Here is a 57,671-nt window from a genome sequence, read left to right on the forward strand (position 1 = left end):
CCCAACCGCAGAAGAGACCATTTCAATCGCACGTTGTGATGCTTCTGCAAGCACGACTTGTGCTTCTGCATCGCGACGAGAAGCTTCAAGGCGACCATCTGCTTCTAGAATAGCAGCTTGTTTTTCACCATCGGCTTTAGTGACTGTGGCACGACGTTGACGTTCAGCCGCAGCTTGCGCTTCCATAGCCGCTTGCATGGTTGGCGAAGGCTGAATATCTTGAATTTCAACAGTTTTTAAGGTAATCCCCCAGTCCGCAATATCATCTGAAATGGCAGCTTTGAGTTTGGCTTTAATATGATCACGTGAAGAAAGCGCATCATCTAAGTCCATTTCACCCACAATTGAACGTAAAGAGGTTTGGACAAGGTTTTGAATAGCCCATGTGTAGTTTTCAATGCCATACACCGCTTTTTCTGGAGTGGTTAAATTGATGTATGCCACAGCATTCATCAGTAACACTGCGTTATCACGGGTAATCACTTCTTGAGAGGGAATATCTAACACGATATCTTTGGTGGTGACTTTATAAGCCACTTCATCAATATAGGGAATCACAAAGTTTAGACCAGGACTGAGTGTCACATGGTATTTACCTAAACGTTGTACAATCCATTTGTAACCTTGAGGCACAATACGTACCCCTTTAAAAATGGTCACGCCGACGAAGGCTAACAACGCAATAACAATAATAGATCCCGCTGACATAGTTTCACTCGCTTTTATTGATTTTCATTATTTGAACGATGTGGTTGTACCACAAGGTCGTTGCCCAAAATGTCGACTACACGGACCCGATCACCTACATTGACGGTGGATTGAGTGCGGCAGTTCCATTCATCTGAGCCTAAAACTGGGATAGGAAATCGAACGCGGATTTGTTCATGTTCCATATTGACCTGAATGACCATACCGACTTGACCAATGGTGGCTTCGCGTGAAAGTCCTGCTTTGGTTTTATCAATGGAGAGTGGCTTAATATATTTAAACCAGGCAACGGTACAGAGAATGGAGAGGATAATCCACAACACCAGTTGTGCTGTTGAGCTTAGGGCTGGAAAAAGCCAAAATAAAATACCCACTAAAATTGCGCTAATACCAAACCATAACGCAGCAAAAGCGGGAATGATTAATTCGGACAGCATTAGTAAAACACCAAGCACAAACCAGTGCCACGGTTCAAAAACAAATTCCATACATCTACTCGTGTATTGTATTAGTGAATAGTGATGAGAAAAGCATCACTATGCACTGTAACAGATGTCTAAGATGATGAAAATTAAAAAAGTGTTTATTTAAAATTTTGCTTTAGGCGCGGGTTTGAACGCGGCAGGAGACTTCTTAAAATTGGTGATCGCCGCTTGAATGGCAGTTATTTTCAGTTGCGCTGCTTTTTCCCCTTCAAGGATGGATTCATTGCTGGCTTTCAAGTCGAGTGTCCCCACATGACCGACCTTCGGTTGAATCACCACGTTGGCTTGGTTCAATTCGGTATTGATACTTTGCTGTCCCATAATATTGATGGTTTGATCCAGTACGCCCCACATATTCAGTGGTTTATTGCCTACAGGGCGAGCTGAAATATCAACTGCAATGACAATATCAGCGCCCATGGCTTTGGCGGTGGTCACAGGAATAGGACTGACCAAGCCACCATCTACATATTTGGTGCCACGAATGGTGGTGGGTACAAATACATTCGGAATACTGCACGAAGCACGTACGGCCTGACCTGCATTGCCTAAAATAAAGTCAGCTTTCTTACCATTGTCCAAACGTGTCGCAACAGCAGCAAAGCGAATCGGGAATTTTTCAATCGGTTTGTTGCCTACATTTTTATTGACGTAATCCTGTAGTTTTTGTCCTAGTACAATGCCTTGAGTATTTAGGGTCAAGTCACGCAAGTCGGATTCTTGCAGTTGCAAGGCAAGTTGCTGAAGTTGATACGGACTTTTACCACTGGCATAAATACTACCGACGAAACTGCCTGCACTGGTACCCGTCACAATTTTGGGCTTAATGCCATGTGATTCAAGCACTTTCAGTACCCCAATATGTGCAAAACCTTTGGCACCACCACCTCCTAAAGCAATCGCAATGACAGGCTCACGGGCCTGTACAGGGGTTGTCACAGGTGGTTTGGTTGCGGTTTTATCACAGCCCGCAAGGGTAAAGCCAAGTAAGCCAATTAAACCATATTGGAAAAAACGTAATTGCGTCATTGCACTCTAAACAGGATGAACGTTGCGCACATCAGATCAAATTTTGGCTCATATTTCCAGTCACTTTTTGACGAGTGTTTGTAACGGTTTTGCCAACCATGCTGGATTTTTGGCAGAAAACTGTCCTGCATAGTGCGCCAGAATTTGGGGTAAATCTTGATCAAAATCCCCACTGGGATGGAGGGATGGAAGATGCCTAAACAGCGAATGGTTTTGTGATCATAATCAAAGGCAAACATGACAATTGGAATCTGCGCGCCAACCGCAATTCGGTAAAATCCACTTTTAATCGTGCTGGCACTTTTTCGAGTGCCTTCAGGTGCCATACCCACCCAAATTTGATCTTTATCCTGAATAATCTGAATGATTTGCTGTGTGAGTCCATGCGGGCTAGCGCGATTTACAGGAATCACTCCGATCCAATCTAAGAGGGGCTTAAGTGGCGTTTTAAACAGCGTATGCTTACCAAAAATGGTTATTTGTATGCCTAATCCTAACAATGCGCTGAAGCCATGCCAGGCATCGATATTGGAGGTGTGGGGCGAAATAATCGCAACAGCTTTTGCCAAGTCGGGAAATTCTCCTTCAAATGACCAGCCTTGTGCCAGAAATAGTCGACGGAAAAACTGTTTCGAAAAGGCGCTACCTCGCGCGGGCACGTGCGGCGGCAAAATGGGAAAATGCTGCGTAGACATAGCCTTGTCATCCTGACAAATATTCTTGGTTTTTCTTGATATTACGCTTTCAGAAATCGTGCTTCATTGGCAAAATGTGCGCTTGGATGTGCAGAAATGCTCACCAATGAGCGCCATGTCCAACATCACAGGATTGCCAGATATGCCAATCGCACAGAACGTTTATTTATTGCTGTTTTCATTGTACTGGGCGCAAGGCTTACCTGTGGGGTTTATGACGCATGCACTGCCTGTCATTCTCCGAGCAGAAGGGGTATCACTGGCGCATATTGGTGGTTTTGGACTGTTGATGCTGCCTTGGTCGATCAAAATTTTATGGGCACCTTGGGTAGATCGAGTCGGTCATTCACAGCACGGGCATTATCGGAGCTGGATTATTCCTATGCAGTTGCTTTCAGTCGCTGTATTAATTGTCCTGTCCTTTTTACCCATTCATGCACTTGATCAACCTCAATATCTATTGCTGTTTTTTATCACCTTGCTCAGCTTGAATTTTATTGGCGCGACTCAGGATATTGCGACTGATGGACTTGCCGTACGCATTTTAAAATCTGAACAGCAACATTGGGGTAACACCATTCAAGTCATCGGTTCTCGTTTAGGGTTTATTGTCGGGGGCGGTGCCATACTCTGGCTGCTGGATGGGTTTGAATGGCAGATGACGTTTTTACTATTGGCGGGATTGGTTTTGCTGAATACATTACCCGTGTGGCGATATCGGGAGTCCACACAAGTTCAGATGCTACATCCGCCTTCAACTTCATGGCGACAAAAAAGCAGAGCCATTGCTGCGTATTTAACGTATTACCGTAGCAGTCCCACGTTATGGCGATGGCTGTGGGTGCTACTCACCTTTAAGGTTGCAGATGGACTGGCAGGACCTTTGCTGAAACCTTTAATGGTTGATCTGGGCTTGAGTTTTAGTCAAATTGGCGTATATGTGACCATGCTAGGCGCATTAGCAGCTTTATTTGGTGCGGGTTTGGCAGGTGGATTGCTCAAAATGATGCGTCGTTCGCAAGCATTGTGGTTATTCTCAGGCTTAAAAATTATCTCACTGGCTACTTATGCTTGGCTGGCTTATCAATACGACCAGCAACATGCGGTTTCCACTGTTGTCATTTATGCGATTAATGCTGCGGAAGATGCAGTTTCAGCCATGCTGTTGGTGGTGATGTTGACCTTAGTGATGCAATACAGCCGAGCAGAATTTGCTGCGACGGATTTCACGTTTCAGGTTGCTGTCATGGCGACAGTGAGTGGTGTGCTTTATAGCTTGAGTGGTTTGATTGGTGATGTTTTAGGCTATACAAATTATCTATTTTTGATCGTTTTTATCGCAATTCTCTGCCTTGTTACAATTTTCCGATGGGTGGAATCTGAAAAATAAGCTTACAATTCAGGAGTTTGATTGTTGTTAGCCTAAAGTATTAAAACATATATATAAATAAAAATTTAATCCTTTTGTAATATGTGACTGCAATGTAATATTTGTAACAAAATTAACACCAGGGAAAATGATTCAATGAAAACCAAAATTGCAGCAGCGATTGCTTTAAGTTTGTTAGCGGGTTCAACTTTTGCGGCACCAACGTTTTATGGTGAGATTGATGCGAGTGTGGACTATTTACCAGAAGATAACGCATCAGGTACTTCGGACAAAGATGTAGTAGAAGTGAGCTCTAACAGTTCTTATTTGGGTGTTAAGGGTGATGAAAAATTAAATGACCGTCTAAGCGCAGTTTATTTAGCTGAATGGGCTTTTAATGCCGATGGTGAAGGGACTGATTGGTCTGCGCGTAACCGTTATGTCGGTTTAAAAGATGCAAAATTGGGTACGGTGAAAGTTGGTGCGCATGATACCCCGTTAAAGCAACTTTCTGGTGTAGTAGATACGTTCAACAACTATGTTGCCAATAAAGCAGATATTACAGGCATTATGACGGGTGAAGTTCGTCTAGCGAATGTTGTGGTGTATGAAGCACCAGCACTGACATTACCTACAGGTGCAATCAAATTTAATGCTTTACTTGCAACTGGTGAAGACAGTGGTATTGCTAAAGGTAATGGTGCTTCTAAAGCTGCAGGTCGTGGTTTAGGCGATACTTGGTCTGCATCTTTAGTGTATGACAGCCCAATGTTTGTTGCAGGTGTTGCTTATGATAAAGCGGTACCAACGACATTTGCTGGTCGTGGTATGGCAAATGCGGCTGATCCAGAAGTAACTAGTACTGTATTGGCTCAACCAGGAAGAGTATTTGCTGGTACCGCATTTGCTGAGGCAAATACTTTACGTGCAATTGGTCGTTTAAATGTACTCGACAACAGCTTGGCATTAAAAGCGCTTTATCAAACTTCTGAAGTGGAAGATGAAGTAACTAATGATGCAGCTGCGGCAAACATTGATAAGTCAGATGGTTGGTTAGTGGGTGCGGAATATAACTTCCCATCTGCGAAAGCATGGACTATTAAAGCACAGTACAGTGCGAACTCGACCAGCTTCAAAGATAACTCTGATGACTACGATGCTGACCAAATCATGGCTGGCGTAGACTATGCATTCAGCAAGCAAGTGAAGTTGTATGGTTACGGTGGTTACTTAACGCTTGAGCGTGGTGATTTTGAAACTAAACAACCCGTTGTAGGTACTGGCTTAGAATTCAAATTCTAATTTTTGATAAAAAATCCATTCAAAAGGACGGTGCAAAAGCAGCGTCCTTTTTTTATTTTAAGTCAGGTTTAAGTTTCAATTTATAAATTAATAACGATATTGATCATCGAACCGCTCAAAATGAATTTGACCCGCCTCGAACGACTAAAACAGTTTCTACCACCACTGGCTTTACATCAATTTAACTTGCTGCTTGCACTTTGGTTGGGTATTGCGCTGAATTTTGCATTTTATAAACAAATTCAAATGCTCACTCCATATCAAGGGCTGAAAGCCTATGCATTTTTATCTGCGACGGTATTGGTTGTGGTGGCACTGTATAACGTGGTGTTGCAACTGCTGCAATGGAAATGGAATGCTAAAATTCTGGCATTGTTCTTGGTTTTTGTTGGCGGTTTAACCGCTTATTTTGTAAATAGTTTGGGGGTGGTGATTTCACCCGGACAAGTCCAAAACATGATGCAAACTGACACCAAAGAAGCATTGGATTTATTTTCCATGCAATTTGTGGTGTGGAGTGTGTTCATGGTGGTCATCCCCATGGTTGTGATTGCACTGATTCGCATTGAACAAAGACCGATATCGAAACAACTGTTGAGCAAGGGTTTACATATCGTCAGTTCTTTCGCCGTCATTGGTGGCTTGCTGTTTGTCTTCTATGTCGATTTTGCAGCAATTTTCCGCGAGCATCGCGATTTAAAAGGCATGATCTCACCGCAAAATACTATTGCTTCGACCTTATCGTATTATCGTAAACAGAAACCAAAAGAAAATTTGCCATTGGTGACGTATGGTACAGATGCACATCGTGTGATCAACACCAGCGCAGCGTCTATGCCGAAATTGATGGTTTTGGTGGTTGGTGAAACAGCTCGTGCAGAAAGTTTTTCATTAAATGGTTATGCGAAAAATACCAATCCAGAATTGTCTAAGCAAAACGTGATTAACTTTAGCCAAGTCAGTTCTTGTGGAACGGCAACAGCAGTCTCAGTCCCGTGTATGTTCTCTGGCATGCCGCGTAAAGATTATGATGAGCAGTTGGCAGGTCATCGCGAAGGTTTACTCGATATTGCGCAACGTGCAGGTTATAAGGTGACATGGATTGATAACAACTCAGGTTGTAAAGGGGCTTGTGACCGTGTACACAAGTTTGAAATTCCAGCGGCATTAAAACAAAAATGGTGTGATGCTGAAGGTGAGTGTATGGATGAAGTCTTGGTGGATAGCTTAAAAGCCTATGTGGCGAGCATTCCAACGCAAGATAAGACACCACAGCTAATTGTGTTGCATCAGATGGGTAGTCATGGTCCAGCCTATTACAAACGTTCTACGGAGAAGTTCCAGCTATTTAAGCCGATGTGTGCAACCAATGCCATTCAAGGTTGTAGCCGCGATGAGTTGCTGAACAGTTATGACAACTCCATTGTTTATACAGACCATATTTTAAATCAGGTAATTCAGACCATTAAAGACGTGCCGAATTATCAAACAGGCTTCTGGTATTTGTCGGATCATGGCGAGTCTACGGGGGAAAGCGGGATGTATTTGCATGGTGCACCTTATGCCATTGCGCCGGTTCAGCAAACCCATGTACCGATGATCATGTGGTTCTCACCAGCATGGCAGCAGCATAATGCCAGTCAGGTCAATTGTTTGGCACAGCAAAAACAAGCCGTACGGAGTCAGGACAATTTATTCCCAACGTTATTGTCGATGCTTGAAATTAAAACCCAAGTGATTGATGATAAAAATGATATGTTAAAACAATGTACAAATAATCCAACGGGAAAGGCCTAAGTCGGGATAAGTAGAATGACCACAATCTTAATGATCGAAGATGATTTCATGATTGCTGAATCCAGCAAGACCTTATTGCAGTTGCATGATTATCAAGTGGAATGGGTCAACAACGGACTCGATGCATTGAAGCTGCTACAACAGCAAAGTTTTGATGTGGTGTTGTTGGATTTGGGGCTGCCGATGATGGATGGCATGCAAGTCTTGGCAAAAATCCGACAAAGCTTCCCAAGTTTACCTGTATTGATTATTTCGGCACGCGATCAGGTTCAAAATCGGGTGGATGGTTTGAATCAGGGTGCAGATGATTATCTGGTCAAACCCTATGAATTTGTAGAACTGTTGGCGCGGATGCAAGCCTTATTGCGCCGCAGCTCGCATGAGGTTGCACCATCCAATGAAACTTCAGTGCTTCGTTATGGTGATTTGGTGTTGGATGTTGGACAGCATATCGCCTTATTGAATGGGCAAGAGTTGGAACTGTCGAATCGAGAATGGGCGATTCTGGTACCGCTGGTCAGTTATCCCAATAAAATTTTTTCCAAAGCCAATCTGGAAGATAAGCTGTATGACTTCGACAGTGAAGTGAATAGCAACACCATTGAAGTCTATGTCCATCATTTACGTGCCAAGTTGGGTAAGGATTTTATCCGTACCATTCGCGGGATGGGTTATCGTTTAGGTAAATTGGATTAAGCTTTTATGCAGACACTGCACGCCATGCCAACACAAACATCGTTAAAGAAACGCTTACTGATTTTTGTTTCAGGTTTTAGTTTGCTGTTGGGGGGCGTGCTGATTGCAACTGCCTACTGGATTTCATTGGGTGAACTGGATGAAATTCTGGATGCGCAAATGCAGAACCTTGCGGAACGCGTTGCCGCACATGACCCAGCACCCATCAAAAGTCACTTTGATGTTCACAAGCGCTATCATGAGGAAGACTTGTTTGTGGATGTCTGGGAAAAGCAAGAACATCCGCAACATCAGTTTAACTTGTTATTACATGGCGTAAATCAGGCGGGGTTTTATGACCGTTCCACCACGCAAGGGGTGTGGCGCATGTATGTCCTGCCGACTGAAAAGTATCAAATACAGGTCAGTCAGCCGCATTCAGCCAGAAGTCATTTAGCTTTGGAACTGGCCACCAGTATGTTTGTGCCTTATCTGGTGATGATTCCGTTTATTTTATGGGGTTTGGGCTGGGTGATTTTACGCAGTCTAAGACCGATGGATGAGTTTAGACAAGAAATTGCCCGCCGTGATCTCGATGAATTAACCCCGATTAAGCTAAATCGTTATCCTGTGGAACTCATTCCCACAATTCAGGAAATGAATTATCTGTTTGAACGGATTGAGTCGGCACAACAAGAGCAGCGCCAGTTTATTGCAGATGCCGCCCATGAACTCAGAACACCGATTACTGCACTGAATTTACAGATGCAGATTTTATTGCGTGAGTTCCCAGAAAACACGGCACTGGAAAATTTGAGCCAAGGTTTAATTCGTATTCAGCATTTAATCAGCCAGTTACTCGATTTAGCCAAGCAAGATGCCAGTAACCTGCACAGCATGCAGCAACAGCCATTTTACTTAAACCAAGTGGCGGTGAATTGTGTAGAGCAATTGATTCATGTGGCTTTGCACAAAGATATCGATTTGGGCATGGAGCGCCAAGAAGAGGTTTTGGTTAATGGCTTGGAGTCTGCGGCTCGTTCCATTATTTATAATTTGATTGATAATGCGATTAAATACACCCCAAAAAATGGCGTGATTAATGTCTCGATTTTCTCTCAGGGCAATGATGCCATTATTCAAGTGGAAGACAGCGGTCCTGGCATTGACCCCGCCTTATATGAGCAGATCATGAAGCGTTTTTATCGTATTCATCATCATTTAGAGATGGGCAGTGGGCTAGGGCTTTCGATTGTGCAAAAGGCAGCAGAACATTTGGGGGGTAAAATCCAGTTTGGCAAAAGTCAGACTTTAGGCGGCCTATTTGTGCAAGTTCAGTTTCCCAAACAAGTCCAATCAGATGAATAATCTTCACTCAGCTGGCAGCGCTTCTTCTAAAGCAAAAAGCAGCTTAAACCATGCTGCTTTAGTAGGCTCAATTCATAAGAATTACAGCAGATTTAGAGTTTTGAGCCTCCACTTCCATGTTTGTATCATCTAATCTAAAGTGAACAGAAATAGGCGGATAGAAGGATGCTTTGCGGACTTTGATCGCTACTAAGTCTCAGCAAGATCACAGTTGGCAGCATGCTGACAACAGTTGCAAGACAAAGTTTTAAGCCGCTTCTTGCACCTGATCGGAGACTGGCTGAGGCATAACCTCAGCAGGCTGAGCAGTTTCTACAGATTGAGCAGGTAGCAAGCGTTTATAAAACAATGGATAAAGCGCCACGTTACAGCACCAGATGACCCAAGCTGTCCATAAATTATGACTGAGGAAGTGCGCGCCACGCATCATTTGTGCCCATCCCATCGCAAAGCCCAAAATTAAACCCGCAACAAGATAGAAGTAAGCACGTTTTGGTGCAGTTTTTCGAAAGGCAAAGAAACCCGTTATTAAGGCAAAGCCTGTAGCTGCATGACCACCTGGGAAGCAGTGCCCATGGCTGATGCTAAAGTTCCAGAGAAAACTTGTTGCTGTGGTTTGGGTCATATTCCATGGGCAGGCATGCCCCGATTGTGATTTAAGAATACCGACTACACTGGTGCTTAAAATTAAAATCCAGAACAGATAAGCATATTGCCAACGTTTTGCTGCTAACGCTTTGACCTTAAAGCTGCCTAGCCAAAGGGTGACAAAACTGACATCACACAGAATTAAAAGGTTTTTAACATATTTATGATTCAGGGTTTCCAAGAACCAGTCATGACGCCATGGAAATTGACCATCTAGCCCTGTCCACGGCTGAATCAACATCAGGTCGAGTTGACCCGCAACAGGGAAAAGCAGTTGCAGTAGGATAAAACTGAACAGCAAAATCAGTCCTTGCTTGAGGCTAAAACGTTGTAATTCAGACATGGTCATGCAAACGGTATTTGGATGACTTTTATTAGAGCAAAGCAAACTTAAAGTGGACTTAACTGAACCTTAAAAGCACATCGCTGGGCTGATTTTCTTCACAGATTTTATGCAGAACTTCGTAGAAAATCTGTCATGCAAAGCGACTGGAAAATGCTAGATTAAAGGCAAAAGCCAGCAGGGCGTGTTATGTCTATTCGTGCAGTATTATTTGATTTGGACAATACCTTAACCCACCGTGATCAAAGTATTCAGCGTTATTGCGAGTTTTTACTGCAACAGTATCAGTCGCAGTTATTCGCCCATGATCTGGACAAAATCCAGCAGATTATCCGCCGTATTGATAATGGCGGTTATCCTCAAAAAGAACAGCTAACCCATCCGAGTATTGGGGCTTCGGTTGCACACGCTTTACTGCAAGAGTTGGACTGGCAAACTGAAGCCGATTTTCAGGAGTTAACCCAGTTCTGGTTTGAGTACTTTGGACAGTGTGCCGTCGCCATGGCAGGAGCTATGGATCTATTAAAAATGTTAAAGCTGCAAGATTATGCTTTGGCAGTGGTGTCGAATGGTGGACATGCCACCCGCTTGAATATTTTAACGGGTCTCGGATTTAAGGATTATTTTGATGTGATTGTCAGTTCCGAACAGGCAGGCATCAGTAAGCCCCATCAGTAGATATTTTTGCATACGGCTGAAAGTTTAGGCGTGCAGCCTTCAGAATGTGTGTTTATTGGTGATCATCCTGTGAATGATATTCTCGGCGCGCAACAGGCAGGCATGCAAGCCATTTGGTTGCAAGGCTTTCACCCTGAAGATGAACGTCTAGAGGTGCCTCGTATTCAGCAGTTACATGAATTAAAGGCGTATTTAGAACCACGATAAAATTGCAGACATAAAAAAAGCGATTCCTAAGAATCGCTGCGCAACATACGTAACTTGAAAAAACTTAAAACATACTGTCATCGGAGTTGGCTGAAATTTTGTGGATGGATAAATCCGCGCCACGGAATTCATCTTCTTGCGATAAACGAATGCCAATACAAGCTTTTAAGCCGCCATACACGGCAAATCCACCTGCAAGTGCAACGATGATGGCGAATAGGGTACCTATGATTTGTGACATCATGGAGACACCACCAATCCCGCCTAGCCATTGTTGACCGAAAATACCCGCTGCGATGCCACCAAAGGCGCCACAAATACCGTGTAATGGCCATACGCCCAACACATCATCCACTTTGAGTTTGTTTTGGGTATAGGTAAAGAACTTTACAAAAATGATGCCCGCAATTGCACCAATCACCAATGCACCAAAAGGATGCACAATATCCGAGCCTGCGCAGATGGCAACCAAGCCAGCGAGTGGACCATTGTGTAAGAAACCTGGGTCATTTTTACCAATCATATTGGCAGTCACAGTACCACCGACCATCGCCATCAACGAGTTAATCGCCACCATGCCTGAAATGGCATCTAAACGCTGTGCACTCATCACGTTAAAGCCAAACCAGCCCACAATCAGAATCCATGAACCCAACGCAAGGAAGGGAATAGACGATGGAGGATGAGCACTGACACGGCCATCTTTTTTATAACGACCATGACGTGCCCCCAATAGGATCACGGCTGCCAAGGCAATCCAGCCGCCCATAGCATGAACGACGACAGAGCCTGCAAAGTCATGGAAGGGCGCACCAAAAGTGTGCTCCAACCATGCTTGTATGCCCAAATTGCCATTCCAGACAATACCTTCAAAGAAGGGATAGACCAAGGCCACCAGCAATAAAGTCGCGATGGCTTGGGAACGCATTTTGGCACGTTCTGCAATGCCGCCTGAAATAATGGCAGGAATTGCTGCAGCAAAGGTCAGTAAAAAGAAACAGCGCATCAAGTTATAGCCATGATCTGCTGCCAAGGTTGCTCCCATATGGAAGAAATGGTGTCCATAGGCAATGTAGTAACCTACAAAAAAGTAAGCCATCGCTGAAAGTGCAAAGTCAGTCAGGATTTTACTTAAGGCATTGACCTGATTTTTATGTCGAACTGTTCCTAGTTCTAAAAATGCGAAACCGGCATGCATTGCCAGTACCAGCACTGCTCCTAGCAGTAGAAATAATAAATCGATATCTTGCATAGTTTGCTCGAAAAAAGTGCTTAATACGATTTTAGGCACAAACTTGGGAAGATAATTTGCACCAAAATAGTTTAGTAAATCTAAAAATTGGAGTTCAGCAACAAAATACTCCGTTCAGAAAAATACCTAAGCAAAAAATGCACCAATTCTGTTGAAAATACGATTTATTTGGTGGAAAACAGTGCGTATTGACTTAAAAAGGTGCTGTAATTTGCATTTTTAGAGTATGAAAAAACAAGATTTCAAATGAATTAAATGTAAAATCAAAATGATAAATTGACTTATTGTTCAGGAAACACATGCGACTGATGGTCTATAGCGTGACACATCGTTCAGGCTGAATGGTTTGAAGGTATTGAAAGCGTTTAGGCTTCCAGCTTGGTTGATTTCAGCGATAGGCAATCGAAATGTGTGTCGCATAAAGGGCAAAAAAGGGTGGATCAAGTGGAGCAGATGCGTTCCACTTGATACTGTTTGGGCTTAGTGCAAGATCTTGTCTAGGAACTGCTGCGCGCGTTCACCGCGTGGCGTATTAAAGAATTCATCTTTAGAACAGTCTTCTACTATTTTACCTTGATCCATAAAAATAATGCGATTCGCCACTTGGCGGGCAAAGCCCATTTCATGGGTCACGCACATCATGGTCATGCCTTCTTTAGCCAGACCGACCATCACTTCGAGCACTTCATTAATCATTTCTGGGTCAAGGGCAGAAGTCGGCTCGTCAAACAGCATGGCAATCGGGTCCATACTCAAGGCACGGGCAATGGCGACACGCTGTTGTTGTCCACCCGAAAGCTGCGCTGGATATTTATTGGCTTGCGAACTCAGTCCAACCCGATCTAAATAGGCGAGACCTTTTTTCTTGGCTTCATCTGCACTGCGCCCCAATACTTTAATCTGCGCGATGGTCAGGTTTTCAGTAATGCTCAAATGTGGAAATAACTCAAAATGCTGGAACACCATGCCGACACGGCTACGCAATTTGTTCAAATCGGTTTTCGGGTCGGCAATTGGAATACCATCCACATAAATTTGTCCCTGTTGAAAGGGTTCCAAACCGTTCACGGTTTTAATTAGGGTCGATTTGCCTGAACCTGAAGGACCGCAGACCACCACCACTTCACCTTGACAGATTTGAGTGGTGCAGTCGGTAAGTACCTGAAATTGTTGATACCATTTACTGACATTTTGGAGATCAATCATTACTTTTTTATCACTCATACTTTTAATCTCCGTTGTAATCTTTTCACCGCAAAGGTCGCCAAGGCACTGATGCTAAAGTAGACCAGACCTGCAAACAGAATGTACTGGGTAAGTAAGGACATCAGGTCGCCGCGGACGTAATTGGTGCGGAAAAAATCCAGCAAACCTATGGCGTAAACCATGGTGGAATCTTGGAACAAAATAATGGTTTGTTGCAGTAATAGCGGGGTCATTTTGCGAAAGGCTTGCGGCAAAATAATCAGGCGCATGGACTGGCTATAACTCATGCCCAAGGCATAAGCCGCGGCACTTTGACCTTTGGGAATCGATTGAATCCCTGCACGCACAATTTCCGAAAAATAAGCGGCTTCAAACAACATGAACGCGACAATACTCGAGACCAGGGCAGTGTCGATAGTCAGATAATTGCCTGTAAATGCGGTATAGAAAAACGGCACCGCAAAGTAGAACCACATCAGTACCAACAGCAGTGGAATAGAGCGGAACAAATTGACATAGGCTTGGGCAATTAAATTCAGTGCCCGAATGGATGACAGACGCATTAACGCCAGTAAGGTGCCAATAAAAATCCCACCCACTGTCGCAATACACACTACTTTTAAGGTAATGCTGAGACCATGCCATAAGGCAGGTGCAGAGAGATGTAAATCTTGAAGAAATGCAGTGAGCCAGTCCATTATTTATCTCCTGCAATTAAACCTGGAATGCGTAAGCGTTTTTCCAGAAAATTCATAAATTGAATGAGGCAGATATTAATCACAATAAAAATAATGGTGACGTAGGTATAAATCTCGATGGTGTTTTGGGTGTACTCGCTGATGGTTTTCATTTGCGAAATAATTTCTGCCACCCCCACCAAAGAAGCGACCGAGGTATTTTTCACGCAGTTGGTCAGTTCAGAGCTCAATGGTGGCAGAATGGTACGGAACGACTGTGGCAAAATAATGTAACGGTACAGTTGTGCCGTACTAAAGCCCAAAGCATACCCTGCATTGACTTGCCCCGTTGGCAGGGCCTCAATGCCTGTACGTACTTGTTCGCAGACTCGTGCTGCGGTAAACAGTCCCAAGCCAATACTGGCCGAGATCAGGGCGCTGGTGCTGGCACTCAAGTCATTCACCCACCAATCTTTCAGCCCCGCAGGGAGAAAATTCGGCGCCACATAAAACCAGACAAACAGTTGAATCAACAGCGGTACATTACGAAAAATGGTCACATAGGCGGTACCAATAGCACGTGCCGTTTTATTTGGAAGCGTACGCATAATGCCGAGCAGACTGCCCAGCACAAATGCGATAGACCATGCCACAATGGCGATGACCAGTAACCAGCCCAAGCCTGTTAAAATCCAGTTGAAATAGCTACTGTCCCCGACACCTGTAGATTGAAATAATACGCCCCAGTTCCAGCTATAGTTCATAGGAGCTCCAGTGTCTAAATCAGGTAGGCAAGTGCACTACCTGATGCATATGAAATGGATGATCAGCGCAATTACTGATCACGGTCATGTGGTGCACTAATCAACGCTTTTAGCTGTTCAGACATCGGGAAGTTCAGGTTAATGTTTTTTGGTGGAATTGGCTGCTCAAACCATTTGTTATACATGCTGTTAATTTCACCTGAGCTGTAGACCGATTTAATCGCATTGTCGACCACTTGCTTAAATTCAGGGTCGCCTTTTCTAAGCATACACCCATAAATTTCATGTACAGGTGAAGTACCGACAATCACCCAATGCTCTGGATCTTTGGCTTTGGATTTTTCCCCTGCCAGTAAAATGTCATCCATCATAAAGGCTGCAGCACGTCCGTTTTGCAGCATCAAGAAAGATTCGGCATGGTCTTTGGCAGAAATAATCTCACCAATGCCCAGTTCTTTTTCATGCTGGCGAATATAACGCTCTGATGTGGTGCCTGCGGTAGTCACCAGTTTTTTGCCTTTTAAGTCGGCGAAGTCTTTCACCCCGGAATCTTTTGCGGTGAGTAAGCGCGAACCGACTTCAAAAAAGCCTACAGAGAAATCGACTTGTTGCTGGCGTTCTTTGTTGTTGGTGGTGGAACCACATTCTAAATCGACCGTGCCATTCGACACCAAAGGAATACGGTTTTGACTGGTGACCAAGTTATAGCGAATTTTTAAATCGGGCATATTCAGCTTTTGCTTAACGGCATCGACCACTTTAAGTTGTAAGTCATGCGCATAGCCCACAGGTTGATTTGGATTGTCGGCAATATAGGAAAATGGAATGGAAGAGTCGCGATACCCCAGCACAATGGTGCCTGATTTTTTAATTTTCTCCAGTGTTCCTGACGCTGCCGTCTCTTTGCTGCCTGCATCACCGCTGCTAGGTGGTTTGTCGCCACTACAGGCACTTAAACCGAATGCGAGGGTACTGGCACAAAGTAGGGAAGTCAGGGGCCGTTTGAATAACATAAGTAAAACTCCTTGTGTTTTATTGTCATCATTTGCTTTATTTATTGACTGAATATCCATCAGCTTATTCGTTATTGCATGCACAGCTGTTTGTCTGACAAGCAGCTTAAACTTCATCTTAGCGCGAGTTTTCATCACTTGCGAAGCTCAGATTGTTGATGCTTTGTTAACGTTAACTGCTTAAGTTTTAAACAGATTTAAGTCTGATGCATATCACTTAAGTAGAACAAAGCAGATTCTGTGCCTGCAAGGTATTGTGTGTTTAAATAACATACTGTTTTTAATAAAAATAAACAATTACTTGTTTAGTATTTCCATTTTTTTAAATACGAAATTATGACTTTAATGATTTTAAATCTATGTTTTAAAATAATTTTATTTAATGTGGGGAGTTTGGGGGGAGCAGTTAGTACAACATCTGCCAGATTGTAGAAAATGGGACATATAAATAGTCACAAGTAGATTTAGAAAATAAGATAGTGCAATTATCTAAACTTTAGGCGTGACAAGGCACAGTCATTGCGCAGGGGATATGTGGTGGATGCCATTATGGCTTGCAGTGGATGATGCAGGGCAGTTGAGTACTGTCCTATGGCTAAACTTGTTATAGTGGCTGCATTGTTTTAGCGTGTGAATCGGCAATGTTCTTCGATCTTAAAGTTAGCATTCAGCAAAGGGCTGAACAGTCTCCACATCAGAAAAAGCTGAATCGCCTGATAGATAAAATTGAACAGCAAAAAATCAGCCTTGCTACATGGCAAAATGCCCAAGCGGAAATTCAGCAGCACACGCGGCAAAAACTCCTGCCTGTGTATAGCGAACTGCATGCGGTGCTGTTTCAGCAGTTAGATCAACTTTGGAATCTGTTACACAGTCATGAATTTTCCAAAGCCGATATGCAGCAATTGGATGAAAGCATTGCCCAACGTGCACAGATGCTGAAACATTCCAAAATGCTTATCAACGAACAGCAGCAACAAGTCGAGCAGATCCATACTTTTTATCAACAGCATGCGCAGCAGTCCGCCAAGAAAACTAAAAAAGTACAGCAGCACAGAGTCGATCAGCCTGAAAGTGATGAGCAAACAGCTTTGTTTGAAGATGACTTTGAACAATTTGCTGCCGGGCAGCAACAGGCACGTGAACAAGCCAAACAGCAAAGACAGCAACAAAAACGTGAACAAGCGGAGCAGATGGCGGCTCAGTCGCTGAAAACTGTGTATTTAAAAATTGCCGCGATGATTCACCCCGACCGTGAGCAAGACGAGAGCAAGAAAGCAGAAAAAACCGAGTTGTTCCAGCAGGCAAGTCTGGCTTATGAGCAGCAGGATTTGTTTTATTTACTCAAACTTCAGTTACAGCTTGAACAGAATAAAGGTGTAGGCGCGAAAGAGTTATCTGCGGAGCAGTTGAAGTTTTATAAGTTAGCTTTGGATGCGCAAAGTCAGCAGCTTGAAAGCCAAATTGATGAGATTTTGGATTCTTTTCATTTGGCGAAAAAAGTAAAAGCCGAGCATGTACATATTAGCGATGTGTATAAAGCTATAGATGCCGACTGTGCTGAGTTAAAGCAGCAGTTGAAGTGGGAAAAAGAGCGTTTAAAGCATATGAAAAAGGTGAGTGGGGTGGAGATGTTGTTAGGGCATGGGGAGCTTTGATTTTCCCTCACCCCAACCCTCTCCCTGAGGGAGAGGGAGTAGTAGTTGATTTTATGGTGGTGTGTAATTAGATGAGATTCCCTCTCCTTGTAGGAGAGGGCTAGGGAGAGGTAATAATAAAAAATGAAATTAGACCCACAATTATTAGAATTCGCCAAAACTATGCGAAGCAATGCTACAGATGCAGAATACCTCATGTGGCAACTACTTCGTGCCAAACGATTTATGAACCTTAAATTTCGTAGACAGCATGTAATTGCACCCTATATTGTAGATTTTTACTGTCATGAGTTGGGTTTGGTTATTGAGCTAGATGGCAGTCAGCATGGTACAGACGATGCAATTGAATATGATGCTGAACGAACTAAGTTTTTAGAGGCTTTAGGCTTAAAAGTGGTTCGGTATTGGAATAATGATGTGTTGGGAAATATAGAAGTGGTTTTAGTGGATTTGTGGCGAGTGTTATGAATTAAAAGACACCAATCCTTAACTCTTTTCAAAAACCTAAAAATTAGATTCAATTTTTATAAAATATAGTAAAAAAGTACCTCTATAATAAAAGAGGTACTTTAAAAACTATCGACGATTGCTTGAGTCAAAATCTATACGAGGATCAGCACTTTCCATGGTTACTCTGTAACTTGACGGTAGATTAACAGAATCATTAACCCATGTAGGTCTAGGACGGCTAGAAGCTGTTAGACTTGTTGAAGTACTTTGATTATTTCTTGATGTAGAGTTTTGAGAGTTCTGTGTATGTCTGGACATTGCATTCTCCCGTTAACCATAAAATTAATAGATATAGACATAATATGCCAAAAATAGCTGCTGCACAATTAATCTCTGAATAAGCTTTTTCTAAAGCAATAACTTTATCCTTTAGCATTTGGGCATTTCGAGAAATTAAATCCTGATAAATTTCTCCCATATACCATAGACATGTTCTTTCATCATTATCAATAAAAGTGTTAATTAAATTAGTATCATCCAAAGGAACTTTTTCTAGTGCAGAAAGGCTTAGTACTTTTGCTATCTTATACCAACAACTTAGAATTGCTATAAATAAAACTATACATAAAATATATAAAACGCATTTGGTTAATGAAGTACAAGCATAAGCAGTAAAAGTTTCTAACTTGGTCAGTGCTGCTGAGTAGGCAACTATCACAATACCGACCATTGTTGAATATTTAATGGCTTTATCATCTAGTGATTTACTTCGATCGATTTCTAGTTGATATTCATGTTTGGAAACTTCAAATAGAATTTTATATTTATTGATGTCATCTTGGCTCATATTATAAAAACAAAGGGCTGAATAATCAGCCCTTTATACTACGAATTAGGTCAAATTACCAACATCTTACAGCGCTGCAATCTGCTCCATATTTGCTTTAATCTTCGCTAACTGGTCAGCAAACTCAGCCAATTTCGCTTTTTCACCTTCAACCACCGCCGCAGGTGCTTTCGCCACAAAACCTTCATTGCCCAGTTTAGTTGCAATTTGGTCATGCTGCTTTTGCACTTTGTCTAAGTCTTTTTGTAGGCGACCCAATTCCGCTTTCGGGTCAATTAAACCTTTCATCGGAACAAATACAGACACATGACCCACAACAGATGAAGAAGACAATGGTGGTTGCTCAGCATCTGCCAAGAACGTAATGCTTTCAACTTTCGCCAACGCTTTAAACAACGCTTCAATACGTGTGATCTGCGCTTTTTCAGCATCAGTGGTGTTTTGAAGCAACACAGGTAATAAACGCGCATTACCTAAGCCCATTTCACCACGAATGTTACGTACCGCACCAATCAAACCTTGAAGCCATTGCATATCTGCTTCAGCCTGTTCGTTTACACGCTCAGGGTTCGCCACAGGGTACTGCGCGAGCATGATGGTTTCGCCAGCAATACCGAGTTTTGGTGCAAGCGTCTGCCAAATTTCTTCAGTCAAGTACGGCATAAGTGGATGTGCAAGACGTAAAGATGCTTCCATCACCGCAAGCAATACGCGACGAACTTCTGCTTTACGCTCTTCAGACACTTCCGCATCGTTCAGAACTGGTTTGGTCAACTCGACATACCAGTCGCAGTATTCATTCCAAATAAATTCGTAAATGGCTTGTGCAGCCAAGTCTAAACGATAGGTCGCAAAGGCTTGTTGTACCGCAGCTTCGGCTTTTTGCAGACGACTGATGATCCACTGTTCAGGCAATTCCCACAGATCAGGACGCGCAGTTTGACCAACGGTTTGACCTTCAACATTCATCAACACGAAACGAGTGGCGTTCCAAATCTTGTTACAGAAGTTACGGTAACCTTCAACGCGTTTCATGTCGAACTTGATGTCACGACCTGTGTTGGCAAGCGCACAGAAAGTGAAACGAACCGCATCTGTACCGTAAGCTTGAATACCCTCTGGGAATTCTTTACGCGTTGATTTTTCAATCTTCGCTGCTTGTTTCGGGTTCATCAAACCTGTAGTACGTTTTTGTACCAAGGTTTCAAGGTCTACCCCGTCAATGAGGTCTAATGGGTCAAGTACGTTGCCTTTAGATTTAGACATCTTCTGACCTTCGCCATCACGGACTAGACCATGTACATACACAGTTTTGAACGGAACTTGTGGCGTGCCATCTTTATTCTTCATGAAGTGCATGGTCATCATGATCATGCGCGCCACCCAGAAGAAGATAATGTCAAAACCTGTCACCAACACATCAGTCGGGTGGAAGGTATTGAGAAAATAGTTTTCTGCATCTTTCTTGGCATCGCCCGTCCAATCTAAGGTCGAGAACGTCCACAGCGCAGAAGAGAACCATGTATCCAGTACATCTTCATCTTGGCTGAGTGCAACATCAGCAGGGATGTTGTTGTTGGCACGCACTTCAGCTTCGTTACGACCGACAAAGACATTACCTTCAGCATCGTACCAAGCTGGAATACGGTGACCCCACCAAAGCTGACGTGAAATACACCAGTCTTGAATGTTGTTCATCCACGCCATGTACATGTTGCTGTACTGCTCTGGCACGAACTTGATGCGACCATCTTTCACCGCTTCAATTGCAGGCTCAGCCAGTGGTGCAATTTTTACATACCATTGATCGGTCAATAATGGCTCAACAATCACACCTGAACGGTCACCGCGTGGTGGCTTCAAGGTGTACGGTTGAATTTGGTCTAACCAGCCTTCCGCTTCTGCTTGTTCAACCAATTTCTTACGTGCAGCAAAACGCTCTAAACCAACGTACTCTGCAGGTGCAGCGATGGTTTTAGAAATTTGTTCGCCCGCTTTGGCAATGTATTCAAACTCAGCCAATACTTCCGCATTTTTGTTGAAGATATTGATGATTGGCAATTCGCAGCGTTTGCCCACTTCATAGTCATTGAAGTCGTGTGCAGGAGTGATTTTTACACAGCCTGTACCGAATTCTTTGTCGACATATTCATCTTTAACGATTGGAACGGCACGACCTGTAATCGGCAGAATGATGTTCTGACCCACAAGGTGTGTATAACGTTCATCATCCAGTGCCACTGCAACTGCCGTATCACCCAATAATGTTTCAGGACGCGTGGTTGCAACAACGATGTGATCTTTACCATCGTGTGTGCGCAATGATTTGTCTTCAAAGAAATATTTGAAGTGCCACAATGAACCTGCTTCTTCTTTGTCTGACTCAACTTCAAGGTCAGAAAGTGCAGTTTGTAATTTTGGATCCCAGTTTACGAGGCGTTTACCACGGTAAATCAAACCATCTTCGTGTAGCTTAACGAAAACTTCTTTTACCGCATTCGATAAACCTTCATCCATGGTGAAGCGTTCACGTGACCAGTCCACAGAAGAACCTAAGCGACGGATTTGACGGGTAATCGTACCGCCAGATTGTTCTTTCCATTCCCAGATTTTGTCGATGAACTTTTCACGACCCAAGTCATGACGGCTGATGTTTTGTGCACCCAACTGACGCTCTACGACCATCTGCGTAGCAATACCCGCATGGTCCGTACCCGGTTGCCATAAGGTGTTTTTACCAGACATACGGTTATAGCGCGTCAAGGCATCCATAATGGCATTGTTAAAACCATGACCCATGTGCAAGCTACCCGTGACGTTCGGCGGTGGAATCATGATACAGAATGAATCCCCTTGACCCGATGGCTTAAAGTAGCCTTTGTCTTCCCAAGTCTTGTACCATTTTTTCTCGATCTCAGTCGGATCGTAAGTCGTAGCAATATTTTGCGCAGAATCAGTCATAGTCAGAACAGATAAAAAGTGAATAAAAAATTGCACCTAGTGTAGCAAAAAAATAACTGCTTAGGGATGTTCGTCAAATGCTTTGTTTCTGCAATTGTCACGGCAGGTGTAAGGTTTTATGATGAAGGTTGTATAACGACTGCGCATCAGATCGCAGAACTTGATAAAAAGGAAAAAATAGAATGAGTTATGTTATTTCACTCAAGTTGAAATCAGAAACCCATCAACGTTTTCAGGACATCTTTCAACAGTTAAATCAAGGGCAAAGCGAGAGTGTCGCCAAAGCACTGGGCGAGGTACTGGCAGACATTTCCTATGAGGTGATTGATCAGGTCTTTGGTGAAATTACCCGTATTTCACTTTCGGGCGACAACGAATCTGCCAAGGTTATTCATCACATTATGGACACCACGCGTAAATATATGCCATGGTCGGTGTCATTTTTTGGCAATGAACGTCTTGTGCCCATGGTGAATTATTTACATGAGCTGATGTACCAAAAAGACGGGGACTATTATTTGTCCTACGCGGTCGATCCTAAAAATGTCAAAGAATTACTGGGTTTTGCCGAACAGATGCAGCAGGGCGATAATACAGCGGTGGTTCCTGCCTTACATGCCTTTACCCAAATTGTCGATCAGGGCGTGACCCATCTAATTCGTATTCCGAAACAGATGCTGAAATTTAATGTGGTGGTGGATAAAACCTTAAATGGCGTGATCAATGTCACCACGCAAATGGGTTATAAGCGTTTTGATAAATTGGGCACGCAATACGATGCCAAAACCATGAGTCATTATTTCAATCATTTTCTTGTTTTTTTAGGAAATTCAACCAACAATTAGCGCATACGCCGCAATAGCATCAGGATAGTGGATCATGGCAAAGCTAGACAGTTTAGAAAATAAAGTGGTATGGATTACAGGGGCATCTTCGGGTTTAGGTAAAGCCTTGGCACAGGAATGTGCCTTGCAAGGCGCGCAAGTGGTGTTGATGGCACGTCGTTATGAAGAACTAGAAACGGTACGTGTTGGATTGTTAAATCCAGATTTACACCTTTCAATTTGTGCCGATATTACCAATGAAGCTCAGGTTTTACATGCCTATGAACAAGTCTTGGCTGCCAAAGGTCGCATCGACTGGTTAATTAACAATGCTGGATTAAGCCAGCGCGCGTTGATTGCTGAAACCACCATGCAAACTGAACGTACCATTATGGAAGTGGATTACTTCTCACAAGTGTTTTTGACCAAAACCGTTCTTCCAACGCTGTTAAAGCAAAAGTCAGGACGAGTGGTGTTTGTATCCAGTATTGCGGGCTTATTGGGGACGCAATATCGTGCTTCCTATTCTGCGGCAAAGGGTGCCATTCACATGTGGGCAAACAGTCTAAGAGCGGAAGTGGCAGATGAAGGGGTCGATGTTTCAGTGGTGTTCCCTGGGTTTGTTAAAACCAATGTTTCGATTAATGCTTTGAATGGTGCAGGGCAGGCGCAAGGCTTTGACAATGAAGTCACCGCCAATGGTTTAGAAGCCGATGAATTTGCACAAGATACCGTCAAAGCCTTAATGCAGGGCGATGAATACATTGTGATTGGTGGGCGTAAAGAAAAATTAGGGGTCTTGGTTTCACGTTTGTCACCAAGTGCGCTGTACCGCATGATTCGTAAAGCCAAAGTCAAATAAGATGTAAACGACGGCTTTTAAAAGCGGGCTAGAGTAGATTTAGCCCGCTTTTTTATGTGTGCTAGTTGTGTGTTTCTGCTTTTAAAATAGCGGTGCCATAGGCAAAGACTTCAACCATGCCACCATGCATGCCCATTTCTGTAGTACTTAAGCGTAAGCCTTGAATTTGGGTGGCGCCCATTTTCTCTGCTTCCAGTTTTAAGCGGACAATCGCTTCTCGACGTGCACGGTCGACCACGGTTTCATAGCTGGTCAGTCTACCACCAAGCAGATTTTGTAAATTGGCGATGATGTATTTGAAGTAGTCATGCGAAATCACCACATTGCTACTGACCATATAGCCCTGTGCGGTATTTTGCTTAAAGCGGCTGATGTCCAAGCGGATATAAGCCAAGCGTTGTTCTTGCTGTGCCAATTGCAATAAATGCTGTCGTTCATTGTGTCGACCAAAGCCCCAACCGACTGCAAACAACACTGCGAAGACAATGATTTGGAAAATTAAACCATCCATGATCTGGCCTTAAGCGCTAAAAGGGTCAGGAATGCGTTGCATTGGTTCTACAATTACCGCAGTGCCATAGACAAACAGTTCTGAAGCACCTTGGGCAATATTCGAGGTCGAAAAACGAATACCCACCACGGCATTTGCACCCATGGCGCGGGCTTTTTCAATCATGCGATTCATGGCTTCTTGACGTGATTCTTCTAATAATTCGGTATAGGCTGTCAGTTCACCCCCGACAATATTTTTGAGTCCTGCCAGTAAGTCTCGTCCCACATGTTTACTGCGTACCGTGCTGCCATAGACAACATCCAGTTGCTGACGAATGTGATGACCAGGAACTGTTTCAAGATTACTTAATAACATAGACAGAATAAAACCAATCGGTTGAATTTAAATAGAAACTTGAAGATATGAAATAACGTATCAAAATGCAATAAAAAAGCCCACCGAAGTGAGCTTTACTATTGTTCAACCTTTATTTTGCCGCTTTCATTTCTGCGGTTGAAGGTTGTTGCTGAATGCTGTCACTGGTATTGGCTTTTACACCGCCACCCAATGTTTTATACAGTTCAACTTGGTTGTTCAGGTCAGCTTGTTTTAATAACAACAAACTTTGTTCAGCCGCATAAGCGCTACGTTGAGAGTCCAATACGGTTAAGTAATTGTCAATCCCTGCGCGGAAGCGGGCATTTGAAAGTTTGTAGGTGGTATTGGTTGCTTCAACCAAACGTTTTTGCGCTGCTAAACGGTCACCAATGTTTTCACGGGTTGCCAAGGCATCATTGACTTCACGGAAAGCAGTTTGAATGGTTTGTTCGTAATTCGACAAGGCAATTTTCTGGTCAATTTCAGAAATTTTGACATTGGCTTTACGTGTGCCCCAGTCAAAAATTGGAATATCCAGACTTGGACCAAGTGACCAAACGAAAGCACCAGATTTAAACAAGTCGCTTAAATCGGTAGAGGCATAGCCCGCAGTCCCCGTCAAGCTGATGGTCGGGTAAAGCTGTGCCTTTGCTGCACCAATATTGGCGCCCGCAGCAGACAATTGATATTCTGCGGTACGTACGTCAGGACGGTTGTTCAGCAAATCACTAGGTAAGCCTGCACCAATCGCAGAACTTTGAGTAACTTGAGTCACTGGTTGCTTCGCCAACAAGTTTTCAGGAACAGCTTGACCCACCAACAAGTTCAGTAAGTTTTGTGCCTGAGCCACTTGGGTTTTGTAGTTGGCAACGTCATTACGTGCTGTTTCTACCGAAATTTGTGCTTGGCGCACAGGCACTTCGCTGTCAATCCCGACATCAAAACGCTTTTTGTTCAGATTGTAAGATTCAAGTTGAGCTTTTAAGGTTTGATCTGCCAGTTTCAAATTGGCATTGGCAAACGAGTAGCTGAGCCATGCTTGCGCAACTTGACCAATCAACGAAATTTGTGTTGCATCACGCGCACTTTGGGTCGCTAAATAGCTGTCCAAAGCATTGTCTTTTAAGCTACGTACACGCCCCCAAAAGTCTAACTCATAGGCGGTGACACCAAGGCCAACATTATAGGTTGTGACTGGCTTAGTCGTACTTAACGTATCTTGACGAAGCACACTACCACTTGCCCCAATAGTGGGTAGTTGGTTGTTTTCAGTAATTTGATACGCTTGTTGTGCACGTTGAATATTTAAAGTTGCAGTGCGTAGGTCACGGTTATTGGCCAAAGCCATTTCAATGACTTGTACCAATCGTGCATCAGCAAAAAAATCTTTATAACCTTGCTCAGCAATAGACGGTCCTGTAGCTGAACCAATATATCCTGTTGGGATATCCGCTTGAACGACGGGTTCTGGACCACGCATGCTTTGACATGCAGTCAAAGCAAGCGCAAGTGCAGATACCGCAATGCTACGACCTGAAATAGACCATACTTTTTGCATCACGATGTTTGCTCCTGATTATTTTGTTTCTTCGGTTTGTATTTGAAAATGCTGCGAATCCAAACAAAGAATACTGGAATGAAGAAAATACCCAAAAGTGTAGAACTAATTACACCACCAAGTACACCATAACCGACAGAGTGTTGACTACCTGCACCTGCACCTGCTGAAAGGGCAAGAGGGAGTACACCAAAACCGAAGGCAAGGGTGGTCATAATGATTGGGCGTAAACGCATTTTTGCAGCATGAAGGGTTGCATCAAATAAGTCTTCACCTTTTTCTTGCAACTCTTTTGCAAACTCTACAATCAAGATTGCATTTTTCGCAGAAAGACCAATTACGGCAACAATTGCGACTTGGAAGTAGATGTTAAATGACAGGTTTGGATCGCCTTTGATGATCATACCTAACCACGTTAAAGTAAATGCACCAATAATACCAAGTGGTACAACCAGCAATACTGAAACAGGGATAGACCAACTTTCATATAAAGCTGAAAGACAAAGGAATACGATCAACATTGAAAGAATGAGTAATGGTCCTGTTTGACTACCAGAATCACGCTCTTCTAAAGATAAACCCGTCCATTCATAGTCGAAACCATCTAAGCCCATTGACGGTAATTTGCCAATGATTTCTTCCATTGCGATCATGGCATCACCCGAACTAACGCCTGGTGCAGGAGTACCTTGGATGTTGACTGATGATACGCCGTTATAACGCTCTAGACGTGGGGAACCATAAGTCCATTCGCCTGTTGCAAATGCTGAGAATGGAACCATTGTGCCGCTACTATTACGTACGTACCACTTGTTCAAGTCTTCAGGCATCATACGTGCATTTGCTTCGCCTTGCACATAGACTTTTTTCACACGACCACGGTCTACGAAGTCATTAATATATGAACCACCCCAAGCGATACTCATTGTTGTATTGATATCAGCAATACTTACACCCATTGCGCCTGCTTGTGCTTGGTCAATACTAATTTGATACTGAGGCGTATCTTCTTGACCATTTGGACGCACACCTGCAAGGCGTTTATCCTGTGCTGCCATACCTAAAATCGCATTACGTGCAGCAATCAGTTTTTCGTGACCTTGACCACTCGCATCTTTTAATTGGATGTCAAAACCAGCAGATACACCTAATTCAGGCATTGCAGGTAACTGTAATGGCATGATGTAAGAGGCATCTTTCACGATCATATTCAATGCCATACCACGTTGGATGATGGCACCAATTTGTGATTCAGGTGAAGTACGCTCACTCCAGTCCTTCAGCTTGATAAACGCAAGACCTGCGTTTTGACCAACACCTGTGAATGAGAAACCAGAAACAGTAAAGATGGACTCTACATGTTCTTTTTCTTTATTCATGAAATAGTCTGTCATTGTGGTGATGACTTTATCGGTACGTTCAAGGCTTGCACTTGGTGGAAGCTGTACGAGTGTCATGACCACACCTTGGTCTTCGTCAGGCAAGAATGAGGATGGTAAAGCTTTATATAGGCCAACTAAACCTGCAATCACCAGTAAATAAACCACACCAGAAAATACTTTATGATGGGTCATACGGTTGACACCACCTTGGTATTTTACGGATAGCTTTTCAAAGCTGTTGTTAAACCAACGGAAGAAACGTGCAAAAATATTATTACTTTCTGGTTTGTTTGCATCATGTTGTTTTAACAAGGTTGCACATAGGGCAGGGGTGAATGTTAATGCGACGATCAATGACAGAATCATTGCTGTCACAAGTGTAATCGAGAACTGACGGTAAATAACACCTGTAGTACCACCGAAGAAAGCCATTGGTACGAATACAGCTGTTAACACACTGGTAATACCGACTAAGGCACCAGAAATCTGTTGCATTGACTTTTCAGTGGCAACAACAGGGTCGAGATGTTCTTCTTGCATGACACGTTCGACGTTTTCCACCACAACAATCGCATCATCGACTAGAAGACCAATCGCTAAGACCATTGCAAACATGGTGAGTGTGTTGATGGAGAAACCGAAAATGTTAATGACAGCAAAGGTACCCAATACAACCACAGGAACAGCAAGTGTTGGGATAATCGTTGCACGCCAGTTCTGTAGGAACAAGAACATGACAATGAACACCAAAATTATGGCTTCAATTAAAGTGTGAACCACACTTTCAATCGAAAGTTTAATAAATGGAGTTGTGTCATAAGCCAGTTTATCTTTTAAACCATCTGGATAGTTCTTACGAAGTTCACTGAGGCGCTTTTCTACAGCTGCTGCTGTATCTAGTGCATTTGCACCAGTTGCCAGTTTAATCGCTACACCACCAGCAGGTTTGCCGTTGAATTTAGAGTCAAATTGATAGTTATCTGAACCAAGTTCAACACGTGCAACATCAGATAAGCGCACTTGAGCGCCAGATGCTGTATTTTTGAGGAAAATATTTCTAAATTGCTCAGGTGTCTGCAACATACTTTGCGCATTGACCGTAGCATTCAGAACTTGTCCCTGAATTGATGGCGCACCACCGAGTTGACCCACAGCAACTTGTGAGTTCTGCGCATTAATGGCAGTTGCAATATCACTTGGTGTAACTTGCAGACTGGTCATTTTCGCTGGATCAAGCCAAATACGCATCGCGTATGAACCACCAAAAACTTGTACTTCACCCACCCCAGCAACACGACTGAGCGGTTCGGAAATGTTGGAGTTTACATAGTCTTTAATGTCAGATGCAGAAAGGCTTTCATCTGGAGAATAGAATGCCACAACTTGCATAAAGCTTGCGCCAGATTTGGTGACTTTGACACCTTGGCGTTGCACATCTTCAGGTAAGAGTGCAGTTGCAGATTGTAGCTTATTCTGTACTTGAACTTGTGCAATGTCTGGATCAATGCCTTGCTCAAAGTTCAAGTTAATAGATGCCTGACCATTACCAGCACTGTTAGAAGAGATATAACGTAAGCCATCTAGACCATTCATTTGTTGTTCAATGATCTGAGTCACGGTATTTTCAACCGTTTGTGCAGAGGCACCTGGGTACGTTGCAGAAATTGTCACCGTGGGCGGTGCAATCGTCGGATACTGGGCAACTGGCATATTGGTTAGCGTAATAACACCCGCCAACATAATCACCAGTGCAATCACCCACGCAAAAATGGGGCGATGAATAAAAAATTGAGCCATTCAGTCTACCCCTTATGTGTTTGAAGTAGCTTTTTGTTCTGTTTTCGCACCAGCTTCTGTCTTTTTAGCCTCAGTTGTTGGAGCTTGAGGCGCTGCTGCTTGAGGTTGATACGGTTTCGTAACAACTTTTTGTTCAGCTTTAACTTTCGCTATACCGTCAACAATAACTTTTTCACCTGTTTTAAGACCTTGAGTCACAATCCAGTTTTGGCCTTGAATGCCAGATGTGGTGATTGGGCGAGACTCAACAACACCTTTGTCATTCACAATCATCGCGATGGCTTGACCAGTAGGTGTACGTGTCACAGCAATTTGTGGCACTAAAATCGCATTTGGGATCACCCCTTGCACGATTTGAGCGTTGGCAAACATACCAGGAAGTAATAAGTGATTTGGGTTCGGGAACACTGCACGGATGGTTACAGTCCCTGTATCTGGATTGACACTTGCATCAGAGAACGCTAAACGTCCTTCGACTGGGTATTCACTTCCATCTTCTAGTTTAAGTTTTACGCGAGTGTTATTACTGCTGTCTAAACTACCTTTGCTTAGTTGTTGGCGTAAGCGTAGAAGTTCAGAACTTGACTGATTGATATCAACATAGATTGGGTCTAAACGCTGAATTGTCACCAAAGGGTCGGTTTGATTTGCTGTAACCAATGCGCCTGCTGTAACTGTTGAACGGTTCGTTTGACCTGAAATAGGTGAACGAATGGTTGAGTAGCCTAAATCTACTTCAGCATTTTTAACTTGTGCACGTGCAGCAGCGACTTGTGCCTCTGCAACATTCACTTGACCGACTAAGTCATCATAATCTTGTTTCGCAACAGCATTGCTTGAAACCAGTTGTTGATAACGATTGAGTTTGGTTTTAAGTGAGCTTAGATTTGCTTCTTGTTGTAATAATGCTGCTTTGGCATTATCAAATGTTGCGCGATTAGTACGAGAATCAAGTTCATAAAGTGCCTGTCCTTCACGCACATAGCTGCCTTCCGCAAACAAACGTTTTAGAATAATTCCACTCGTTTGTGGGCGAACTTCAGAGACTTCAAATGCCGTGGTTCTGCCAGATAACTCTACAGATTGTTCTACATTTTGCGGTTGTGCAACAATGACACCGACTTCAGTAGGTGGCATTTGTTGAGAAGCGCCTGCTTGCTGCGCATCCTTTGGGTCTTTGCTACAACCAACAAGTGCAATACTCGTTGCTAATGCGCAAGCGGTAAGGGCTGGGGCCCAAAGCTTTGCCGACATCATTGTTCCACCTCGATTAGATTTTTATCTAAAAATAATTTGTATTTGATTGGTTGTATCTGCCATACATAATGTAGAGCAGTGAAATCCATATAATACTGATACTCCATCCCGCAAGGACATCGGACGGGAAATGTACCCCAAGATAGACTCTTGAAATTCCCATCATCAGCATCCATAAAAGAGCAATGCAGACAATAAAACGATGTGCAGGAAATGGGCGACTTAAGAAAATGGCAAGACACGCCAAAGTGGCAGCATACATACTGTGCGCACTTGGAAAGGAAGCACCATAGCTCGTCACTAGGTGAAACATTTCTGGTGGGCGTGGTCTTGAAATTAAAAATTTAAGTAGCCAAACAGAAGCAATGCTTCCAACTACGCCTAAACCTATAAAAATGACATCTTTATACTTTTTATACCATGCACGATGGAAACACCATAGACAGGTTAAAAATAATACAAATGGCATGCCGCCGAGTGCAGATAAAAGTATTGCAAACTTATTTATAGGCTCAGTTCTCAACGTACTGAAATTTTCAACTATGGTTAAATCTAGCGATGTTAATGGTTGAAAAAATAATACTAATATGCTGATTATAAATAGAATAATACCGATAGAAAGCAACAAATAAGGCATGCTAAAACTCGTGTCATTTGAACCGATTTGAGCGCGGTTATTTACTGGGTTAAAGTGTACTCATCAGTACACTTTAATTCAAGTGTTGATTAATAATGCATAAAATTTTGTTCATAGTCTAACAAGTGCTCAAAATGGGTACAAAATCATTTTGTATGGTGTTTTGTACTATTTGAACTTTCTTCAACTTCAAGTGGTACTTTTGGGGGCCAAAAGAAATCACTTGGACGGGTTAAAAAGTGGGTCATGACCAGTTTTGCCAACGGCTTCCATTGTTCAAAACGTACCCGACGTGCTCGTAATGCAACAATAATGGTCAGGGTAAAGCTCACAAATAAGTTGGTTAAGCCAATTAAAAGCACACCCAAAAAGGAAACAATAATCAGGCCAATATCGGGCGTGTCATTAATATTCATTAAGCCTTGAATAAAATTGGCAGAGGCAAAGGCAATATGGCGAATATCGAGCGGTAAACCAAGAATAAAGCCAATGGTTCCCATGCTACCAAGCATAATGCCAAAAATGAAATTACCGGCGAGCGCGCCTAAATTACGTTCAATATATTCCGCAAAGGCATTTAAGCGTTCCTGACCCAAAACCAGCTTTAAGTGCATATGCGCTTTCAGTCTTGGACCTACTTTGCGATAGACCGCCATATTGTCGAAATATCCGGCAATTAGGCCAGATAAAAACAGACAAACACCTGCAATGGCTGCATGTGGAATTGCGAGAGAAGTGAACGGATTTAAGTCATGCAGTGCTTTTGCCGCCTTGGCATGATTCATTAAGGGCTCATGCAAGCCAATTTGCCATAGCCAAGCGATTAAAGCGGCTACTGGAATCGCAATCGAGATATTGCCGAGAATGGCAATAAATTGGGTGCGGATAATATTAATAATCAGCGCTGCTAATTCGGCAATTTGCGCGGTTTTGGAGCCTTTGCGATGCTGTACTGTAGCGGCTAATGCGGCTGCGGTCATCGCAGGCTGTTTGGTCGCGACAGTACAATGAATGACGTGAATTAGCATGAAACCGAAGGAATAATTCATGCTATAGACAAATGCTTGCATGATCGGCGCCATGACGACACGTGATGCCAAGGTTTTCAGGGTTGCCATAATGGCAATAATCACCCCAGCGCCTGCGGCAGAAAGATACATCGACCAAAAGCTTTTTTTGTCGGTACTTACATAATGTTCACCTGTTTTACTGGCATTCTCGGTCACCTGTAAGGCGATGAGTTCACTATTATTGGCCAATAATGCTCGAACACTACGCTCATTATAAATCGCCTGACTGATATCGGTGAGCAGACTTCCCATCGCCAGATAACGAATGTCATCTTCTTCAACAATCAATTGCAGCAGCAGTTCGACACGGTCAAGACACTGTTCCAGCAACGAGAGCAAATATGTCAGGCTGATGCTGACCCCAATTCGTTTGGTAGCGCGTCGAATTTTCGAAACGACATCACGGCATTGGTCAATCATCACCAAGGCTTGTGAAGCATCGGGTGGGGCAATGACAGCAAACTCATCCCGATTCTGATGTAGTTTCTTATAGTGTTGAATAAACTCAATAATCTCACGGTTTTGAACTAAAAAAGGAGATTCATATTCCGTGAGTTCGGGTTGCGCATTAATAAATTCAGGATATAGCCCAATACCACTAATTCGATATGAAATTACCGTAATGGCTTTAATTAGCTCACTTTTAATTTTGAGCTTTTCTTGTTGATTGCTATGACCCTGATTTAAGAGTCGAAACAGTTGTTGCCAGTTTTTCTCGGAGATTTGATCGAGCCAGTAATGATCGCTGGCTTGATGGAAAACCTGACGCACCAATTCTTGTAGCTGAGTCCCATCATAAATTAAAGGTAAAAAATGCGCACCAACACGTTGCGCGAGCTGATTCCAGAAACCATCCAGAGATAAAATGCCTGTGTCGGCAAATAAACTGGTTTGTTTGTACTGATTGATCAGGCGAAGAAGATAACTTTGTAGCGTAATGGCTGCATTGGGCGTAATGAGCAAAGTTTGAATAAACAGCTGAAATTTTTGTTCTATTTCGTCTAGATTTCGACTATCACTGGGTCGAATTAAGTTAACCAGCTCAATCAGCAAGTGATGATCAACAGCCTGAGCACGCTCAAGCTGTTCTTGCATGTTTCGCAACACATCATTTAATTGTATATGCATAAGCAAATAGGCAATTCTACTTTATTGAATTCGGTGTAAAGCCAATTGAGCCAAATTGGCTAAGGCTTGACGATAAATCGTATCAGGTAATGCCAACAATGCAGCTAGGGCTGCCTCAGTTTCTTCAGTCGCACGTTTGCGGCAATAATCTAAAGCACCAGACTGTTGTACAATTTCAATCACTTGTTCCAGTTGAGCAGTGCCACCCGTCGCAATACTTTTACGAATAATCTGATGTTGCTCGCCAGTGGTGTGTTGTAATGCAGAAATAAGCGGCAAGGTTGGCTTACCTTCCATTAAATCGTCACCAATGTTTTTACCCAGTGTTTCAGCATCAGACGTGTAATCTAAAATATCATCGATAATTTGGAAGGCATTGCCGAAATGGCCCGCAAACTTTCTTAATGGCTCACGATACTCAGGTGTACCCGTCAGGATTGCAGCGCCTTCAGTGGCCAACTCAAATAAACGTGAAGTTTTGCCATGAATAATATCTAAATAAGTTTGCTCGGTGGTATCAGGTTGATGTTGGGCTTGCAGTTGTAGTACTTCACCTTCCGCAATTTCACAGGTACCAGTCGAAAAGTCTTTTAATAGGGTCATATTATTCAGATCGACCAATAAATCAAAAGAACGTGAAATGAGGAAGTCACCCACTAAAACAGCAGTTTGATTGTTCCATGTAGCATTGGCGGTAGGACGACCACGACGTAAACCCGATTCATCTACAACATCATCATGGACCAGTGTTGCGGTATGCAGCATTTCAATAATGGCTGCCAATTTCCGCTGCTGCGCCAAGTCTTCTGCACCACACGCTTTTGCTGCCAGTAAACACATAATCGGACGCATGCGTTTGCCGCCTGCTTCAACCACATGTTTGCTGACCGCCATCACCAGTGCCACTTTAGAGGTGATTCCTTCATTAATAAATGTGTCCATCTCAGCAAAGTCTTGAGCTACAGGGGCGAGAATATCTTGCTTAAAATCGATGGCCATAGGAATAGAAACCTCTATTGGTTAAGTGATGCTTTCATCTGTGACATAGCTATATATAGTGCAATCGAAAAGCAGAAGCAAAGACAGACGTGTTAAATCAGTTGCTTCTGGCTTGCAATTTGAAGCCTGTGGATTGCAATAAATACGCACACGAAGTATTGGATGACATCAAAAATGTATCTGCTGACTATAGTAGCGAATTGATTTTAAAAATCTATTGTTTATTACACAGTCGTATGTGTTTCATTCTATTTTAATTTAGGACGTAGAGAGTTTAAGCCAACTTCGGCGCGAGTTTAGGTTTTTTTGTGAAGGTGGCTTGTTGTTTGCTCAATAATCACTTAAAATCTGTCCCCTTGTATAACCCCAGTGGCGATCGTCTTAAGATCGATATATCCCTTTATCGGCACGACGACACGGGCATGTTTGGAGTACATTATGTACGCAGTAATCCAAAGCGGTGGTAAACAGCACCGTGTAGTTGAGGGTGAAACCCTTAAAGTTGAATTATTGAAAGCTGAAACTGGCGCGACTATTACGTTTGATGACGTATTAATGGTTGTAAACGGCGAAAGCATTCAAATCGGTGCTCCAGTTGTAGCTGGCGCTAAAGTAACTGCAGAAGTGGTTGGTCATGGCCGTCACGACAAAATCCGCATCGTTAAGTTGCGTCGTCGTAAACACTACCGTAAGCAAACTGGTCACCGTCAATGGTTTACCGAGTTGAAAATTACTGGTATCTCAGGCTAATCACGAGGAGTAAATAGACATGGCATCTAAAAAAGCCGGTGGCTCGACTAAGAACGGTCGTGACTCAAATCCTAAGATGTTAGGTGTTAAAATGTACGGTGGTCAAGCTGTGACTGCTGGTAACATCATCGTTCGTCAACGTGGTACAGAATTCCACGCTGGTGCAAATGTTGGTATGGGTCGTGACCATACTTTATTTGCTACTGCTGACGGCGTAGTAAAATTTGAAGTGAAAGGTCAGTTTGGCCGTCGCTATGTAACTGTTGAAACTGCATAAGTTTTAATCGTTCAGAAAAACCCGCATTTTATGCGGGTTTTTTTTGCATTGAAATCTTTGTCTGGAAATTGAAAGAATAAAAAACTTATAAACCAATTATTTAGATGAATACGGCCAGATTTTGTTATCTATCTTATATCTCAATATACCTAAAAATAGTGATACACATCACATTTTTTAAGGAGTGTAATGGTTTAAATAAGAAGCATAAGGAAGATGGACATGAAAAAATCTATACTTGAGCATCATTTTGAACAGCAAAAATCAAAAAAATTTACACCAAAATTACTTTTATTGGGTGTCTTAATTACAACAGCAAATGGTGTATGGGCTGGTATCTTTGATGGAGCCACGCAAAGTATTACAGGTGCTATGCATAGTTTAAGTAATATGGCTAATGGGAATGCATTTGCATATGAAAAAGATAAATCAATAGTGGGAAACCAAATAGATACTCATCAGAATCATAATGGACAGGGTCATGAAGAGCATGGTCAAGGTTTAGGCTTAGGACACTATAAAGATAATAGGGAAAATAGCGGTGGTGGCGGACATGGTGGAGGCTCTGGCAGTGGCGGACATGGTGGAGGCTCTGGCGGTAGCGGACATGATGGTGGAGGCTCTGGCAGTGGCGGACATGGTGGAGGCTCTGGCGGTAGCGGACATGATGGTGGAGGCTCTGGCAGTGGTGGACATGGTGGAGGCTCTGGCAGTGGTGGACATGGTGGAGGCTCTGGCAGTGGTGGACATCACGGTGGAGGCAATACTGGACCACAAGGACCACAAGGTGAAACTGGACCACAAGGACCACAAGGACCACAAGGTGAAACTGGAGCGCAAGGACCACAAGGTGAAACTGGAGCGCAAGGACCACAAGGTGAAACTGGAGCGCAAGGACCACAAGGTGATACAGGCGCCACAGGTGCAACGGGAGCTACAGGTGCCAAAGGTGATACAGGCGCCACTGGTGCAACGGGAGCTACAGGTGCCAAAGGTGATACAGGCGCCACTGGTGCAACGGGAGCTACAGGTGCCAAAGGTGATACAGGCGCCACAGGTGCAACGGGAGCTACAGGTGCCAAAGGTGATACAGGCGCCACTGGTGCAACGGGAGCTACAGGTGCCAAAGGTGATGCAGGCGCCACTGGTGCAACGGGAGCTACAGGTGCCAAAGGTGATACAGGCGCCACTGGTGCAACGGGTACAAATGGAACACAAGGTGTACAAGGGGTAAGTGCTTATCAACAGGCTGTTGATTCAAAAAGTTTTACTCCAGATTCGACCAAAACACTTGCTGAGAATGTGGCAGCTTGGATAGAGAGTTTGAAGGGTACAAGTGGTTCAAATGGCGTGAGTGCCTATACTACAGCTGTGAATAATGGCTTTAAAGGAACCATTACTGAATGGCTGGCGAGTCTTAAAGGTGCAACAGGAGCTACAGGGGCAGTCGGAGCTACAGGCGCAACAGGGGCTGATGGTACAAACGGTATTACTCCAGAAGAAATGGCTGCTGCCGATACCACTGTCTTGAATCAAGCAAAAACCTATGTTGACCAAGTTGGTCAGCAAACTCTGAATGATGCGAAAGCGTATACCGATAGTCGTGTAGATGCTCTGAATCGAGACATGAGAAATTTAGAAGACAAAACTTATGCTGCGGTCGCATCCAGTATTGCGATTGCTTCCTTACCTCAACCCACTGAAGCTGGTATGAGTATGTTCAGCACTGGTGTGGGTATGTGGGAAGGTGAACAAGGTTATGCCTTCGGTATGAGTGGTGTGACTGAGAATAACAAGTATGTCTATAAAGCAGCCGTGACATTCAATAGTGAAGGTGACTTTGGTACTGGTGCTGCGGTCGGCTGGCAGTGGAAGTAGGAATTTAACCTCTTAGTAGCTCAAATAGGCATTTACCCTCTTAGTAGCTCAAGCAGAAAAGCCCCTGAAATTCAGGGGCTTTTTTGCAAGAAATATAAATATAAAGTCTTCATCATGATGGATGGTTTACTACATTTAACCTGAATAAATATACAAATCTTCTTATATTCTCAATTATTAGCAACTAGAATTGGTTTAATATGTGCCTTTCAATAGATTGCGAAATAGCAAATTAGAAAGGTGATTGACATGAATATGCTTCGTAAAACCACATGTGCTATGGCATTGGGTGCAGTAACTTTAGCTCCAATGATGAGTACTACTGTTTTTGCAGCCCCAGTCGCGGCATCGGAGCAACAAGCAACTGCAAACTTAGTGAAGCAGTTAAGTGGTATTCAAAGTTTATCGGCTAATTTTGAGCAAACAACGAAAACATCTGGCGCTACAAAAGCAACACAGAAAAAGGGTTTGACTGCGCAACACATGAATCAGACCTTTAAAGGCACTATGAAAGTCGCGCGTCCTGGTAAGTTTTATTGGGAAACGACGACTCCTGCAAAACAGACGATTGTGACCTCGGGAAAAACAGTGTGGATTTATGATCCAGACTTACAACAAGCTGTTCGTCAAAGCCTAGATGAGCAAGTTGCGAATACACCTGCGTTATTGTTATCGGGCAACACGAGCCAGATTATGCAGTCTTATCGTGTGACGCAACCGAATAAAGGTAAAACCTATTACACGCTTTACCCAAAAAATGATGATGGTGCCTTCCAAAGCTTGACCATTAGTTTTGGTGTGAATAAGGCTCCAAATTTAATGATTTTACAAGATTCATTGGGTCAAACCACGTATGTAAAATTTAATAATGTCAAAGTGAATGCGTCAATTCCAGCATCAACCTTTAATTTTACCCCACCGAAAGGCACGGACATTATTGATCAATAAGTTTAAAAATCATCATTAAAATCAAGAGTAATAAAAATGCAGCCTAAGCGCTGCATTTTTTATGTAGATAACGAAAAAATGATACCGATTGAAATATTCATTTTAATGTGTGGTCTATAGGGTTGGGCTACATTTTGTAATTTCATCTTAAAGTCAGACTTTGTATAGTGAAAAGAATTACTTGAATACATTGCATACAAGGTTTATTTATGAACACTTTCCAATTAAAACAACGATATTGGGCTTTACCGCTGTTCTGTTCAGTGGTGTTATTTACAGGTTGTCAGCCGAAAGATGCCTCGCAACAATCCGCAGAAGCGAAAACCACCAATACTGAAGCAAAAGCGGAACAAGTGATACCTGCAATTCAGGCAAAAGTGGTTCCTGTAAAGTTGGCGAAGCCTGAAGCCTGTGAAGCAGAAGGTTGTACGCAATACGATATTCAAACGGTTGAAACCAATTTGAAATGGATTGACCATTATTTTATGGATCGGATTAAAAAAACAGACCCGATTGCATTTTCGGATCAACCGAATCAAAAAGTACGTTTGGATGATGATGCACAGCCCAGCCTGAATCAAAGTTCAACCTATGTTCGCTATGTCGGGCAGAATGATAATTTCGCAACCTTTGCCATGCAGAGTTATAGCTATTCCGCAGGGGCGGCACATGGGATGTATCATCAAGAATTTGTGAACTTTGATTTGAAACAGAAAAAGCGCTTAGCCTTGCAAGATATCTTGGTGAAAGGGACAGATGCACAAGTACTCGATGCACTGTATGACAATAATTTGAATTGGTTACAAGAACATAATATTGAAAAAGCGAAATTGCAACTAAGCGACAATTTCTATTATGGGGCGAATGGTTTGGTGTTCGTGTATCCATTGTACGAACTGGCCTCTTATGCAGAGGGCATGAGTGAATTGACCTTGCCATACTACAGCTTGAAAAAATTTGTACGTCCAGAATATTTACCAAGTTTGCCGCAATATCCTGAGCATTAAAGTGCAGAAGCCGCTGCTTAATTGATGGATTATTGCCTGAATGTCGTCGTGCTTGAGCGTTGCTGACTGTATTTTTTGGTATGAACAGCTTACACTATAGCCAGTTTTTTTCTTTAGCAAAGACTGGCTATGATCGACCCGAAATTAATCAGAACAAATATTGAGGCTGTAAATTTAGCCTTGGCAAAACGTGGCATTCAATTGGATGTAGCAGAGTGGGCATCATTAGAAGCTCGCCGTAAAGATTTACAGTCCAAAACTGAAGCTTTACAAGCTGAACGTAATGCGGGCGCGAAACAAGTTGGTCAAATTAAAAAAGCGGGCGGCGATGCGTCAGAAATCATGGCGCGTATGGGCGCTATTGGTGATGAAATTAAAGCTGCAGAAGTGGCTTTAGCTGAATTGCAAGCTGAACTCGAAGCGAAACTACTTTCAATTCCAAATATGCCACACGAGTCTGTACCTGAAGGGAAAGACGAGAGTGATAATGTTGAAGTTTACACTTGGGGCACCCCACGTAGTTTTGACTTTGACATTAAAGATCATACCGATCTTGGCGAATGGATGGGTGGTTTAGAGTTTGAAACGGCGACTAAACTCACAGGTTCACGTTTCAGTGTATTGAAAGGACCTTTAGCGCGTTTACAACGTGCTTTAACCCAGTTCATGTTAGATACACATACTCTAAAAAATGGCTATACCGAAGCGTACGTGCCATATTTAGTCAATGCAGACTCTTTGCGTGGTACTGGTCAATTGCCTAAATTTGAAGAAGATTTGTTCAAATTACAGGGTGAGAAAGAATATTATTTGATCCCGACAGCAGAAGTGCCAGTCACGAACTTTGTGCGCGACGAAATTATAGATGCAGATCGTTTACCATTAAAATATGCAGCGCATACGCCATGTTTCCGTAGTGAAGCGGGTTCTTATGGTCGTGATACCCGTGGTTTAATTCGCCAACACCAATTTGATAAAGTTGAGATGGTGCAAATTGTTAAACCAGAAGACTCAATGCAAGCCTTGGAAGAATTAACGGGTCATGCTGAAGGTATTTTGCAAGCGCTTGGCTTACCTTATCGTAAAATCACCTTGTGTGGTGGTGATATGGGCTTTGGTGCAGCAAAAACTTACGATCTTGAAGTTTGGGTGCCAAGTCAAAATACCTATCGTGAAATTTCTTCATGCTCAAATATGTGGGATTTCCAAGCACGTCGTATGAAAGCACGTTACCGTGCCGATCAGAAGAAGACTGAGTTTGTACATACGCTCAATGGTTCTGGTCTTGCGGTGGGTCGTACTTTATTGGCGGTGATGGAAAACTATCAACGTGCTGATGGTTCGATTGAGATTCCAGAAGTGCTTCGCCCTTACATGGGTGGTGTGGAATACATCGATTAATTGATGATGTATGTGCATTTTGTGCACGAAAATTGCTTGAAGACGATCAGATACAAATTTTAGAGGTATTCCGTGGAGATATTTCCAATCTCTTTGAAGCTGCAACAGCAACTGTGTCTGATTGTCGGCGGTGGGCGTATTGCCTATCGCAAGGCGGTTTTGTTAGCCAAAGCAGGGGCGGTTCTACATGTCATTGCTCCTGAAATTGAAGCAGATTTATTAGCTTTGGTTAAACAAACCCAAGGTCAGTATTTTGCTGAAGCATTTCAGACACCGTTGAATTTACGTGACTATCGACTTGTGATTGCTGCGACCAATGATCGTGCAGTCAATCAACAGGTGTTTGAAGTCTGTGAAGCTGAAAAGGTACTGGTCAACAGTGTCGATGATCCTCCACATTGTCGTTTTATGGTACCTGCCATTATTGACCGTTCGCCCTTAATTCTTTCTGTGGCGAGTAACGGTACATCTCCTGTTTTATCTCGCCAAATTCGAACTCAACTAGAAACGCTGATTCCACATGGCATGGGCAAACTCGCTGAGTTTTCGGGTAAATGGCGTGCCAAGGTCAAAGAGAAAATTGCCAATCCTGACCAGCGCCGTATTTTTTGGGAAGACTTGTACGCCAGTCCACTTAAAGAGCAGGTGTTTAATGGTAATGAGGATGCAGCAGATCAACTGATTGAACAGGCTTTACAAGAATGGAAAACGCCGCAAGGCGAGGTCTATTTGGTCGGTGCTGGACCAGGTGATCCTGAGTTATTGACTTTAAAAGCATTACGTCTGATGCAACAAGCCGATGTGGTGATTTATGATCGTCTGGTCTCTCAGCCGATTATGGATTTATGTCGTCGTGATGCTGAAAAAATTTATGTCGGTAAAGCGCGTTCAAATCATGCCGTACCGCAAGAAGGCATTAATGCTTTATTGGTCAAGTATGCCAGTCAAGGTAAACGCGTTTGTCGTCTGAAAGGTGGCGATCCGTTTATCTTTGGACGTGGTGGTGAAGAAATTCAAGAGCTGTTTGATGCGGGTATTACGTTCCAAGTCGTGCCGGGAATTACTGCAGCATCGGGCTGTTCCGCTTATGCGGGTATTCCTTTAACACATCGTGATTATGCGCAAAGTGTTCGATTCTTGACGGGGCATCTCAAAGAAGGTTCGCCAGATCTACCTTGGAATGAACTGGTGTATGAAAATCAAACATTGGTGTTATACATGGGCTTGGTCGGTCTAGAAAATACCTGTCAACAACTCATCGCCCATGGACAACGCCCAAATATGCCCGTTGCTTTAATTTCTAAGGGGACAACACCTGAGCAAAAGGTGGTGGTTGGCACTTTGGCGGATATTGCCAGCAAAGTCAGCGAACATCATATTCAAGCACCGACTTTAACCATCATAGGTGAAGTGGTGGGTTTGCGTGAACAATTACAGTGGCAGTAAATTACTCGCCATTGTTTCATTCTAACTGCTATGGATTGGGGGATTGAATTGTTCTGAGCATGAACTGTTTATCTACCAAATAGCAAAATTACTAAGTTGAGAAATGTTGTGATCCATGTTGTTTTATACGAGCCTGAAATTCCTGCTAATACAGGTAATATCATTCGTTTATGTGCCAATACTGGAGCGCAGCTACATCTGATCAAGCCATTGGGTTTTGAATTGGATGATAAAAAATTGAAGCGTGCGGGTTTGGATTATCATGAATGGGCACGCATGCAAATTTGGGACAATATTGAACAATGTCTTGAATTTTTGGCTGCACAAGGCGTAGATCGAGATGCAGTTTATCCTTTAACGACCAAGGGCACTGAAACGCCGCATACCTCAGATTTGAACCGTCCAATTGCCTTATTGATGGGACCAGAAACACGTGGTTTGCCTGAACAGGTACGTTTGATGTTTCCGCAAAAGCATTGGATTCGCTTACCCATGGCCGCGAATTCACGTAGTTTGAATTTGTCGAATGCCACAGCCGTAATTGTATATGAAGCATGGCGTCAACAAGGCTTCCAACAATTGGCAGCAGAATAAGCTATTCTAGAGAGTCAGTTTAAGCTGGCTCTTTTTTTTCTTGGCGCTCGTCAAATCCAGTTCTAGAATCAATCACTTTTTCTATATTCGCTTCGACCCAATCTTTGAGTTGATAGGCATTTTGGGCAAAATCTTTACCAATTTCAGTCAGTGCATATTCCACTCGAATGACATTGTCTTCGTGAATGGTGCGTGTCAAAAAACCATCACGTTCGAGTATTTTTAACTTCTGTGAAAGTACTTTGGGAGAAATCCCGAGAATATTCTTTTTCAACTCATTGAAATGTTGTGACTCCTGATCAAGGGTATACACAATCAATAAAATCCATTTGTCTGCAAATTTTTCAAAAAAAAGCCGTGCAGGGCAGTTTGGGTGAAAAATGTTGAATTTCATTGGGTTATTCATTTTAGCTCTGCCTCATGTTGAGAATTAAGCATCATTTCACATGGATTCCAGACCAGTTACCAAGTGGTAACTAATTGATACTAGATTTCATAAGTGTATCATAAATTCATGTGGTGTGATCTTTTAATGAATCATAGTGAATCTTAGGTTTCGACCTAATCGAATGAATAAGCAGGAAAACAAGATGTCTAATATTTCAGTGGTATATTTTTCAGGTTACGGGCATACCAAAGTAATTGCTCAAACATTTGCACAAGAAATTGCTGCGAATCTCATCGAAATTGATGCGAATGGTGATATTCAAGAGCAAGATTGGCAAACCTTAGATCAATCCGAAGCAATTGTCTTTGGTGCACCGACTTATATGGGTACGGCACCTTGGCAATTTAAAAAGTTTGCAGATGCAAGCTCGAAAAAATGGTTTAACCGCGCATGGCAAGATAAAATTTTTGGTGGTTTTACCAACAGTGCTAGTTTGAATGGTGATAAGCAGGTCACGCTTATTCAGTTGCAAACTCTGGCTTCACAGCATGGCGGTATTTGGGTGAGCTTGGGTTTATTACCTGCAAACAGTAAATCGGCAACTCGTGAAGATGTGAATAATTTAGGCGGCTCTGTCGGTTTACTGGTACAAACGCCTTCGGATGCCAGCGTGGAAGAAATTCCATCAGGTGATTTGGACACAGCAAAAGTCTATGCACAGCGTATCGCCAGCATCACCAAGAAGTTTTCTGCATAAGCTGAAATAAAAAAAGACGCATAAAGCGTCTTTTTTTAGGCATGAAAATTAATGATGGTGATCATCAAATTCATTGTGTTGTGGCGCTGGCTGTTTAAAGCCTTTGGTCTTATAACCTAAGTATAAAATACCAAACATCGCCCACCATAAGCCATATTTCAATGCCGTTTCTTCAATTTCAAGCCACATGGCGAAAATACTGAGAAAGCCCAGCATTGGAATTACAACAAAGTTGATGATTTCTTTTGCATTTTTAGTGCGACCGTCACGTAGGGCATAACGTGAAATCACGGACAAGTTAACAAAAGTAAAGGCAGTCAAGGCACCAAAACTAATCATTGAGATCACGATGTCGAGATCCATAAAGCCTGCGGTCAGTGCAACCAAACCAACAATTAAAATGTTGTACGATGGTGTATACGTTCTTGGGCTAATATGACCGAAGATCTTCTTATTAATGACACCATCACGACCCATGACATACATTAAGCGTGATACGCCAGCATGTGCTGAAATCCCTGAAGCCATTACCGTCACAATTGCAAAATACAATACGATCGTTTTGAAAGCGACACCGCCCACAGCTTGCAAGATGTCTGGCTGAGTTGCAGCAACATCTTCAAAGTAAGTTGTAGGGTCGTTCGGGAAGTAAATTTGCATGAAATAAGTGCTGATAATGAAGATCACACCAGCAAATAGTGCCGTCATAAAAATGGCTTTCGGCAGCGTCTTTTCAGTATCTTTGGTTTCTTCAGCCAATGAACTTAATGAGTCAAAACCAGTGAACGAGAAGCAGAGTAAAGTTGCACCTGTAATTAATGCACCAATAGTGGTCATCTCGTTCCAAAATGGTTCAAGACTCCAGAGTTGATACTTGGCATTTACCAGTGTGCCATCTGCATTTACACCAGCGGCAAGTAATTGATATACCATCCATGTAAAGTATGCAATTACACCTAGCTGAACGAAAACAATCAGACTGTTAAAGTTAGCAACGAAGCGTGCACCACGTAGATTTACTCCTGTCATCAGTGCAGTTAGACCCAAGACCCAGACCCAGTGGTTTACACCAGGGAATAAGGCCTCTAAGTAAATCACCGCCAAGACAATATTGACCATTGGTGATAAGAGGTAGTCTAACCATGATGACCAGCCCACCATAAAACCAACATTCGGATGAATTGATTTCTGCGCATAGGTATATGCTGAACCCGAAGAAGGGTAGCGACGGATCATATGCCCATAGCTAATGGAGGTAAATAAAATTGCAATCAGGGCAATAATATAAGAGGTCGGAACATGGTAATGGCTTTCTTCAGATACTAAACCAAACGTATCAAACAAGGTCATCGGTTGGATGTAAGCCAAACCAATAATGACAATGTGCCAGAATCCAAGGTTTTTTTGCAGTTTCGCTGCCGATTGAGTCCCAGAGATATTTGTCAACGGCGTTGTCCTCTTAATCGTTGATCAAGGATCAGTCATGTTTATAAGGATCGTTTGAGACGAACGATCCCCCCTACGAATAAAATAAAAGTGCGCCAATCTATCCTAAATTGATGTCACTTGTCAGTAATTTTGTAGAATTTTTTAGCAAATTCTCTGCCAAAAAGGTAAAAAAACGATGACTATTGTGTCATTCATGAAAAAGCCTGATGTTTGCACATCAGGCTTTAAATTTCAGTTCACATTTACCATGCTTTTTGCAGAATGGCTCTCAAGTCTTCAATAGTCGCTTCTTTCGGATTGTAAATGATGGAACCATCATTTAAGGCTTTTTCAGCCACTTCATCGAGTTGAGCTTCAGTCACTTTACCTGTTTCATGCAAGGTTCTTGGTAACTTGGTCAAGCTAAACAGGCGATCACGCATAGCTTGAATCGTCGTGATGGCTTTATTGGCTCTTAAATGTGCTGGTGTTTGCGCGTAAATGTCAGCACCTGCAAGCGGCAGTAATAAATCAGCAATTTTGTCGCCATTCACTTCTTTGTTGTATTCCAGCACATAAGGCAGGAACAGGTTCATGCAAAGTCCATGCGGCAGATGTGCAACAGCTCCGAGTGCATGTCCTAAAGAATGGACCAAACCGACCATAGAATTCGAGAAGGCAATGCCCGCCATGGTAGATGCTTGTGCCAATTCCAAACGACCTTGTGAATCGTTCGGATTGTCTAAGACATTAAACAAATTACCGCTGATTTTTTTGATTGCCGCTGTCGCATAGGCATCACTGATCGGATTCGCTGCTAAACAGGTATAAGCTTCCACCGCATGGGTGAGGGCATCCATCGCAGTCATGGCAGTTAAATGCGGTGGCAATGTCAGGGTCATGCGTGGATCAAGAATCGCAGCGTGTGGCATCAGATAATATGAAGCAAATGCCATTTTTACATTTTTAGCTTTATCCGAAACTACAGCGACCATGGTTACTTCAGAACCTGTCCCTGAAGTGGTAGGAATCACAAAAAATGGCTTTAACGGTTTCGGTAGGTTGTGCGCACCAGAATACTGTAATAGATCATCACCACCTTCACTGACCAAAATATTGGTGGCTTTAGAGGTATCAATAACAGAACCACCACCCACAGCAATAATCGCATCACACTGGTTTTCACGATACGAAGCTGCGGCTTGACGTACGGTATCCAAACTTGAATCGGGTGGAACATCATCAAAAATACAGCCAATCACGGCATCAGTCGATTCAAAGGCCGCTTCAATGGGTGCCAGTAACTGGTTACTGCGTACGCCTTTATCGGTGATGATCATTGGGCGTTTAGAGCCGAGTGTAGCAAGTTCAAAAGGGATGTGTTCTAACGCTGCATTGCCTGCGATGACTTTGACTGGGCAAAAAAATTCGTAATAAGGCTTTGCCATGTTATGCACTCCGTTTGAAATATGATTGAGCCACTTTAAGATAAATATTGGCTGCGCCTGTCAGTTTTTCTTTTAGGCTAAGTTCGTGAGGATATTGTTTGACTGCAAGTTCAGCCAGTAATTTCGGTAAAATCAGGGATTCCATTTTGTTTAAACAGCGGACTAGACGAATGGCATAAGACAAGTCACCATCTGCAATCATGCGGTCATTGGCAAAGGCTTGCGCGGTGCTTTCTTGGAAAGAAAATACCAGAAAGGCATGACTCAGGTGCTTAAATGTAATGGTGAGATCAGGCTTTTGTTCAGTGTCATTTAACAGCACTAACTGATGCTGATCAGTCACTTGGGCGATAAAGGCAGGACCATGGGGAAATACCTTCATGGACAAAATGAAATTGGCAGGGAATTTGGCAACTTCCTGCTTAATTTCATCATCCACCTGACTTGCCATCACCAAGCCTCTGCCAATCACATCCATCATGAGTTTGACATAGGCGAGTTGTAAAGCAGGTTTTACTGATTTGTTTAAAATCACTTGCTTATCCCTTTGTTTCAGAATCTATTATTTTATTTAGAGTAAATACTCTAATTTATTTTGCTGTTAAAAGTAAAGTGCTTATTGTTGAACAATTTGAACTTTATTAAAGTACCCGCTGTTTTCTAAAGTTTCAATGATATCGACGCATAAGTTTTCAAAACTTGGTGGGTTCTGTTCAATCAGATCATGAATGCGCACCATTTCTAAGCCAGCATAACCGCAAGGGTTGATGGTGTGAAAACCCGTTAAATCACAATTAATATTTAGTGCCAGTCCGTGATAACTACGTCCGCGACGAATTTTAAATCCTAAAGAGCCAATCTTGCGCTCATTCACATAGACGCCAGGTGCATCAGGTTTGGCATAAGCCTCAATTCCGTATTTCTTCAGAAGTTCGATCATCAGGTTTTCAGCATAAGACACCAATGTACGGACGTTCCAGCCCAGACGATTTAGGTCAAACATGAAGTAAGCGACCAGTTGACCAGGTCCATGCCAAGTGACTTGACCCCCACGGTCGGTCTGCACTACAGGAATATGTGAAGGCACCAAGATGTGTTCAGGTTTACCTGCCTGACCTTGGGTCAGCACATCGGGATGTTGTAGTAACCACAATTCGTCAGGAGTATCTGCATCACGTTGTTCAGTAAACTGTTTCATGTCCTGAAAGCGGTCTGCATAAGGGGTAAGCTGATTAAATTGACGAATGGTTAAGGTAGGTTGGGTTACAGCATCAGTCACGTCGACAGCATCCTTAACAATAGGTGAGTGTGATTTGGATTATATGCTGAGCGAAGCGGGATAGGGGGAAATTCTCTGAATTGGGGAGTCTTTAGGCGTAAAAAAACACGCAAATCGCGTGTTTTTTTGAGTGCTTAAAGTGCAGTCTTAATCAGCGGACAAGCAGCTAAATCTGCATACAGTGCATGAACTTGTTCAAGTTCTTCGAAACGGAGTTGTGCAGTCAACGAATGGTATTTTCCAGTACGTGACGGTTGCACACATAAGCTCTCGCCATCGAACTCAGGAAAATGCTTCACTAGAATTTCAACGACTGCAACGCGTAACTCAGCACCTGCTTCCCCAATTAATTTAATTGGGTAATCCATTGGGAAAACCCAAAGATGTTCTTGAAGTTCGCGGGATGGTGTACGGTCTAACATTGTAGCCCCCTTATTTCAAACGCCTGCGAGAGTGCAGGCGTTGTGTTTCTCATTGATACATAATGGAGGTACTTGCATAATTTTCAAGCCCCCATGTGCATCATGTGGTCTTAGTCATTTTCAAGGAATGAACGTAGGTGTTCAGAACGAGATGGATGACGTAATTTACGTAGCGCTTTAGCTTCAATTTGACGAATACGTTCACGTGTCACATCAAACTGTTTACCTACTTCTTCCAAAGTATGGTCAGTCGGCATGTCAATACCAAAACGCATTTTCAAGACTTTTGCTTCACGTTCAGTCAAGTTTTCAAGGACTTCGCGAGTCGCTTCTTTCAGGCCTTCTGAAGTTGCAGCATCGACTGGAGAAGTGATGTTGCTGTCTTCAATGAAGTCACCCAAATGCGAATCTTCATCATCACCAATCGGCGTTTCCATCGAAATCGGCTCTTTGGCAATTTTAAGCACTTTACGAACTTTAACTTCGTCCATTTCCAAACGTTCGCCTAATTCTTCAGGTGTCGGTTCACGACCCATTTCTTGAAGAAGTTGACGCGATACACGGTTGATTTTGTTGATGGTTTCGATCATGTGTACGGGAATACGAATGGTACGCGCTTGGTCAGCAATCGAACGGGTAATCGCCTGACGAATCCACCAAGTTGCATAAGTCGAGAACTTATAACCACGACGGTATTCAAACTTGTCTACGGCTTTCATCAAGCCAATGTTACCTTCTTGAATCAAGTCCAAGAACTGTAAGCCACGGTTGGTGTATTTTTTCGCAATCGAAATTACCAAACGTAAGTTGGCTTCAACCATTTCCTTTTTCGCGCGGCGTGCTTTCGCTTCACCCACAGCCATACGTTTAGAAATGTCTTTAATGTCTTTCACATTTAAGCCCAATTCTTTTTCGATATCGGCAATTTTTTGCTGGAAGGCAAGCACGTCTGGACGTACTTTTTCTAAATGGGCTTTGTGCTCAGCAGGCGCTTTGGCAATTTGTTCATCTAACCAAGCTGGATTTGATTCTTGACCAGGGAACGATGTACGGAATTGAGTACGATCCATACGACCACGACGCACGGCATAACGCATCACTTCACGTTCTGAAGTACGGATTTGGTCGTGGGTACCGCGAATCATTTCAGAAATGATATCAAATAAACGAGGGGTAAATTTGAACATCATGAACACGGTTGCAAGTGCTTCAAGTGCAGCTTTCGCTTCATCACTATTGCGACCATGTTTGGCAATCACAGATTTGGTTTGGTTCCAAGCCGCTTCTAATTCATCAAAACGAACTTTGGCAACTTCTGGATCTGGGCCTGAATCACCTTCAGAGTCGTCATCGCCTTCAGACTCTTCTTCTTCATCGTCGTCATCCAGTTTTACATCTTTGGTTGACTTGCTTGAAGACTCTTCATCTTCTTCATCTTCTTCAATTTCTTCAGATTCGTCTTCCAGAACTTCTGGAATGTCATCGTCAGTTTCAGGGTCTAAGTAGCCTGATAAAATATCTGCAAGGCGGCGTTCGCCTTCTAGGTAATCATTATATTCTTGTAAAACCACTTCAACTGCATTTGGCCAGTAGGCAATAGAATGCAGGACATCGCGAATACCTTCTTCAATGCGTTTCGCAATGCTAATTTCACCCTCACGGGTTAAAAGTTCTACCGTACCCATTTCACGCATGTACATACGTACAGGGTCAGTCGTACGACCAGGTTCGTTTTCTACAGACGCAAGAACGGCAGCCGCTTCTTCTTCAGCAACTTCATCCGCAGCTTCTGCATTGTCTTCGAACATTGTATCGTCAGATTCAGGTGCACGTTCGTGTACAGGAATACCAACGTCTTGAAGCATCTGAATAATGTCTTCGATCTGTTCGCTTTCAGTGATCGAGTCTGGGAGATGATCGTTAACCTCGGCATAAGTTAAGTAACCTTGCTCTTTGCCTCGGCTAATCAGAGCCGCTACTTGCGAAGTAGGGGAAGTCATATCGCTCATCTTTGCTTACTCTTGGTTGAATCTGTGATGGTGAAAACTGCGCTGGATAGCTCAGTTCGCTTCATATATTTAATCTGTAAACTGCAACGTATCTCATCAGGAATAATCAGCCGTTAAGCTGCCTGATAAAATATTTAATTTAAATTCAGTGATAAAGATGGGGGTGAAATTGTTATTTTCAAGTTCATCCCTTGCGCTCGTCAGTTTAAAATCCACATCAAAATGTAAGAATTTGATATTAAAAATACCGAAAAACAGAAAGACGCAAGGTGGATTATATCATGCCATAAAAAATGGTTAAAAATAAAGACCAAAATTCAAATTAAATGGGATAAATTTAAATAAATCTTGACAAGAATTCTGAAGCACGATAAATAGCGCCTAGACCCATTATATTTTTATTCTGAGGTAGTTTGAGTGTCTTCAACAGATTTTGAATTAGATGATAACTACGGTGATGATGACGTCAATTTTGACGAGGCATCAGGCAAAATTAGCGCGAAAGAGTCGCTGGAAAAACGTCGCTTGATCGATGACTTACTCGCACAACGCCGTTTAGAGCGCGAGTTAAAAGATTTTGATTACGATATAGACGATGATGACGACTTTGATGATGAGGATGATTGAAACACACGATGAGAATCGTGTGTTGAAAGTGTTATGCTACGTCTTATAATTTTAAACTTGGATATGAAATGAGTGCTTTAGATTTAGACCTATTGAGTGAATATCTAGATGGTGACCAAAATGAGTATGGTCTAGATTTTGCGGCGACTCATGGTTTCTTATGTGCAATTGCTGTTGGTCCGCAATTTGATCGTTGGTTAGATGAGCTTTTTGAAGGCAATCAGAAAAAAGTTCCTGCTGAAATTGTTGCACAAGTAAAATCTTGGTTGGACAGTATCCGTCAGAATTTGGCCAATGAAGAAGGTATTGAGTTTCCTTTTGAAATTGAAGAAGCCGACGTTGAATCAAGTTTAGGTGACTGGAGTGTTGGCTTTGTCGATGCAATGTTCTTAAATGAAGATGCATGGTTTGCGCCAGAGTATGAAGAGCAATTGGTAGATTTAACTTTACCAATTATGGTGTTCAGTGGCATTGATGAAGAAGATCCACAAATGGAATCTTTCCGTCGCAATGGTCAATTGATGGATGAGTTGGCGGAAGAAATTCCAGACAATTTAAATGAACTTTATCTTATGTACCATACACCAGCATAAGACTCATGATGCCATGCTTCGTGGCATGTATGATCTATTGAAAGACAAAAAAAACGTCCCTCGTGGACGTTTTTTTATCTCAAAATTTTATACTCGGATTTTGACTAAATGATTTCGGATTAGATCAGTAACAAGCCCAATCCTAAGCAACTGAGAATTGCCCCGATTAGTCGGTTAATCGTCTTTTGTTGTTGCAGGATCTGATTTCTAATGGTAGGTGTAGAGCAAAAGCAAGCAACCAACATAAACCAGATTAGATGGCTGGTAGATATAAATACACCATATCCGATTAAGCTGAGCATCTGATTTTGGTTTGAGAGTAACTGCGCAAAGATGCTCATGACAAATAAGGTGGTTTTCGGATTTAAACTATTGGTGAGAAATCCTTGCCTGAAAGCCTGCTTACAATGGACGAAGCTCACTGCCGACTGTTCAACAACAGGAAGCTGGATAAAGGTTTTATAACCGATATAGATTAGATACAGCGCACCACCATACTGAATAACACTGAGAAGATTGGGCAGATAGTGTTTTAAAACACTCAGACCGAACACGCTATAGCCAATGTGGATCCATACCGCACAGGCAATGCCATAAGCGGTATAAAGACCACTTTGGCGACCATATAAATAACTATTACGGCTGACCAGTGCAAAGTCTGCCCCAGGGCTAATCATAGCCAGTACTGTAATCATCACAATTGCTATGATTTCATTCACTCATTGATCCTTTTTGGAAGAGAACTAAAGGATTTATATATTTTTCATATATTTGCTATATTTAAAATCGACTTTATTTCTTCTAGATTGATGAGTTTTTGGAATGATTGAGCGATTATCACTGAATTCCCTTAAGTTTTTTTAGTATGTCGCACGCTATGAGCGTGTTACTGTTGCCGCGGAAAAGTTATTTGTGACTCAAGGTGCGGTCAGTAAACAATTAAAAAACTTAGAAGATGCATTAGGCTGCGCTTTATTCGTTCGCGAAGGGAAAAAGTTACATCTGACGGTGGAAGGTAGAAAACTATTGGCATGTTGCGAACAAGTTTTTCCGCAAATCGATCGGTGTTTGCAGCAGCTTCAAAAGCAGGATCACGGCAAGCAGCCGCTAATTTTGTCTTGCGAACCGACGATTGCAATGAAATGGTTGATTCCACGTTTGGTTCAGTTTAAACAGCGCTATCCTGAGATTGAGATTAGTTTATTGATAGGCGGGGGCAGCCCTGATTTTAAAGCACAGCATATTGATTTGGCATTTAGGCGCAATGATTTTGATTGGGGCAAAGCGGTGTATAGCGAAAAGATTGCAGATGAGTATATGGTCTGCGTGGCGCACCAAAATCAGGAGGAACCGATGCAGCAATTATTTATTTCGGGTTCTCGAGCCAAAATGTGGACTCAATTAAGCACTCATTTGAAAGTGCCGTTACAAGACTTTGAAAAAGTATCCTTAGAGCATTTTTATCTTTGTATAGAAGCTTGCTTGGCGGGCTTAGGCGCAACAATTGCATCGGTCTATATGATTGAAAAAGAATTGAGCTTTCAGATGCTCAAAATACTTTCCCCAATCTGTGAAGATGACTCTGCGTACTATTTGCTTTCGGCATCTCCTTTTGAGGATGATCCGCGTAAAGTTATTTTTAAGCAGTGGATCACTGAAGAAATGTTAGCGAGTCAAACCAATTTTAGCATGTTGAAATAATGATAATTTTCAGCATTGGATGTGAAGCAATTATAGTTGCTTAAAACGATAAGCAGCATACCAACCATAGGCAAAATGAAAGATTGCAGCATGCACAGCAATCAGACAGAGCATGATCACGGCAGAAAGACCGAGTCCAGCCTCATCCGCGGCTTTTAAGATCTGTTCAGCATTTGGATTCATCAGTACCAAGAAAAACACAAAGAAACTGGCAATGATGATCGCGATGGCGCTACAGCCCCAAACCAATTGTATTTTTTCATCACTACTGGGCAGGCGTTGTTCTTTTTTGACGAAATGCGCTGCACTAATGAAAGCGGAAGCAATTAATGCAGGAATCAGGGTTATGCCACCCAAATGAAGCCCAAAGATCAGAATTGCCACCAAAAGCACCAAAGCGATGCTGTAGACGGCTGCAAAATGTTTGAGGTAATACTTCATGTAAATCCTTAAGTGTATTGCTCAATTTTTAAAATGTCGTGATTTTCGCTGATGTCGACGATATAAAATCCATAGAATGATGAGAAGGGCAATACCCAGCATCACATAACCGACTTGGCTAAAAATTTGATGCATCAACGCCTGATTTTCACCGAAATAGAAGCCCACGCAAGCCAAAAAACTGGTCCAAATGATGGTTCCTAAGCTGCTATAAAACATGAATTTCCAGAAAGGCATGTGGCTCATACCCGCTGGAATGCTGATTAAGGAACGTACTGCGGGAACCATACGTCCAAAAAACACAATCCGATGTCCATAATGTTCAAACCAGTCCAGTGCAGTTTTTACATCGGAGGCTTTAATAAAAAAGTATTTACCGTAGCGGTCAACAAAGCGAAAGATGGATTCGTGATTAAACTTGTAGCCAATCCAGTACAACAGCGCAGCAGCGACCAATGAACCGATACAGCCTGCAATGATGACCCCGATGAGAAGCAGCTCACCTTGGGAAGCAGAATAACCCGCAGAAGGCATAATAATTTCAGAAGGAACGGGTGGAAAAACATTGTCCAAAAACATCAGCAGGGCAATGCCAAGATAGCCCAGTTGCTCCATGATGGAGATAATCCAGTCTGTCAGGTTCATAGGTGTTTATGAAAGTGAAAGATGCTTTATCCTAGTGGGATTTGAATATCGGGTAAAGTATTGTTTTGTAGTTGATTGCTGTTCATTTAACATTAAAAAAGCCTCCACTGGGGAGGCTCATGAAAACGAGATAGGATCGATTATAGACGCTTACGTTTTGCAGCAGCAATTTGCGATTGGCGCATACGGAAGCCATCTTTTTGCTTGTCTGTAGTTTTGTCTACGCAGTATTTGCAAGATACGCCATGTTCATAACTTGATTCTTCCACTTCAGCAGGAAGCAAAGGCCAGCCACAGGCATGACATTTAATGTTTTGACCTTCTTCGACCCCGTGAGTAACCGCAGTACGACCATCAAATACGAAACATTCGCCTTCCCACATGCTTTCTTCGGCAGGAGTTTCTTCAAGGTATTTGAGAATGCCGCCTTTAAGGTGATACACCTCTTCGAAGCCTTCTTGTAAAAGCAATGAAGTGGATTTTTCACAGCGAATGCCGCCCGTACAGAACATGGCAATTTTCTTGCCTTTATGTTGTTCAAGATTTTGCTTTACGTATTCAGGGAATTCACGGAAAGTTTCAGTTTGCGGATCAATTGCACCTTTGAAAGTACCCGCTTTGAATTCGTAATCGTTACGCGTATCAATCAGGATCACGTCATCACGTGCAATCAGTTCATTCCATTCTTTAGGGTCAAGGTAGTGACCGACTAAATCGCGTGGCTTAACTTCGACGCCCAGCGTAACAATTTCTTTTTTCAGTTTGATTTTCATTTTACGGAATGGCTTGTCAGCGCTATGCGACTCTTTGTATTCCATTGCATTAAAGCCTTCGTTAAGGAGGAATTGCTGTACAGAATCAATCGCCGCACGGTCACCTGCAACCGTACCATTAATGCCTTCGCCTGCAACAATCAGAGTACCACACAGGTTGATAGAATTTACCAAGTCTAAAAGTCGTTGTTGTAGATCAGCAGGATCTTGAACTTCTTTAAATTGATAAAGTGCGGCAACCACCCAACCAGAGGTCGCTTGCTGTTCTACAGGTGCAAGCTGTTCTACAGTAGCGTTCATGGAGTACTCCAAAATATAAACGAAGGATAAAATTTAAGGCGCGTATTTTAGCGCGAATTGCCGCAATATGCGAGAAAACCCGTCAAGAATTATGGTTTTTTAATACGGTCAGAAAAGGTATGATGCTTGAGCAGTTTTTAATAGCTGTTAAAAACTTCAAGCATTGTTTTTATGATTGTATCTTGCTGATTTCAGGAGCTTATTTTGAGTAATGATCGTCGGATTGCTTCACTGACGCCGTGCGCAGGGCGTTGTTCTACGGTCTTTGGTGATGCGGTTTGTCGGGGGTGTCGTCGTTTTAATCATGAAGTGATTAAGTGGAATACCTATACGGCTCAACAACAACATGCGGTTTGGCTGCGATTAGATGCTCAACTGGATCAGATTTTAGTTCCGATGTTGCCTTTTGCCGATTTACGTCATGTGGAAGGCTTTGTGCTGTCCAAGCGCGTGCGGTTGCGATCAGAAGCCTCGAAAGGACGCAAGTTATATCATGCGCTCAAAATTTGTGAAAAGAACAAAAATTTTACCAATGAAAGTGGCTTAGGGATTAGCGAGCAACAAGTGAAAGCGTTGTGGCAAGAATTTGAGCGACGTGTGTTGGCATTGGCAACAGCAAGTTATGATTTGGCATTTTTGCGTGCAGATGGGATCAGTCATAGTTTATTGCGTGATCAGGAAGAGGATTAATCTCTTTACTCTATTGAAATTTGAATAAAAGAAAGTAATGACTTGTGAATTATATTGAATATTTTTTATATTGTTTTGCCGTAATCATAATGATTGCCACTCCTGGACCTGTGATGCTTTTGGTCGCCAGTGCAGGTTTAAAAGGTGGCTATCGTCGTGCTTTACAGACTATTTTTGGAACCAATCTTGCTTCTCTGGTGCTGATTGCAGCCTCGATTGCGATTCTAAAGGGTTTTCTGACCATTAGTGAGCAATGGTTTAATGCCGTTAAAATTATAGGCTGTCTGTATATTATTTATTTGGGGATACAGATTTTAAGAGAAGTCTGGCAGGGTGATGTCGGGGCTGAAAATGCTTCAAGCACTGTTGCCAATGGTGGATTTAAGCAGGGTTTTCTGGTGGCGATTTCCAACCCTAAAGACATTATTTTCTTTGCCTCTTTCTTTCCACAATTTGTACAGATAACGCCGAATTTGAACCTTAGTCTGGGTATTTTAACGCTCAGTTGGATTGCACTTGATTTTGCCACGCTCTCCTTTGTCTATCTGATGTTCAACCGCTTTTCTCGTTCCAAGATGTATCAGCATCTATTGGCGTTTTGTGGGGTGATTTTAATTGCTGTGGCGCTCTACGGGATCTACATCAGCATTAGTTAATCGGGTTGTATCATTCATTCATTAAGCATTTGATTAACTTATCCAGTAAGGCTTTATTTTGTTCTGCTTGAACAAGATCAAAGCCTTCGACCAGAAAGCGACTGATCAATGCTTCAAGGAAGTTATAAGTTAATTCAGTGATTTCATCTGCATGTTTAAAACTCATCACCTGTTGGTGAATTAAATTTTTGATCCAGCTTTTATGCTGTTGCGCAATCTCTACAAAGGCTTGATCTTGTTTAGTACTTTCTGCGACTGCCCGAATGAAAAGACAGCCTTTGAATGTATCTGTTTGAAACCAGTCCATATGCCAATCATAAATTTTATGGAGGGCATCAAGCTTATCGTGTCCTTGTACACATGTGGACAGGCTCTGTCTAAACTTTAAATCTCGCGCTTTCAGGACTTGAATCACCAATTGTTGTTTATTGCTGTAATAGGTATACATGGTGGTTTTGGAACAGCCCGATTGGTCGCGAATTAAATCGACACCAACTCCAGAAAAACTATGCTGGTTAAATAAGTGTTCTGCCGTATCCAATATTTTCTGTGCAGATTTTGACATCTATATTTATTCCTTGTAAATAGTACAGATCTGTACTATTTTGATTTTAAGCCATCGACTTGAAGAAAACAACAGCAGGGGAATTTAAATGCGCATATTTACTGGCAAAGAAAAACTTTCTACGACACCAT

The 57,671-nt window shown here is 42.7% G+C and carries 53 protein-coding genes and 4 pseudogenes (2 of these 57 cut by a window edge); 25 read left to right on the plus strand and 32 right to left on the minus strand.

The genetic code is table 11. The features are described from left to right. The 4 genes and pseudogenes from ACWQ4X_RS04300 to ACWQ4X_RS04315 form a co-directional block, all read right to left on the minus strand. Positions 1–708, minus strand: the 5' portion of a protein-coding gene (locus ACWQ4X_RS04300) for an SPFH domain-containing protein (RefSeq protein ID WP_100242517.1). Its footprint begins 147 nt before the window's first position; only the first 708 of its 855 coding nucleotides appear in the window; its start codon is at positions 706–708; its stop codon lies off the left edge, out of view. A 14-nt stretch (positions 709–722) separates the two neighbouring features. Beyond that, on the minus strand, positions 723–1,196 hold the full coding sequence (locus ACWQ4X_RS04305) for an NfeD family protein (protein WP_100242518.1): 474 nt from the start codon (positions 1,194–1,196) through the stop codon (positions 723–725). Between the two features lie 99 nt (positions 1,197–1,295). Beyond that, on the minus strand, positions 1,296–2,222 hold the full coding sequence (locus ACWQ4X_RS04310) for a patatin-like phospholipase family protein (protein ID WP_457902841.1): 927 nt from the start codon (positions 2,220–2,222) through the stop codon (positions 1,296–1,298). A gap of 60 nt (positions 2,223–2,282) precedes the next feature. Then, positions 2,283–2,917: pseudogene (locus tag ACWQ4X_RS04315) on the minus strand (1-acyl-sn-glycerol-3-phosphate acyltransferase). A gap of 115 nt (positions 2,918–3,032) precedes the next feature. Between ACWQ4X_RS04315 and ACWQ4X_RS04320 the strand changes: the two are divergent. The 5 genes from ACWQ4X_RS04320 to ACWQ4X_RS04340 all read left to right on the plus strand — a co-directional run bounded on the left by ACWQ4X_RS04320 (position 3,033) and on the right by ACWQ4X_RS04340 (position 9,428). After that, complete coding sequence (locus ACWQ4X_RS04320; protein ID WP_457902842.1) at positions 3,033–4,307, plus strand: MFS transporter; 1,275 nt, start codon at positions 3,033–3,035, stop codon at positions 4,305–4,307. Positions 4,308–4,442: 135 nt separating this feature from the next. Then, positions 4,443–5,588 carry a porin gene (locus ACWQ4X_RS04325; RefSeq protein ID WP_457902843.1) on the plus strand — a complete coding sequence of 382 codons (1,146 nt, stop codon included), beginning with the start codon at positions 4,443–4,445 and terminating at the stop codon, positions 5,586–5,588. Between the two features lie 120 nt (positions 5,589–5,708). Next, entirely contained in the window at positions 5,709–7,385 is a 1,677-nt protein-coding gene (locus tag ACWQ4X_RS04330) for a phosphoethanolamine transferase (RefSeq protein ID WP_457902844.1), read from the plus strand. Positions 7,386–7,400: 15 nt separating this feature from the next. Further along, positions 7,401–8,081: a response regulator transcription factor gene (locus tag ACWQ4X_RS04335; RefSeq protein ID WP_457902845.1), complete on the plus strand. Its 681-nt coding sequence runs from the start codon at positions 7,401–7,403 to the stop codon at positions 8,079–8,081. Positions 8,082–8,105: 24 nt separating this feature from the next. Continuing rightward, a complete protein-coding gene (locus tag ACWQ4X_RS04340) occupies positions 8,106–9,428 on the plus strand; it encodes a sensor histidine kinase (protein ID WP_457902912.1) in 1,323 nt (440 codons plus the stop codon). 247 nt (positions 9,429–9,675) lie between these two features. Here the strand turns inward: ACWQ4X_RS04340 and ACWQ4X_RS04345 are convergent, their stop codons facing one another. After that, positions 9,676–10,419: a phosphatase PAP2 family protein gene (locus tag ACWQ4X_RS04345; RefSeq protein ID WP_457902846.1), complete on the minus strand. Its 744-nt coding sequence runs from the start codon at positions 10,417–10,419 to the stop codon at positions 9,676–9,678. A gap of 189 nt (positions 10,420–10,608) precedes the next feature. On the opposite strand from ACWQ4X_RS04345, the pseudogene ACWQ4X_RS04350 reads away from it, so the two are divergent. Beyond that, a pseudogene (locus tag ACWQ4X_RS04350) lies at positions 10,609–11,304 on the plus strand (HAD family hydrolase). Between the two features lie 64 nt (positions 11,305–11,368). Here the strand turns inward: ACWQ4X_RS04350 and ACWQ4X_RS04355 are convergent. The 5 genes from ACWQ4X_RS04355 to ACWQ4X_RS04375 all read right to left on the minus strand — a co-directional run bounded on the left by ACWQ4X_RS04355 (position 11,369) and on the right by ACWQ4X_RS04375 (position 16,216). Next, positions 11,369–12,556: an ammonium transporter gene (locus ACWQ4X_RS04355; RefSeq protein ID WP_457902847.1), complete on the minus strand. Its 1,188-nt coding sequence runs from the start codon at positions 12,554–12,556 to the stop codon at positions 11,369–11,371. 480 nt (positions 12,557–13,036) lie between these two features. Further along, positions 13,037–13,762, minus strand: a complete 726-nt coding sequence (locus ACWQ4X_RS04360; RefSeq protein ID WP_171334101.1) for an amino acid ABC transporter ATP-binding protein — start codon at positions 13,760–13,762, stop codon at positions 13,037–13,039. A 14-nt stretch (positions 13,763–13,776) separates the two neighbouring features. Beyond that, the gene (locus ACWQ4X_RS04365; RefSeq protein WP_100242529.1) at positions 13,777–14,460 is read right to left on the minus strand and encodes an ABC transporter permease subunit; all 684 of its coding nucleotides are present in this window, start codon (positions 14,458–14,460) and stop codon (positions 13,777–13,779) included. Then, positions 14,460–15,203 carry an amino acid ABC transporter permease gene (locus tag ACWQ4X_RS04370; protein ID WP_100242530.1) on the minus strand — a complete coding sequence of 248 codons (744 nt, stop codon included), beginning with the start codon at positions 15,201–15,203 and terminating at the stop codon, positions 14,460–14,462. Before ACWQ4X_RS04370 ends, ACWQ4X_RS04365 begins: the two co-directional genes overlap by 1 nt. A 71-nt stretch (positions 15,204–15,274) precedes the next feature. Continuing rightward, the gene (locus ACWQ4X_RS04375) at positions 15,275–16,216 is read right to left on the minus strand and encodes a transporter substrate-binding domain-containing protein (protein WP_457902848.1); all 942 of its coding nucleotides are present in this window, start codon (positions 16,214–16,216) and stop codon (positions 15,275–15,277) included. A 641-nt stretch (positions 16,217–16,857) separates the two neighbouring features. Here ACWQ4X_RS04375 and ACWQ4X_RS04380 point away from each other — a divergent pair. Together ACWQ4X_RS04380 and ACWQ4X_RS04385 are read left to right on the plus strand one after the other, a co-directional pair. Further along, the gene (locus tag ACWQ4X_RS04380) at positions 16,858–17,874 is read left to right on the plus strand and encodes a molecular chaperone DnaJ (protein WP_457902849.1); all 1,017 of its coding nucleotides are present in this window, start codon (positions 16,858–16,860) and stop codon (positions 17,872–17,874) included. A gap of 123 nt (positions 17,875–17,997) precedes the next feature. Beyond that, positions 17,998–18,364 (plus strand): annotated as a pseudogene (locus tag ACWQ4X_RS04385) (endonuclease domain-containing protein). Between the two features lie 231 nt (positions 18,365–18,595). Here the strand turns inward: ACWQ4X_RS04385 and ACWQ4X_RS04390 are convergent. Further along, complete coding sequence (locus ACWQ4X_RS04390) at positions 18,596–19,171, minus strand: hypothetical protein (RefSeq protein ID WP_457902850.1); 576 nt, start codon at positions 19,169–19,171, stop codon at positions 18,596–18,598. Between the two features lie 66 nt (positions 19,172–19,237). Then, on the minus strand, positions 19,238–22,132 hold the full coding sequence (locus ACWQ4X_RS04395) for a valine--tRNA ligase (RefSeq protein ID WP_457902851.1): 2,895 nt from the start codon (positions 22,130–22,132) through the stop codon (positions 19,238–19,240). A 182-nt stretch (positions 22,133–22,314) separates the two neighbouring features. Between ACWQ4X_RS04395 and ACWQ4X_RS04400 the strand changes: the two genes are divergently transcribed. Together ACWQ4X_RS04400 and ACWQ4X_RS04405 are read left to right on the plus strand one after the other, a co-directional pair. Next, a complete protein-coding gene (locus ACWQ4X_RS04400) occupies positions 22,315–22,977 on the plus strand; it encodes a hypothetical protein (protein WP_161932617.1) in 663 nt (220 codons plus the stop codon). A 34-nt stretch (positions 22,978–23,011) separates the two neighbouring features. Next, positions 23,012–23,818: an SDR family NAD(P)-dependent oxidoreductase gene (locus ACWQ4X_RS04405; protein ID WP_142769318.1), complete on the plus strand. Its 807-nt coding sequence runs from the start codon at positions 23,012–23,014 to the stop codon at positions 23,816–23,818. 61 nt (positions 23,819–23,879) lie between these two features. On the opposite strand, the gene ACWQ4X_RS04410 is transcribed toward ACWQ4X_RS04405, so the two are convergent. The 8 genes from ACWQ4X_RS04410 to sdsA form a co-directional block, all read right to left on the minus strand. Next, positions 23,880–24,329, minus strand: coding sequence for a YbjQ family protein (locus ACWQ4X_RS04410; RefSeq protein ID WP_457902852.1), 450 nt, complete (start codon positions 24,327–24,329; stop codon positions 23,880–23,882). Positions 24,330–24,338: 9 nt separating this feature from the next. After that, positions 24,339–24,686, minus strand: coding sequence for a YbjQ family protein (locus ACWQ4X_RS04415; protein ID WP_161932615.1), 348 nt, complete (start codon positions 24,684–24,686; stop codon positions 24,339–24,341). A 112-nt stretch (positions 24,687–24,798) separates the two neighbouring features. Beyond that, on the minus strand, positions 24,799–26,247 hold the full coding sequence (gene adeK, locus ACWQ4X_RS04420) for a multidrug efflux RND transporter AdeIJK outer membrane channel subunit AdeK (protein ID WP_457902913.1): 1,449 nt from the start codon (positions 26,245–26,247) through the stop codon (positions 24,799–24,801). Further along, positions 26,247–29,426: a multidrug efflux RND transporter permease subunit AdeJ gene (adeJ, locus tag ACWQ4X_RS04425; RefSeq protein ID WP_086208129.1), complete on the minus strand. Its 3,180-nt coding sequence runs from the start codon at positions 29,424–29,426 to the stop codon at positions 26,247–26,249. The genes adeK and adeJ overlap by 1 nt, the downstream gene beginning before the upstream one ends. Positions 29,427–29,438: 12 nt before the next feature. Beyond that, on the minus strand, positions 29,439–30,683 hold the full coding sequence (locus ACWQ4X_RS04430; protein WP_086208128.1) for an efflux RND transporter periplasmic adaptor subunit: 1,245 nt from the start codon (positions 30,681–30,683) through the stop codon (positions 29,439–29,441). A gap of 25 nt (positions 30,684–30,708) precedes the next feature. Further along, positions 30,709–31,320, minus strand: a complete 612-nt coding sequence (locus tag ACWQ4X_RS04435) for a phosphatase PAP2 family protein (RefSeq protein ID WP_457902853.1) — start codon at positions 31,318–31,320, stop codon at positions 30,709–30,711. Positions 31,321–31,466: 146 nt separating this feature from the next. Then, complete coding sequence (locus ACWQ4X_RS04440; RefSeq protein WP_457902854.1) at positions 31,467–33,518, minus strand: site-specific recombinase; 2,052 nt, start codon at positions 33,516–33,518, stop codon at positions 31,467–31,469. Between the two features lie 21 nt (positions 33,519–33,539). Next, positions 33,540–34,517 carry an All-trans-nonaprenyl-diphosphate synthase gene (gene sdsA / locus ACWQ4X_RS04445; protein WP_457902855.1) on the minus strand — a complete coding sequence of 326 codons (978 nt, stop codon included), beginning with the start codon at positions 34,515–34,517 and terminating at the stop codon, positions 33,540–33,542. Positions 34,518–34,955: 438 nt separating this feature from the next. Here sdsA and rplU point away from each other — a divergent pair, with 438 nt between their 5' ends. The 8 genes from rplU (at position 34,956) to ACWQ4X_RS04485 (ending at position 42,818) form a co-directional block, all read left to right on the plus strand. Beyond that, positions 34,956–35,267 (plus strand): 50S ribosomal protein L21, encoded by a 312-nt coding sequence (gene rplU / locus ACWQ4X_RS04450; RefSeq protein ID WP_100242544.1) that lies wholly within the window; start codon positions 34,956–34,958, stop codon positions 35,265–35,267. A 19-nt stretch (positions 35,268–35,286) separates the two neighbouring features. Beyond that, the gene (gene rpmA, locus ACWQ4X_RS04455; protein WP_100242545.1) at positions 35,287–35,544 is read left to right on the plus strand and encodes a 50S ribosomal protein L27; all 258 of its coding nucleotides are present in this window, start codon (positions 35,287–35,289) and stop codon (positions 35,542–35,544) included. Between the two features lie 222 nt (positions 35,545–35,766). After that, the gene (locus tag ACWQ4X_RS04460; protein ID WP_457902856.1) at positions 35,767–37,422 is read left to right on the plus strand and encodes an exosporium protein; all 1,656 of its coding nucleotides are present in this window, start codon (positions 35,767–35,769) and stop codon (positions 37,420–37,422) included. Between the two features lie 249 nt (positions 37,423–37,671). Then, entirely contained in the window at positions 37,672–38,370 is a 699-nt protein-coding gene (gene lolA / locus ACWQ4X_RS04465; protein ID WP_457902857.1) for an outer membrane lipoprotein chaperone LolA, read from the plus strand. A gap of 209 nt (positions 38,371–38,579) precedes the next feature. Beyond that, positions 38,580–39,377, plus strand: coding sequence for an RsiV family protein (locus ACWQ4X_RS04470; protein WP_457902858.1), 798 nt, complete (start codon positions 38,580–38,582; stop codon positions 39,375–39,377). Between the two features lie 129 nt (positions 39,378–39,506). After that, positions 39,507–40,778 (plus strand): serine--tRNA ligase, encoded by a 1,272-nt coding sequence (gene serS / locus ACWQ4X_RS04475; protein ID WP_457902859.1) that lies wholly within the window; start codon positions 39,507–39,509, stop codon positions 40,776–40,778. A 72-nt stretch (positions 40,779–40,850) separates the two neighbouring features. Beyond that, positions 40,851–42,224 carry a siroheme synthase CysG gene (gene cysG / locus ACWQ4X_RS04480; protein ID WP_457902860.1) on the plus strand — a complete coding sequence of 458 codons (1,374 nt, stop codon included), beginning with the start codon at positions 40,851–40,853 and terminating at the stop codon, positions 42,222–42,224. A gap of 108 nt (positions 42,225–42,332) precedes the next feature. After that, positions 42,333–42,818: a tRNA (cytidine(34)-2'-O)-methyltransferase gene (locus ACWQ4X_RS04485; RefSeq protein ID WP_457902861.1), complete on the plus strand. Its 486-nt coding sequence runs from the start codon at positions 42,333–42,335 to the stop codon at positions 42,816–42,818. Positions 42,819–42,837: 19 nt separating this feature from the next. Here the strand turns inward: ACWQ4X_RS04485 and ACWQ4X_RS04490 are convergent, their stop codons facing one another. Then, positions 42,838–43,224 (minus strand): winged helix-turn-helix transcriptional regulator, encoded by a 387-nt coding sequence (locus tag ACWQ4X_RS04490; RefSeq protein ID WP_100243169.1) that lies wholly within the window; start codon positions 43,222–43,224, stop codon positions 42,838–42,840. A gap of 184 nt (positions 43,225–43,408) precedes the next feature. Here ACWQ4X_RS04490 and ACWQ4X_RS04495 point away from each other — a divergent pair, with 184 nt between their 5' ends. Then, the gene (locus ACWQ4X_RS04495; RefSeq protein ID WP_457902862.1) at positions 43,409–43,963 is read left to right on the plus strand and encodes a flavodoxin family protein; all 555 of its coding nucleotides are present in this window, start codon (positions 43,409–43,411) and stop codon (positions 43,961–43,963) included. A gap of 48 nt (positions 43,964–44,011) precedes the next feature. Here the strand turns inward: ACWQ4X_RS04495 and ACWQ4X_RS04500 are convergent, their stop codons facing one another. The 6 genes from ACWQ4X_RS04500 to rpoD form a co-directional block, all read right to left on the minus strand. Next, the gene (locus ACWQ4X_RS04500; protein WP_100243171.1) at positions 44,012–45,409 is read right to left on the minus strand and encodes an APC family permease; all 1,398 of its coding nucleotides are present in this window, start codon (positions 45,407–45,409) and stop codon (positions 44,012–44,014) included. Positions 45,410–45,654: 245 nt separating this feature from the next. Continuing rightward, positions 45,655–46,839, minus strand: coding sequence for an iron-containing alcohol dehydrogenase (locus ACWQ4X_RS04505; RefSeq protein WP_457902863.1), 1,185 nt, complete (start codon positions 46,837–46,839; stop codon positions 45,655–45,657). 1 nt (position 46,840) lies between these two features. Next, a complete protein-coding gene (locus tag ACWQ4X_RS04510) occupies positions 46,841–47,374 on the minus strand; it encodes a hypothetical protein (RefSeq protein ID WP_100243173.1) in 534 nt (177 codons plus the stop codon). An 81-nt stretch (positions 47,375–47,455) separates the two neighbouring features. Then, positions 47,456–48,118, minus strand: a complete 663-nt coding sequence (gene lipB / locus ACWQ4X_RS04515) for a lipoyl(octanoyl) transferase LipB (RefSeq protein WP_457902864.1) — start codon at positions 48,116–48,118, stop codon at positions 47,456–47,458. A 134-nt stretch (positions 48,119–48,252) separates the two neighbouring features. Next, entirely contained in the window at positions 48,253–48,540 is a 288-nt protein-coding gene (locus ACWQ4X_RS04520; RefSeq protein WP_457902865.1) for a YbeD family protein, read from the minus strand. 110 nt (positions 48,541–48,650) lie between these two features. Next, a complete protein-coding gene (gene rpoD / locus ACWQ4X_RS04525; protein WP_457902866.1) occupies positions 48,651–50,549 on the minus strand; it encodes an RNA polymerase sigma factor RpoD in 1,899 nt (632 codons plus the stop codon). A gap of 417 nt (positions 50,550–50,966) precedes the next feature. On the opposite strand from rpoD, the gene ACWQ4X_RS04530 reads away from it, so the two are divergent. Further along, positions 50,967–51,176: a PA3496 family putative envelope integrity protein gene (locus tag ACWQ4X_RS04530; protein ID WP_016165788.1), complete on the plus strand. Its 210-nt coding sequence runs from the start codon at positions 50,967–50,969 to the stop codon at positions 51,174–51,176. 68 nt (positions 51,177–51,244) lie between these two features. Continuing rightward, positions 51,245–51,769 (plus strand): YecA/YgfB family protein, encoded by a 525-nt coding sequence (locus tag ACWQ4X_RS04535; protein ID WP_374531693.1) that lies wholly within the window; start codon positions 51,245–51,247, stop codon positions 51,767–51,769. 119 nt (positions 51,770–51,888) lie between these two features. Here ACWQ4X_RS04535 and ACWQ4X_RS04540 read toward each other — a convergent pair whose 3' ends face one another. Further along, the gene (locus tag ACWQ4X_RS04540) at positions 51,889–52,488 is read right to left on the minus strand and encodes a LysE family translocator (RefSeq protein ID WP_457902867.1); all 600 of its coding nucleotides are present in this window, start codon (positions 52,486–52,488) and stop codon (positions 51,889–51,891) included. Positions 52,489–52,591: 103 nt separating this feature from the next. Here ACWQ4X_RS04540 and ACWQ4X_RS04545 point away from each other — a divergent pair. Beyond that, a pseudogene (locus tag ACWQ4X_RS04545) lies at positions 52,592–53,470 on the plus strand (LysR family transcriptional regulator). A 30-nt stretch (positions 53,471–53,500) separates the two neighbouring features. Here the strand turns inward: ACWQ4X_RS04545 and ACWQ4X_RS04550 are convergent. The 3 genes from ACWQ4X_RS04550 to trhO form a co-directional block, all read right to left on the minus strand. Beyond that, a complete protein-coding gene (locus ACWQ4X_RS04550; protein ID WP_457902868.1) occupies positions 53,501–53,911 on the minus strand; it encodes an ABZJ_00895 family protein in 411 nt (136 codons plus the stop codon). 21 nt (positions 53,912–53,932) lie between these two features. Continuing rightward, a complete protein-coding gene (locus ACWQ4X_RS04555; protein ID WP_457902869.1) occupies positions 53,933–54,556 on the minus strand; it encodes a DedA family protein in 624 nt (207 codons plus the stop codon). Between the two features lie 140 nt (positions 54,557–54,696). Beyond that, entirely contained in the window at positions 54,697–55,629 is a 933-nt protein-coding gene (trhO, locus tag ACWQ4X_RS04560) for an oxygen-dependent tRNA uridine(34) hydroxylase TrhO (protein ID WP_457902870.1), read from the minus strand. 204 nt (positions 55,630–55,833) lie between these two features. On the opposite strand from trhO, the gene ACWQ4X_RS04565 reads away from it, so the two are divergent. Further along, positions 55,834–56,319 (plus strand): DUF1289 domain-containing protein, encoded by a 486-nt coding sequence (locus ACWQ4X_RS04565; protein WP_457902871.1) that lies wholly within the window; start codon positions 55,834–55,836, stop codon positions 56,317–56,319. Positions 56,320–56,363: 44 nt separating this feature from the next. After that, positions 56,364–56,975 (plus strand): LysE family translocator, encoded by a 612-nt coding sequence (locus ACWQ4X_RS04570; RefSeq protein WP_457902872.1) that lies wholly within the window; start codon positions 56,364–56,366, stop codon positions 56,973–56,975. 10 nt (positions 56,976–56,985) lie between these two features. Here ACWQ4X_RS04570 and ACWQ4X_RS04575 read toward each other — a convergent pair whose 3' ends face one another. After that, positions 56,986–57,540 (minus strand): TetR/AcrR family transcriptional regulator, encoded by a 555-nt coding sequence (locus tag ACWQ4X_RS04575; RefSeq protein WP_457902873.1) that lies wholly within the window; start codon positions 57,538–57,540, stop codon positions 56,986–56,988. An 88-nt stretch (positions 57,541–57,628) separates the two neighbouring features. Between ACWQ4X_RS04575 and ACWQ4X_RS04580 the strand changes: the two genes are divergently transcribed. Continuing rightward, positions 57,629–57,671 carry the 5' end (the start) of an HPP family protein gene (locus ACWQ4X_RS04580; RefSeq protein ID WP_457902874.1) on the plus strand. Its footprint extends 494 nt past the window's final position, so the window shows 43 of its 537 coding nt (coding positions 1–43); it begins with the start codon at positions 57,629–57,631; its stop codon lies off the right edge, out of view.

The organism is Acinetobacter sp. NigerLNRRAM0016 (assembly GCF_054112845.1).

Coding starts and splice junctions, on each gene's coding strand:
- ACWQ4X_RS04305 (WP_100242518.1), bottom strand. CDS start 1,196: ATGGAATTTGTTTTTGAACCGTGGCACTGGTTTGTGCTTGGTGTTTTA.
- ACWQ4X_RS04310 (WP_457902841.1), bottom strand. CDS start 2,222: ATGACGCAATTACGTTTTTTCCAATATGGTTTAATTGGCTTACTTGGC.
- ACWQ4X_RS04320 (WP_457902842.1), top strand. CDS start 3,033: ATGTCCAACATCACAGGATTGCCAGATATGCCAATCGCACAGAACGTT.
- ACWQ4X_RS04325 (WP_457902843.1), top strand. CDS start 4,443: ATGAAAACCAAAATTGCAGCAGCGATTGCTTTAAGTTTGTTAGCGGGT.
- ACWQ4X_RS04330 (WP_457902844.1), top strand. CDS start 5,709: ATGAATTTGACCCGCCTCGAACGACTAAAACAGTTTCTACCACCACTG.
- ACWQ4X_RS04335 (WP_457902845.1), top strand. CDS start 7,401: ATGACCACAATCTTAATGATCGAAGATGATTTCATGATTGCTGAATCC.
- ACWQ4X_RS04340 (WP_457902912.1), top strand. CDS start 8,106: ATGCCAACACAAACATCGTTAAAGAAACGCTTACTGATTTTTGTTTCA.
- ACWQ4X_RS04345 (WP_457902846.1), bottom strand. CDS start 10,419: ATGTCTGAATTACAACGTTTTAGCCTCAAGCAAGGACTGATTTTGCTG.
- ACWQ4X_RS04355 (WP_457902847.1), bottom strand. CDS start 12,556: ATGCAAGATATCGATTTATTATTTCTACTGCTAGGAGCAGTGCTGGTA.
- ACWQ4X_RS04360 (WP_171334101.1), bottom strand. CDS start 13,762: ATGATTGATCTCCAAAATGTCAGTAAATGGTATCAACAATTTCAGGTA.
- ACWQ4X_RS04365 (WP_100242529.1), bottom strand. CDS start 14,460: ATGGACTGGCTCACTGCATTTCTTCAAGATTTACATCTCTCTGCACCT.
- ACWQ4X_RS04370 (WP_100242530.1), bottom strand. CDS start 15,203: ATGAACTATAGCTGGAACTGGGGCGTATTATTTCAATCTACAGGTGTC.
- ACWQ4X_RS04375 (WP_457902848.1), bottom strand. CDS start 16,216: ATGTTATTCAAACGGCCCCTGACTTCCCTACTTTGTGCCAGTACCCTC.
- ACWQ4X_RS04380 (WP_457902849.1), top strand. CDS start 16,858: ATGTTCTTCGATCTTAAAGTTAGCATTCAGCAAAGGGCTGAACAGTCT.
- ACWQ4X_RS04390 (WP_457902850.1), bottom strand. CDS start 19,171: ATGAGCCAAGATGACATCAATAAATATAAAATTCTATTTGAAGTTTCC.
- ACWQ4X_RS04395 (WP_457902851.1), bottom strand. CDS start 22,132: ATGACTGATTCTGCGCAAAATATTGCTACGACTTACGATCCGACTGAG.
- ACWQ4X_RS04400 (WP_161932617.1), top strand. CDS start 22,315: ATGAGTTATGTTATTTCACTCAAGTTGAAATCAGAAACCCATCAACGT.
- ACWQ4X_RS04405 (WP_142769318.1), top strand. CDS start 23,012: ATGGCAAAGCTAGACAGTTTAGAAAATAAAGTGGTATGGATTACAGGG.
- ACWQ4X_RS04410 (WP_457902852.1), bottom strand. CDS start 24,329: ATGGATGGTTTAATTTTCCAAATCATTGTCTTCGCAGTGTTGTTTGCA.
- ACWQ4X_RS04415 (WP_161932615.1), bottom strand. CDS start 24,686: ATGTTATTAAGTAATCTTGAAACAGTTCCTGGTCATCACATTCGTCAG.
- adeK (WP_457902913.1), bottom strand. CDS start 26,247: ATGCAAAAAGTATGGTCTATTTCAGGTCGTAGCATTGCGGTATCTGCA.
- adeJ (WP_086208129.1), bottom strand. CDS start 29,426: ATGGCTCAATTTTTTATTCATCGCCCCATTTTTGCGTGGGTGATTGCA.
- ACWQ4X_RS04430 (WP_086208128.1), bottom strand. CDS start 30,683: ATGATGTCGGCAAAGCTTTGGGCCCCAGCCCTTACCGCTTGCGCATTA.
- ACWQ4X_RS04435 (WP_457902853.1), bottom strand. CDS start 31,320: ATGCCTTATTTGTTGCTTTCTATCGGTATTATTCTATTTATAATCAGC.
- ACWQ4X_RS04440 (WP_457902854.1), bottom strand. CDS start 33,518: ATGCATATACAATTAAATGATGTGTTGCGAAACATGCAAGAACAGCTT.
- sdsA (WP_457902855.1), bottom strand. CDS start 34,517: ATGGCCATCGATTTTAAGCAAGATATTCTCGCCCCTGTAGCTCAAGAC.
- rplU (WP_100242544.1), top strand. CDS start 34,956: ATGTACGCAGTAATCCAAAGCGGTGGTAAACAGCACCGTGTAGTTGAG.
- rpmA (WP_100242545.1), top strand. CDS start 35,287: ATGGCATCTAAAAAAGCCGGTGGCTCGACTAAGAACGGTCGTGACTCA.
- ACWQ4X_RS04460 (WP_457902856.1), top strand. CDS start 35,767: ATGAAAAAATCTATACTTGAGCATCATTTTGAACAGCAAAAATCAAAA.
- lolA (WP_457902857.1), top strand. CDS start 37,672: ATGAATATGCTTCGTAAAACCACATGTGCTATGGCATTGGGTGCAGTA.
- ACWQ4X_RS04470 (WP_457902858.1), top strand. CDS start 38,580: ATGAACACTTTCCAATTAAAACAACGATATTGGGCTTTACCGCTGTTC.
- serS (WP_457902859.1), top strand. CDS start 39,507: ATGATCGACCCGAAATTAATCAGAACAAATATTGAGGCTGTAAATTTA.
- ACWQ4X_RS04490 (WP_100243169.1), bottom strand. CDS start 43,224: ATGAATAACCCAATGAAATTCAACATTTTTCACCCAAACTGCCCTGCA.
- ACWQ4X_RS04495 (WP_457902862.1), top strand. CDS start 43,409: ATGTCTAATATTTCAGTGGTATATTTTTCAGGTTACGGGCATACCAAA.
- ACWQ4X_RS04505 (WP_457902863.1), bottom strand. CDS start 46,839: ATGGCAAAGCCTTATTACGAATTTTTTTGCCCAGTCAAAGTCATCGCA.
- ACWQ4X_RS04520 (WP_457902865.1), bottom strand. CDS start 48,540: ATGTTAGACCGTACACCATCCCGCGAACTTCAAGAACATCTTTGGGTT.
- rpoD (WP_457902866.1), bottom strand. CDS start 50,549: ATGAGCGATATGACTTCCCCTACTTCGCAAGTAGCGGCTCTGATTAGC.
- ACWQ4X_RS04535 (WP_374531693.1), top strand. CDS start 51,245: ATGAGTGCTTTAGATTTAGACCTATTGAGTGAATATCTAGATGGTGAC.
- ACWQ4X_RS04550 (WP_457902868.1), bottom strand. CDS start 53,911: ATGAAGTATTACCTCAAACATTTTGCAGCCGTCTACAGCATCGCTTTG.
- ACWQ4X_RS04555 (WP_457902869.1), bottom strand. CDS start 54,556: ATGAACCTGACAGACTGGATTATCTCCATCATGGAGCAACTGGGCTAT.
- trhO (WP_457902870.1), bottom strand. CDS start 55,629: ATGAACGCTACTGTAGAACAGCTTGCACCTGTAGAACAGCAAGCGACC.
- ACWQ4X_RS04575 (WP_457902873.1), bottom strand. CDS start 57,540: ATGTCAAAATCTGCACAGAAAATATTGGATACGGCAGAACACTTATTT.